The sequence below is a fragment of the Nonomuraea sp. B19D2 genome (assembly GCF_040137845.1).
Classification (GTDB): Bacteria; Actinomycetota; Actinomycetes; order Streptosporangiales; family Streptosporangiaceae; genus Nonomuraea.
In genome coordinates, this window is the sequence record NZ_JBEFAK010000044.1 from 1 (window position 1) to 57,671 (window position 57,671).

Annotated in this window: 46 protein-coding genes (1 of these 46 running past the window's edge); 28 read left to right on the forward strand and 18 right to left on the reverse strand. The window is 71.4% G+C overall.

Annotated features, from left to right (window positions below; translation table 11 throughout):
* The 9 genes from ABN273_RS46790 to ABN273_RS46830 form a co-directional block, all read left to right on the forward strand.
* A partial coding sequence (locus ABN273_RS46790) for an aldehyde dehydrogenase family protein (RefSeq protein WP_349456063.1) occupies positions 1-215 on the forward strand: 215 nt, incomplete at its 5' end.
* On the forward strand, positions 208-1,029 hold the full coding sequence (locus ABN273_RS46795) for an aldehyde dehydrogenase family protein (RefSeq protein WP_349456064.1): 822 nt from the start codon (positions 208-210) through the stop codon (positions 1,027-1,029). The genes ABN273_RS46790 and ABN273_RS46795, both read left to right, overlap by 8 nt.
* A 78-nt stretch (positions 1,030-1,107) precedes the next feature.
* Entirely contained in the window at positions 1,108-2,049 is a 942-nt protein-coding gene (locus ABN273_RS46800; protein ID WP_349456065.1) for a ribokinase, read from the forward strand.
* The gene (gene rbsD, locus ABN273_RS46805) at positions 2,046-2,450 is read left to right on the forward strand and encodes a D-ribose pyranase (protein ID WP_349456066.1); all 405 of its coding nucleotides are present in this window, start codon (positions 2,046-2,048) and stop codon (positions 2,448-2,450) included. Before ABN273_RS46800 ends, rbsD begins: the two co-directional genes overlap by 4 nt.
* 13 nt (positions 2,451-2,463) lie before the next feature.
* On the forward strand, positions 2,464-3,957 hold the full coding sequence (locus tag ABN273_RS46810; protein WP_349456067.1) for a sugar ABC transporter ATP-binding protein: 1,494 nt from the start codon (positions 2,464-2,466) through the stop codon (positions 3,955-3,957).
* Complete coding sequence (locus ABN273_RS46815; protein WP_349456068.1) at positions 3,954-4,949, forward strand: ABC transporter permease; 996 nt, start codon at positions 3,954-3,956, stop codon at positions 4,947-4,949. The genes ABN273_RS46810 and ABN273_RS46815 overlap by 4 nt, the downstream gene beginning before the upstream one ends.
* Positions 4,950-4,958: 9 nt before the next feature.
* Positions 4,959-5,960 (forward strand): substrate-binding domain-containing protein, encoded by a 1,002-nt coding sequence (locus ABN273_RS46820; protein ID WP_349456069.1) that lies wholly within the window; start codon positions 4,959-4,961, stop codon positions 5,958-5,960.
* Positions 5,961-6,087: 127 nt separating this feature from the next.
* Positions 6,088-7,674, forward strand: coding sequence for a flavin monoamine oxidase family protein (locus ABN273_RS46825; protein ID WP_349456070.1), 1,587 nt, complete (start codon positions 6,088-6,090; stop codon positions 7,672-7,674).
* Between the two features lie 14 nt (positions 7,675-7,688).
* Positions 7,689-8,318 (forward strand): Rid family hydrolase, encoded by a 630-nt coding sequence (locus tag ABN273_RS46830; RefSeq protein ID WP_349456071.1) that lies wholly within the window; start codon positions 7,689-7,691, stop codon positions 8,316-8,318.
* A 55-nt stretch (positions 8,319-8,373) separates the two neighbouring features.
* Here ABN273_RS46830 and ABN273_RS46835 read toward each other — a convergent pair whose 3' ends face one another.
* On the reverse strand, positions 8,374-9,918 hold the full coding sequence (locus ABN273_RS46835) for a glycoside hydrolase family 140 protein (protein WP_349456072.1): 1,545 nt from the start codon (positions 9,916-9,918) through the stop codon (positions 8,374-8,376).
* A complete protein-coding gene (locus tag ABN273_RS46840) occupies positions 9,918-10,862 on the reverse strand; it encodes a sugar phosphate isomerase/epimerase family protein (protein WP_349456073.1) in 945 nt (314 codons plus the stop codon). Before ABN273_RS46840 ends, ABN273_RS46835 begins: the two co-directional genes overlap by 1 nt.
* A 218-nt stretch (positions 10,863-11,080) precedes the next feature.
* Here ABN273_RS46840 and ABN273_RS46845 point away from each other — a divergent pair, with 218 nt between their 5' ends.
* The 4 genes from ABN273_RS46845 to ABN273_RS46860 all read left to right on the forward strand — a co-directional run bounded on the left by ABN273_RS46845 (position 11,081) and on the right by ABN273_RS46860 (position 15,445).
* Positions 11,081-11,968 carry a transketolase gene (locus ABN273_RS46845; protein ID WP_349456074.1) on the forward strand — a complete coding sequence of 296 codons (888 nt, stop codon included), beginning with the start codon at positions 11,081-11,083 and terminating at the stop codon, positions 11,966-11,968.
* Positions 11,965-12,918 (forward strand): transketolase family protein, encoded by a 954-nt coding sequence (locus tag ABN273_RS46850; protein ID WP_349456075.1) that lies wholly within the window; start codon positions 11,965-11,967, stop codon positions 12,916-12,918. The genes ABN273_RS46845 and ABN273_RS46850 overlap by 4 nt, the downstream gene beginning before the upstream one ends.
* Positions 12,911-14,383, forward strand: a complete 1,473-nt coding sequence (locus ABN273_RS46855; protein ID WP_349456076.1) for an FGGY family carbohydrate kinase — start codon at positions 12,911-12,913, stop codon at positions 14,381-14,383. The genes ABN273_RS46850 and ABN273_RS46855 overlap by 8 nt, the downstream gene beginning before the upstream one ends.
* Before the next feature lie 81 nt (positions 14,384-14,464).
* Positions 14,465-15,445 (forward strand): sugar-binding transcriptional regulator, encoded by a 981-nt coding sequence (locus ABN273_RS46860; protein ID WP_349456077.1) that lies wholly within the window; start codon positions 14,465-14,467, stop codon positions 15,443-15,445.
* A gap of 34 nt (positions 15,446-15,479) precedes the next feature.
* Here ABN273_RS46860 and ABN273_RS46865 read toward each other — a convergent pair whose 3' ends face one another.
* Positions 15,480-15,905: a nuclear transport factor 2 family protein gene (locus ABN273_RS46865; protein ID WP_349456078.1), complete on the reverse strand. Its 426-nt coding sequence runs from the start codon at positions 15,903-15,905 to the stop codon at positions 15,480-15,482.
* Between the two features lie 89 nt (positions 15,906-15,994).
* A complete protein-coding gene (locus ABN273_RS46870; RefSeq protein WP_349456079.1) occupies positions 15,995-16,867 on the reverse strand; it encodes a LysR family transcriptional regulator in 873 nt (290 codons plus the stop codon).
* Positions 16,868-16,963: 96 nt separating this feature from the next.
* On the opposite strand from ABN273_RS46870, the gene ABN273_RS46875 reads away from it, so the two are divergent.
* The gene (locus tag ABN273_RS46875) at positions 16,964-17,905 is read left to right on the forward strand and encodes a zinc-binding dehydrogenase (RefSeq protein ID WP_349456080.1); all 942 of its coding nucleotides are present in this window, start codon (positions 16,964-16,966) and stop codon (positions 17,903-17,905) included.
* A gap of 95 nt (positions 17,906-18,000) precedes the next feature.
* On the opposite strand, the gene ABN273_RS46880 is transcribed toward ABN273_RS46875, so the two are convergent.
* Complete coding sequence (locus tag ABN273_RS46880; RefSeq protein ID WP_349456081.1) at positions 18,001-18,756, reverse strand: ankyrin repeat domain-containing protein; 756 nt, start codon at positions 18,754-18,756, stop codon at positions 18,001-18,003.
* A 299-nt stretch (positions 18,757-19,055) separates the two neighbouring features.
* On the opposite strand from ABN273_RS46880, the gene dnaE reads away from it, so the two are divergent.
* Complete coding sequence (gene dnaE, locus ABN273_RS46885) at positions 19,056-22,598, forward strand: DNA polymerase III subunit alpha (RefSeq protein WP_349456082.1); 3,543 nt, start codon at positions 19,056-19,058, stop codon at positions 22,596-22,598.
* Positions 22,595-22,915, forward strand: coding sequence for a DUF6300 family protein (locus ABN273_RS46890; protein ID WP_349456083.1), 321 nt, complete (start codon positions 22,595-22,597; stop codon positions 22,913-22,915). Before dnaE ends, ABN273_RS46890 begins: the two co-directional genes overlap by 4 nt.
* A 45-nt stretch (positions 22,916-22,960) precedes the next feature.
* On the opposite strand, the gene ABN273_RS46895 is transcribed toward ABN273_RS46890, so the two are convergent.
* Genes ABN273_RS46895 through ABN273_RS46910 form a run of 4 tightly spaced genes read right to left on the reverse strand, consistent with a single transcriptional unit; the run spans position 22,961 to position 28,705 of the window.
* Positions 22,961-25,273, reverse strand: a complete 2,313-nt coding sequence (locus ABN273_RS46895; protein ID WP_349456084.1) for a penicillin acylase family protein — start codon at positions 25,271-25,273, stop codon at positions 22,961-22,963.
* Between the two features lie 8 nt (positions 25,274-25,281).
* Positions 25,282-27,495: an FtsX-like permease family protein gene (locus ABN273_RS46900; RefSeq protein WP_349456085.1), complete on the reverse strand. Its 2,214-nt coding sequence runs from the start codon at positions 27,493-27,495 to the stop codon at positions 25,282-25,284.
* On the reverse strand, positions 27,492-28,181 hold the full coding sequence (locus ABN273_RS46905; protein WP_349456086.1) for an ABC transporter ATP-binding protein: 690 nt from the start codon (positions 28,179-28,181) through the stop codon (positions 27,492-27,494). Before ABN273_RS46905 ends, ABN273_RS46900 begins: the two co-directional genes overlap by 4 nt.
* Positions 28,178-28,705 (reverse strand): PadR family transcriptional regulator, encoded by a 528-nt coding sequence (locus tag ABN273_RS46910; protein WP_349456087.1) that lies wholly within the window; start codon positions 28,703-28,705, stop codon positions 28,178-28,180. The genes ABN273_RS46905 and ABN273_RS46910 overlap by 4 nt, the downstream gene beginning before the upstream one ends.
* A gap of 74 nt (positions 28,706-28,779) precedes the next feature.
* Between ABN273_RS46910 and ABN273_RS46915 the strand changes: the two genes are divergently transcribed.
* Positions 28,780-29,499: an aminoglycoside phosphotransferase family protein gene (locus ABN273_RS46915; RefSeq protein ID WP_349456088.1), complete on the forward strand. Its 720-nt coding sequence runs from the start codon at positions 28,780-28,782 to the stop codon at positions 29,497-29,499.
* A 64-nt stretch (positions 29,500-29,563) separates the two neighbouring features.
* Here the strand turns inward: ABN273_RS46915 and ABN273_RS46920 are convergent, their stop codons facing one another.
* The 7 genes from ABN273_RS46920 to ABN273_RS46950 are packed head-to-tail and all read right to left on the reverse strand — an operon-like array spanning position 29,564 to position 41,858.
* Positions 29,564-32,233, reverse strand: coding sequence for an endo-beta-N-acetylglucosaminidase (locus tag ABN273_RS46920; protein WP_349456089.1), 2,670 nt, complete (start codon positions 32,231-32,233; stop codon positions 29,564-29,566).
* The gene (locus ABN273_RS46925; protein ID WP_349456090.1) at positions 32,233-34,473 is read right to left on the reverse strand and encodes a glycoside hydrolase family 3 N-terminal domain-containing protein; all 2,241 of its coding nucleotides are present in this window, start codon (positions 34,471-34,473) and stop codon (positions 32,233-32,235) included. The genes ABN273_RS46920 and ABN273_RS46925 overlap by 1 nt, the downstream gene beginning before the upstream one ends.
* Entirely contained in the window at positions 34,460-35,761 is a 1,302-nt protein-coding gene (locus ABN273_RS46930; protein ID WP_349456091.1) for a glycoside hydrolase 5 family protein, read from the reverse strand. Before ABN273_RS46930 ends, ABN273_RS46925 begins: the two co-directional genes overlap by 14 nt.
* Position 35,762: 1 nt before the next feature.
* A complete protein-coding gene (locus ABN273_RS46935; RefSeq protein WP_349456092.1) occupies positions 35,763-36,599 on the reverse strand; it encodes a carbohydrate ABC transporter permease in 837 nt (278 codons plus the stop codon).
* Positions 36,599-37,528 (reverse strand): carbohydrate ABC transporter permease, encoded by a 930-nt coding sequence (locus ABN273_RS46940; RefSeq protein WP_349456093.1) that lies wholly within the window; start codon positions 37,526-37,528, stop codon positions 36,599-36,601. The genes ABN273_RS46935 and ABN273_RS46940 overlap by 1 nt, the downstream gene beginning before the upstream one ends.
* Positions 37,525-38,802 (reverse strand): extracellular solute-binding protein, encoded by a 1,278-nt coding sequence (locus tag ABN273_RS46945; protein ID WP_349456094.1) that lies wholly within the window; start codon positions 38,800-38,802, stop codon positions 37,525-37,527. The genes ABN273_RS46940 and ABN273_RS46945 overlap by 4 nt, the downstream gene beginning before the upstream one ends.
* Complete coding sequence (locus ABN273_RS46950; RefSeq protein WP_349456095.1) at positions 38,799-41,858, reverse strand: alpha-mannosidase; 3,060 nt, start codon at positions 41,856-41,858, stop codon at positions 38,799-38,801. The genes ABN273_RS46945 and ABN273_RS46950 overlap by 4 nt, the downstream gene beginning before the upstream one ends.
* A 156-nt stretch (positions 41,859-42,014) precedes the next feature.
* Between ABN273_RS46950 and ABN273_RS46955 the strand changes: the two genes are divergently transcribed.
* Positions 42,015-43,109, forward strand: a complete 1,095-nt coding sequence (locus ABN273_RS46955) for a LacI family DNA-binding transcriptional regulator (RefSeq protein ID WP_349456096.1) — start codon at positions 42,015-42,017, stop codon at positions 43,107-43,109.
* A 25-nt stretch (positions 43,110-43,134) separates the two neighbouring features.
* Here ABN273_RS46955 and ABN273_RS46960 read toward each other — a convergent pair whose 3' ends face one another.
* A complete protein-coding gene (locus ABN273_RS46960; RefSeq protein ID WP_349456097.1) occupies positions 43,135-45,924 on the reverse strand; it encodes an FAD-binding and (Fe-S)-binding domain-containing protein in 2,790 nt (929 codons plus the stop codon).
* Positions 45,925-46,060: 136 nt separating this feature from the next.
* Here ABN273_RS46960 and ABN273_RS46965 point away from each other — a divergent pair, with 136 nt between their 5' ends.
* From ABN273_RS46965 to ABN273_RS46975, 3 genes are all read left to right on the forward strand, one after another.
* Positions 46,061-46,267: a hypothetical protein gene (locus tag ABN273_RS46965; protein WP_349456098.1), complete on the forward strand. Its 207-nt coding sequence runs from the start codon at positions 46,061-46,063 to the stop codon at positions 46,265-46,267.
* Between the two features lie 171 nt (positions 46,268-46,438).
* Entirely contained in the window at positions 46,439-47,536 is a 1,098-nt protein-coding gene (locus tag ABN273_RS46970; RefSeq protein ID WP_349456099.1) for a HesA/MoeB/ThiF family protein, read from the forward strand.
* A gap of 150 nt (positions 47,537-47,686) precedes the next feature.
* Positions 47,687-48,883, forward strand: a complete 1,197-nt coding sequence (locus ABN273_RS46975) for a hypothetical protein (RefSeq protein WP_349456100.1) — start codon at positions 47,687-47,689, stop codon at positions 48,881-48,883.
* Between the two features lie 70 nt (positions 48,884-48,953).
* Here ABN273_RS46975 and ABN273_RS46980 read toward each other — a convergent pair whose 3' ends face one another.
* Positions 48,954-49,832: a LysR family transcriptional regulator gene (locus ABN273_RS46980; RefSeq protein ID WP_349456101.1), complete on the reverse strand. Its 879-nt coding sequence runs from the start codon at positions 49,830-49,832 to the stop codon at positions 48,954-48,956.
* Positions 49,833-49,936: 104 nt separating this feature from the next.
* On the opposite strand from ABN273_RS46980, the gene ABN273_RS46985 reads away from it, so the two are divergent.
* From ABN273_RS46985 to ABN273_RS47015, 7 genes are all read left to right on the forward strand, one after another.
* On the forward strand, positions 49,937-50,680 hold the full coding sequence (locus ABN273_RS46985; RefSeq protein WP_349456102.1) for an arginase family protein: 744 nt from the start codon (positions 49,937-49,939) through the stop codon (positions 50,678-50,680).
* 192 nt (positions 50,681-50,872) lie between these two features.
* Positions 50,873-51,625 (forward strand): dienelactone hydrolase family protein, encoded by a 753-nt coding sequence (locus tag ABN273_RS46990; protein WP_349456103.1) that lies wholly within the window; start codon positions 50,873-50,875, stop codon positions 51,623-51,625.
* A gap of 197 nt (positions 51,626-51,822) precedes the next feature.
* Complete coding sequence (locus ABN273_RS46995) at positions 51,823-53,319, forward strand: serine/threonine-protein kinase (RefSeq protein WP_349456104.1); 1,497 nt, start codon at positions 51,823-51,825, stop codon at positions 53,317-53,319.
* On the forward strand, positions 53,319-54,809 hold the full coding sequence (locus tag ABN273_RS47000; RefSeq protein WP_349456105.1) for a serine/threonine-protein kinase: 1,491 nt from the start codon (positions 53,319-53,321) through the stop codon (positions 54,807-54,809). The genes ABN273_RS46995 and ABN273_RS47000 overlap by 1 nt, the downstream gene beginning before the upstream one ends.
* A gap of 50 nt (positions 54,810-54,859) precedes the next feature.
* Complete coding sequence (locus tag ABN273_RS47005; protein WP_349456106.1) at positions 54,860-55,486, forward strand: TetR/AcrR family transcriptional regulator; 627 nt, start codon at positions 54,860-54,862, stop codon at positions 55,484-55,486.
* A complete protein-coding gene (locus tag ABN273_RS47010) occupies positions 55,486-56,364 on the forward strand; it encodes an alpha/beta fold hydrolase (protein ID WP_349456107.1) in 879 nt (292 codons plus the stop codon). The genes ABN273_RS47005 and ABN273_RS47010 overlap by 1 nt, the downstream gene beginning before the upstream one ends.
* Before the next feature lie 175 nt (positions 56,365-56,539).
* A protein-coding gene (locus ABN273_RS47015; protein ID WP_349456108.1) for an alpha/beta hydrolase crosses the window boundary here: on the forward strand, positions 56,540-57,671 show its 5' portion. Its footprint extends 335 nt past the window's final position; 1,132 of the gene's 1,467 nt are visible here — the first part of the coding sequence; its start codon is at positions 56,540-56,542; the stop codon falls past the right edge of the window.

Here is a 57,671-nt window from a genome sequence, read left to right on the forward strand (position 1 = left end):
AGAAGGCCAACAACACCCCGTACGGGTTGTCGGCCGGGATCTGGACGGAGAAGGGTTCGCGCATCCTGTGGATGGCCGACAAGCTGCGCGCGGGGGTGGTGTGGGCCAACACGTTCAACAAGTTCGACCCGGCCTCGCCCTTCGGGGGTTACAAGGAATCCGGGTACGGCCGCGAAGGCGGGTTGCACGGGCTGGAGGCGTACCTCGATGTCTGATCGACGAGTGACCGTGCGCAAAACGTACAAGTTGTTCATCGGGGGAGCGTTCCCGCGCTCGGAGAGCGGGAGGTCCTACCCCGTGACGAGAACGGAGCACGCCGCCAGGGCCTCGCGCAAGGACGCCCGCGAGGCGGTGGTGGCCGCGCGCAAGGCGTTCCCCGGCTGGTCGGGCGCCACGCCGTACAACCGGGGGCAGATCCTCTACCGCGTCGCCGAGATGCTGGAGGGCCGTCGTGCCCAGTTCGCCGACGAGGTCGGCGGCCCGCGCAAGCAGGCGCTGGAGCAGGTGGAGGCCGCGGTGGACCGGCTCGTCTGGTACGCGGGCTGGGCCGACAAGATCGCCGCGGTGCGTGGCTCGGCCAACCCGGTGGCGGGGCCGTACTTCAACCTGTCCTCGCCGGAACCGGCCGGGGTGGTCGCGGTCGTCGCGCCCGCCGACCCCCTCCTCGGCCTCGTCTCCGCCGTCGCACCCGTGATCGTCACCGGCAACACCTGTGTCGTGGTCGCCTCGGAGCGGGCGCCGCTGCCCGCCATCACGTTCGCCGAAGTGCTGGCCACCTCCGACCTGCCGGGCGGAGTCGTGAACATCCTCACCGGGCACCAGGCCGAGCTGGCGCCCTGGCTGGCGGCGCACATGGACGTCAACGGGCTCGACCTCACCGGCGTGGGAGCCCCCGAGCTGGCGCTGGCCTGCGCGCAGGCGGCGGCCGAGAACTTCAAACGCGTGCTCACCGCGGAAAACGACCGAGGAACGGGACGCATGACCGCGTTCATGGAGACCAAGACGGTCTGGCACCCCGCCGGGATCTGATCGACCCCGCACCCCGCAAGGGCACGGCACACGGGCCGTGACCTCGGGTCACCCATCCCCGAATCTGGAGGAACCCCCATGGAACCCACCGGTGTTCTCGTCGTCGGGAGCATCACCGCGGACGTCACGGCGTTCAGCCAGCGGCTGCCGCGGCGCGGTGAGACCGTGCTCGGCGACGACTTCACCCTCGTGCTCGGCGGCAAGGGCGCGAACCAGGCCGTGTCCGCGGCCCACTCGGGCGCGCCGACCTGGATGGTCGCCTACGTGGGCCAGGACCCGTTCCGCGACATCGTGCTGTCCGGTCTGGAGGCGCACGGTGTCACCCTCACCGAGGTACGCACGGTCGAGGGCCGCACGGGCGTCGCCCACATCCGCGTGGACGCGTCAGGTGAGAACGACATCGTCATCACGCCGCTCGCCAACGCCTCCCTCGACGAGGCGATGGTCACGCAGAGCGTCGAGCGCGTCCGCGACCGGGTCGGCGTCCTCCTGCTCCAGCTCGAGATCCGGACGGAGGTCGCCTGCCACGCGGCGCGCGCGGGCGCGGCGGCCGGGCTGACCGTGGTCCTGGACCCCGCGCCCGCCCAGGAACTGCCGGACGACGTGTGGCCGTACCTCGACATCGTGACCCCGAACGAGAGTGAGGCCACCGTGCTGACCGGCGTGCAGGTCACGGACCTGGAGTCGGCGGAGCGGGCGGCGGCCTGGTTCCTGGAGCGCGGCGTGGGCCACGCGATCATCACGCTCGGCGCGGGCGGCGCCCTGTCGGTCACGAAGGAGCGCACCCGCCACTTCCCCGCGTACGCCGTGACGCCCGTGGACACCACGGCGGCCGGCGACGCGTTCACCGGCTTCTTCGGCGGCGCCCTCGCCGCCGGCCTCGACGTGGACACCGCCATCCAGTACGGCATGGCGGCCGGCGCCCTGGCCACCACCAAGGCGGGAGCCAGCCCCTCGCTCCCCGGCAGGGACGAGGTCGAGCCATTGGTCAACACCTCCATGGAAGGAGCCACCCGATGAGGCGCAACCAGGGAACGCTCAACGCCCAGCTCGCCCGCGTGATCTCCGAGCTCGGCCACACGGACACGATCATCGTCACCGACGCGGGACTGCCCATCCCGAGAGACGTGGAACGCGTGGATCTGGCTGTCAGGGAGAACCTGCCCCGTTTCCTCGACCTGCTGGACGCGGTGCTCGACGAGGTGGCCGTGGAGGGCGTGCTGCTGTCCGAGGAGATCAAGCAGCACAGCCCGGACATGCTGGCCGCGATCGAGGAGCGGTTCGACCGGCTGGGCCTGACTCTGGAGTTCCTGCCGCACGCCGAGTTCAAGCAGGCCACCGCCGGGGCCAGGGCGGCCGTGCGCTCCGGCGAGTTCACCCCGTACGCCAACGTCCTGCTCACCGCGGGCGTCGTGTACTGATCGGGAGCCTGGCATGCATCTCCAGCTTGCCGATGTGCGCAAGTCCTTCGGCGACAACAGCGTCCTGCGGGGCGTCAGCTTCGACGTCGGCCCCGGCGAGGTCGTGGCGCTCGTCGGCGAGAACGGGGCGGGCAAGTCCACGCTCACCCGGGTGATCTCCGGCGCGCACCAGCCCGACTCGGGGCGGCTGCTGATCGACGGGACCGCGACGGCCTTCAAGGACCCGCAGGCCGCGATGGCACAGGGCATCGAGGTCATCTACCAGGAGTTCCAGCAGAACCTGTTCCCGCACCTCAGCGTGGCCGAGAACATGTACGTGCTGGACCGCGAGCGCGTCTTCGGCCGCCTGTTCGTCTCCAAGCAGCGCATGGCCGCCGAGGCCAGGCAGGCGCTGCGCCGCCTCGGCATGGAGATCGACGTGCAGCGCCAGGTCAGCGAGCTGAGCGTGGCCGAGCGGCAGATGCTCGAGATCGCCAAGGCCATGACGCACGAGCTGCGGCTGATCATCCTCGACGAGCCGACCGCGGCCCTCGACGAGCAGGAGTCCGAGCAGCTCTTCGCCCAGGTGAACCGGCTGCGCGAGGCCGGCGTGTCGGTGATCTACATCAGCCACCGGCTGGACGAGGTCTTCGCCCTGTCGGACCGCATCGTCGTGCTGCGCGACGGCCGGGTCACGCTCGACGCCCCCACCGAGCGGCTCACCCCGGCCGAGGTCGTCACGGCGATGGTCGGCGACGCCGTGGACGACTTCTACCCCAAGGAGCGCAACGCCAGACCGGACGTCGTCCTGGAGGTGCGCGGCGGTCACGGCGCCCGGTTCCACGACATCGATCTCCAGGTCCGGGCCGGTGAGGTGGTCGGCATCGGCGGCGTGGTCGGCTGCGGGCGCAGCGACCTGCTGCGCGCGCTGTTCGGCCTGCAGCCGCTGACCGGCGGTTCCGTGCTCGTGGACGGCTCCGGCGTACGCGTCGCGAGCGTCCAGGACGCGATCGGCAGCCGGATCGCCTACCTGTCGCCCGACCGGCAGGCCGAGGGCCTGTGCATGGGCCAGTCGGTCGAGTCGAACGTGTCGCTGGCCTCGCTGCGCGAGTTCAGCCCCGGGAGCGGTGTCGTGCGGCGCGGCAAGGAGCGCGCGGCCACCGGCGCGGTCATCTCGGAACTGCGGGTACGCGCCGCCTCCCCGTCCATCCCGGTCAGCTCGCTGTCCGGCGGCAACCAGCAGAAGGCCCTGTTCGCCAAATGGGTGATGACCAGGCCGCGGGTGCTGCTCATGGACGAGCCGACCAGAGGCGTGGACGTCGGGGCCAAGACCGAGATCTACCGGATCATCAACCAGCTCACCGCGGACGGCGTCGCCGTCCTGCTCGTGAGCTCCGACCTGCCGGAACTCGTCGCCATGTCCGACCGCGTGGTCGTGATGCGCGAGGGACGGCTCGTCGCCGAGCTGACCGGCGACGACCTCGACGAGCAGTCCATCCTCAAGCACGCACTGGTAGGTGCCGCATGACCTCGAAGCTCAAGACCGTCGCGGGCCGGCTGCGCGCGGTGTGGATGCTCCTCCTGGTAGGGATCGTCCTCTCGGTGGCCTCGCCGGTCTTCCTCACCCCGACGAACCTGCTCAACGTCGCGCTCGCGACCTCCGTGGCCGCGCTGCTCGCGGCCGGGCAGACGTACGTGATCATCCTGGCCGAGATCGACCTGTCCGTGGGCTCGGCGCTCGGCTTCTCCGCCGTCGTCACCGCCCTGACGCTCGGCACGTACGGGCTGATCCCCGCGCTGGCCGCGGGACTGGCGACCGGCGCGGCCATCGGGCTGGTCAACGGCCTGCTCGTGACCAGGACCAGGATGCCGTCGTTCATCGCGACGCTGGCCACGATGTCGGTGTTCGCCGGGCTCACCCTGCACGTCACCTCGGGCAACCCCATCCCGGTGACGGACTACGACTTCCAGGGGATCGGTCAGGCGAGGTTCGCGGGCGTGCCGGTGCCGGTGTGGATCATGCTGGTGGCGTTCGGGATCTTCGGGTTCGTCCTGGCCCGCACCCGCTTCGGCCGGTACGTCTACGCCACCGGCGACAACGTCGAGGCCGCGCGGCTGTCCGGCATCAGGGTCCACCGCGTCAAGATCCTCGCCTTCGTCATCAGCGGCGTGCTGGCGTCCCTGGCCGGGTTCATCATCACCGCCCGGCTCTCCACGGCCCAGCCGACCGCCGGCGCCGGGCTGGAACTGGACGCGATCGCGGCCGTCATCATCGGCGGCACCAGCCTGGCCGGCGGCCGCGGCACCCTGCTCGGCACCCTCGTCGGAGCGCTCGTCCTCGGCGTCATCGACAACGGGATGAACCTGCTCGACGTCTCCCCGTTCCTCCAGGACGTGGTGAAGGGCCTGGTCATCCTCCTGGCCGTGTTCCTCGACCGCAACGTGGACATCCTCCGCAGGCTCGTGCCGCGCCGGGCCGAATCCCCCGTACCCGCACCAGAACTCGCACAGCACATCTAAGGAACAGCCATGCACACTCCCCGCAAAATCCTCGCCGTCGCGATCCTGGCCACCGTCTCCCTGACCGCCTGCAGCCGGGGCGGCGAGGAGACGACCACGGGTGCCGTCAAGGCGTCCGGCAAGAAGGACGCCACGATCATCATGAGCACGCTCGGCAACCCGTTCTTCATCAGCGTGAAGGACGGCGCCGAGGCTCAGGCCGCCAAGAGCGGCATCACCCTGAACGTGCAGAACGCCGACAACTCCGACGCCACCTTCCTCAACCAGGCGACGACCGCCATCTCCAAGCAGACCGGGATCCTCATCCTCGACCCGGTGGGCAGCCAGTCCGCCAGCAGCTCCGTCACACAGGCGAACTCGGCGAGCATCCCCGTGATGGCGTTCGACCGCAAGCCGTCCGGCGGCAAGCTGGCCACGTTCGTCGGCTACGACGCCGTCCAGGCCGGCAAGAACGCGGCCGACGCGCTGGCCGAGGCCGTCGGCGGCAAGGGCAAGGTCGTCGAGATCCAGGGCATCCTCGGCACCAACGTGGCCCAGGACCGCAGCAAGGGCTTCCAGCAGCAGATCGCGACGCACAAGGACATCAAGGTCGTTGCGACGCAGGCGGCCGACTTCGACCGGGCCAAGGCCCTGAACGTGATGACGAACGTGCTGCAGGCCAACCCCGACATCGACGGCGTGTACGCGGCCAACGACGAGATGGCCATGGGCGTGCTGTCCGCGCTCAAGGCCCGCAACCTGGTGGGCAAGGTCAAGGTCGTCGGCAACGACGGCATCGCCGACGCGCTGGCCGCCGTCGCGGCGGGCGAGATGTACGCCACCAACGCCGAGTCGCCCTTCGCGCTCGGGCAGAAGGTGATCTCTCTGGCCTCCGACGTCCTGGGCGGCAAGCAGGTACAGGCCGACGAGACGCTGCAGGGCAAGCTGGTCAAGAAGGACAACGTGAAGGAGTACGCGGACTACCTCGTCGGCCTCGGCGACAAGTCCGGCGTTCCGGACAGCCTCAAGTAGGAGCTTGAAGCTCACTTTTCGCCACAAACGCCGATGATCGGCTTGAAACTCACAAACAACACAAGGCCGGATGATCGGCAACAAAGCGTCCCAACACTTACCTCCAGCAAAACCTTGGAGGTAAGTGTTGGGGTACAGCAGACGCGATTTCCTGTCCGCCGTCGGTGTTTCCGGCGGGGCAGGCGCGCTCTTCGCGACCATGGGCGCGCTCGGGCTTGCGCCGTCCGCCGAGGCGGCCGCGAAGGGGACCTTCGGCCCGCCGCAGCCGTCCGACTTCTCGCTCACCGGGCGGTCCGCGAAGAAGGTAGTTATCCTCGGCGCGGGGATAGCCGGCCTCGCCACGGCGTACGAGCTGGGCAAGGCGGGCTACGACTGCACGATCCTGGAGGCGCTCGACCGGGTCGGCGGCCGGAACTGGACCATCCGTGGCGGCGACCGCGTGACCGAGCTCGACGGCTCCACGCAGGTCGCGCAGTTCAGTGACGGCCTCTACCTCAACGCGGGCCCGGCCCGGCTGGCGCAGTGGATGGTCACCATGGACTACTGTCGCGAGCTCGGCGTGGACCTGGAGGTCTTCACCAACTCCAACGCCCAGGCGTACATCTACCACCAGAACATGTCGGCCCCCGTCCGCTGGCGTACCGCCAAGGCCGACGTGTACGGGTACGTCTCCGAGCTGCTGTCGCGGGCGACCGACGCGGGGGCGCTGGACGCCGCGCTCACCGCGCAGGACAAAGAGCGGCTGATCGCCTTTCTGTCGAGCTTCGGGGCGGTGGGGGACAAGGCGAGCGGATTCAAGTACTCCGGAACCACCCGCCGCGGCCACAGCGTGAACCCGGGCGCGGGCGACCAGCCGGGCACGCTCCTCGGACCGGTGCCGTCGCTGTCGGAGGTGCTGGCGAGCGGAGTCGGGCAGCGGTTCGCGTTCGAGTTCGGCTACGACCAGGCGATGCTGATGTTCCAGCCGGTGGGCGGCATGGACGCGATCCCGCGGGCCTTCGCCGACAAGATCGGGCGGCAGCGGATCCGGCTGCGGGCCGAGGTCACCAAGATCACCGATCTGCAGGACGGCGTGGAGGTGGAGTATCAGGACCGCCACGGCCGTACCCAGAAGATCAAGGCGGACCTGTGCGTCGCGGCGATGCCCCCGCACATCCTCGCCAAGACCGCGCACAATCTCGGCGCGGAGGTCCAGGCCGCCCTCGCCACCCCGACCGTCACGAACGCCGGCAAGATCGGTCTGGCGTACCGCCGCCGCTGGTGGGAGACCGACGAGGACATCTACGGCGGCATCACCGCCACCGACCTCGATCTGGCCACGATCTGGTACCCCTCCTACGGGTACGGCACGTCGCGCGGCCTGGTCGTCGGCTACTACAACTTCGGCGCCCAGGCCGACGCGTACGCCGCGCTGAAGCCCGCCGAGCGCGAGCGCCGCGCGATTGAGCAGGGCATGAAGGTCCATGGCGCGAAATATCGCGACGAACTGGCGTCGTCGGTGTCCATCGCCTGGAAGCTCCAGCCGCACATCGAGGGCGCGTGGGTGGGCTGGCCGTCCCGGCAGGGCGCGTACCAGCTCCTCGGCAAACCCGCCGGGCACGTGTACTTCGCGGGGGACTGGCTGAGCTACATGATCGCCTGGCAGGCGGGAGCCCTCGAGTCCGCCCGCAAGGTCGTCACCGAGCTGCACCAGCGCGTCCTGACCACCTCCTGAGAGGACACCACCGCATGAAGCTCCGCACCGTCGCTCTCCCCGCGGCCGTCGTCCTCGTCCTCGGCACGAGCACCGCTGCCGCCACCCCCACCTGGTCGCCCCTGCCGCAGGAGGTCAAGCCGTTCCTCCCCGCGGGCACCACCAACCCCGCGATCGCCGACGGCGTGGCGCTCGGAAGGCAGGTGGCCACGTACACCGCCAGCGGCCTGGGGCCGGCGGCGGCCAACCCCGCGGCGCCCGCCGACTCTCCCGAACGCTACGTCGACTTCCCCGGCGGGACCCTGCCCCCGGGCGTCACCCTCACCGAGGCCCAGGCCCTCAGCGTGCTCAAACGCATCAAGGCCAACCTCGCCGCGGCCGGTCTGGGCCTCGCCGACGTCGTCTCCATGCGCGCCTACCTGGAGAAGCCTCCTGGAGCCGAGGCGGCCGACTTCACCGGCTGGAACCGCGCCTACCGTCAGTTCTTCGCCAACACGGACCTAGCCACCGGCCAGGCCGTACCCGTCCCGCTCGGCACAGCGCCGCCCGCCCCGCCCATGGAGGTCAACCCGGCCCGCCCGGCCCGCGTGACGATCGAGATCGCCAACCTCCCGGTCGCGGGCTGGCTCGTCGAGGTGGAGGTCGTCGCCGCGTACAAGCACTGACCGCCCCACCGGAGCGGGCCGCCGAGCCGGGGTTCGGCGGCCCGTCAACGTGTGTTCAGTCGTGGAAGACGACCACGCGGGGTTCCCGGTGTTCGTCGGCGATCGGCTGCCCGGGCTCGCGCAGCCCCTCCGCCAGGACGCGTCCGGTGCGCGGGTCGACGACGCGGTAACGCGCCGGCAACCCCTCCTCGCGCGTCGGACGGAGCGCGCCGCCGTTCTCCTGGTAGACCACGTGCAGCCGGCCGGGCACGTGCAGGGCGCGCGGGCTGACGAAGATCTCCCAGTCAGGCTCCATGTCGGTCGTGGGCAGCCCGTCCAGGATCTTGCCGAGGAGCCCGACGTAGGTGGACCCCTCGAAAGCCAGGGAGTCGCGCCAGCCGCCGGAGGGGGCCAGGAAGTACGGCTCGTGCCCGGGCTCGCGGTCGTGCAGCTTCCACTGCCAGATGTTGGCGGCCCCGTAGACCACGCCCATGGTGCCCCCGGCGCACAGGTTGCTCCACGCCTCATGCCCCTGCCACCAGCCGGCGGCGTTGGTGCTCGAGCGGGTCTGCTCGTAGGTCGGCTCGCCGTTGGCGACGGCCTTGACCGGGGTGTCGCGCCACATGCCGGCGACCCGTTCGGGGACGTGCTCGCCGCCGTGGCCGGTCTGGCACCACTGGAAGTCCAGCCAGCCGGCGTCCTGCCAGGCCCGGTTGTCGGCGTGCGGGCGGTAGTGGATGCCGGTGGGCTGGCCGTAGCAGTCCCAGGCGTGGACCTCGGCGCCGCCGGCCGGGATCTGCGGCTCGCGGCCGGAGCCGTCGGCGCCCACCAGGTAGATCGCCGGGCGGGCGCCGTAGCGGGCCACCAGGTAGCGGCAGTAGCGGGCGTACTCGGCGGGCGGTACGACGGTCCCGGCCACGTCGAGGCCCTTCCAGCCGAACCCCTGGAAGACCGGCTGCAGCACGGGCACGATCTCGTGCTCCGCCAGGATGTCCAGGAGTCGGTCCAGGTACTGGAAGTAGGCCGGGTTGAGGTCGTTGATGTGGCCGGTCGGCAGGTCCTCGAAGGCGACGTCGAAGCCCTCGTCGGCCTGCCGGTCGCGCGGTCCGGTCGCGCGCATGTCGGGCTGGACGGACATGAGCAGCACCGCGTTGAAGCCCTTGGCGTGCCGGTCGGCCGCGTAGCGGCGTACCTGCTCCTCGGTGGCCCGCCACGGCAGGGCCCAGGCGGTGTCGGCGACGAGGATCGCGGGGGCGCCGTCGGCGTGGACGAGGCTGCGCCCGCCCGGCGACATGGTCCAGAAGCCGTGGCGCCGGAACCGGTGTGCTCCCGGCTCGGCGGGCTCCACCTCGACGATTCCGCTCGCCCCGCGAAGGCCGGGGTCGTCGAGGGAGGCTTGGGCGCTCCAGTGCCAGCGGCCGTGCGGCAGGGGCGAGCTGAAGCGGACCCGCCAGGTGCGGCCGCCGTCGTAGAAGGCGGGCCGGCGCAGGGTGAGCCCGCTGTCGTGGGTGAAGTCGGCCCAGACGTCGACGGCGGTGTAGGCGTCGGGGATGCCGGTCGAGGCGGTGAGCGTGATCTCCGCCTCGCGCCAGGCTCCGGCGACGCGGGTGACGTCGCCCATCAGCCGTCCACCTGGGCGGTCAGCAGCGCCTTGCGGGCGATGCGCTGCGCGGCCAGGGCGTCCTGGCGCGCCTGCGCCTCGGCCAGGGCGTCCACGTCGAGGATCTGCAGGGCCCGCCAGATCGTCCGCATCACCTCGATCCCGGCCCTGGCGGCCTCCACCGCGTCCTCGCGGAAGGGGAATCGGCCTGGAAGGGGTTGGGAACTGTTCGGTGAGGAAGGGATTCCTGTGTGCATGAGCTCGCTTGAGTAAGCACCTGTGTTGACGTATTGGCACGGATCGCTTACGCTTCGTAGCGATCTGGATGGCTGATGCGGTGTCGGTTTCCGGGGCCCTCGTTTCACCGGAGTGATGGTCCGGGGCCTCCCTGGTTGCTTCTGACTGTGTCGGCACGGCCAGGTCGCGAAGGGAACCTGCCGCTCCGGATCGGACCGCACGCGGGACGTGCGTCGCTGCCCGGGGTTGTACGTGGGGGACCAGTGCGCCCAAGACCGTTCGGAGCGCGCCGCTGCGCGGGTTTCACTCCTGCTCAGTGTCGAGGAACGGTAGTCCCAGCCGTCCTGGCCGGGCCAGAGCTTGACGTAGTCGCAGCCGAGGCGGCGCGCCAGGTCGGCGGACTCGCTCACCAGCTCGATGGCCTCGCGCCGGATGCCGGGGTCGGGGTTGGTGAAGCCCCCGCGGGCGAACTTCCTGGTGTAGATCTCCGGTGTCAGCGCGATGGCCCGCAGCCCGTTGGCCTTCAGCCGCTCCTCCAGCAGCTCCACGTCGAGGTCGCCGGGGTTGAACGGGTAGTTGATGTCGACCACGGACAGGCTGCCGACCTGGCCGGCACGGTCGATCGCCTCCAGGGTGGAGACGGGCGGGCCGTACCCGTCGGTGGCGTAACGGTCGCGGAACTGCCCGAAGTGCCACAGACCTGCGCCGAAGAGAGGTTCTGCCGTCATGCGGGTCTTTCTCCTATCCCTTGATCGCGCAGGAGATATGAATGTTTATTCACTCTCGCCTGGCTATTCAGGCGGAATGTAACCTCGGTGTCCGGCGGCCGTCAAGAGCAGCGCATGAGCGGCTCTCGCACCTCATTGACATGGGTCCGACGCGAGCCTTAGCTTCAAAATATGCCTAATCATTATGGAATAAATATTCGGCATTCGGTGGAGAGGTGATGTCCGTGCTCCCCTCCGATCCCGTGCAGTCGGCCGCCTACCGGGAGGCGGCCGGGCGCATTCGCGCAGCCGACCGGCACGCCGCCGCGGCAGAGCTGGACCGCCTGGCCACCGAGGTACGCCGGAGCATCGTCCGGACGATCGACCGGGCACGCATGGGGCACATCGGTGGCGACCTGTCCGTGACCGACATCCTGGTCGCCTGTTTCTACGGCGTGCTGTCCGTCGATCCCGAGCGCCCGCGCTGGGCCGGGCGGGACCGGTTCGTGCTGAGCAAGGGGCATTGCGCGGCCGCCCTGTACGCCACCTTGGCCCACTGCGGATTCTTCCCGGCGGCGGAGCTGGACACGTTCATGGCGCCGCTGTCGGCGCTGAACGGTCACCCCAACCGCATCAAGGTTCCCGGTGTCGAGACCAACACGGGCGCTCTCGGGCACGGCCTGCCGGTGGCCACCGGATGCGCGCTGGCGGCGAAACTCGACGGCGCGAGCTGGCGCACGTTCGTGGTCCTGGGCGACGGGGAGCTGCAGGAGGGCAGCAACTGGGAGGCCGCCATGGCCGCCGCCCACCACGGCCTCTCGTCGCTGACCGCGATCGTCGACCGCAACCGGCTGCAGCAGGGCGCCAGAACGGAGGAGACCAACGCCTTGGGCGCCCTGGATGACAAGTGGCGCAGTTTCGGCTGGGAGGTCCGCGAGATCGACGGGCACGATCACCTCGCGCTGCTGCAGGCGATGAGCGGTTCGGCCACCGGCCGGCCGGTCGCCGTCATCGCCAACACGATCAAGGGGAAGGGCGTGTCGTTCATGGAGGACCGGGTGGAGTGGCACCACAAGGTGCCGAGCCCCGAGCAGGTCGAGGCGGCGCTCGCGGAGCTGGCGCGATGACCCTCACCGAGCAGCAGGCCGCGTTCGACTGCCGCCGGGACTTCGCCGAGGAGCTCCTGGCCCTGGCCGAGCGGGACGAGCGGATCGTGGCCGTGTGCAACGACTCCGTCGGCTCCAGCAACCTCACCGGCTTCCGCGAGCGGTACCCCGATCGGTTGATCAACGTCGGCATCGCCGAGCAGGACCTCGTCGGGGTGGCCGCGGGTCTGGCGAACGCGGGCAAGATCCCGTTCGTGTGCGCGGCGGCGCCGTTCCTGACCGGGCGCGCGCTGGAGCAGATCAAGGCCGACGTCGCCTACAGCGAGGCGCACGTCGTGCTCTGCGGGCACAGCCCCGGCATGGCCTACGGCGAGCTCGGGCCCACCCACCACTCGATCGAGGACCTGTCCTGGATGCGCGCGGTCGCGAACCTCGACGTGATCGTCCCGGCCGATCCCGTGCAGACCCGTGCCGCCGTGCGCTGGGCGGCGGCCTCCGGCAGGCCCTCCTACCTGCGGATCCCGCGCTTCAAGGTGCCCGTGGTCACGCCGGACGACGCGCCCTTCGAGCCGGGCCGGGCGGTGCTGCTCCAGGACGGCGGCGACGTCACGGTGATCGCGATCGGCTCCCTGACCTCCCGCGCCCTGCAGGCGGCGGCCCGCCTGCGCGAGGAGGGCGTCTCCGTACGTGTGCTGAACATGCCCTTCCTCGACCCGCTGGACGAGGACGCCGTCGTCGCGGCCGCGCGCGAGACCGGCGGGATCGTCACCGCCGAGGAGGCGACGACCAGCGGCGGGCTCGGCGCGGCGGTCGCCGCCGCCGTCGTGACCCGTCACCCCGTCCCGATGCGGATCCTCGGTGTGCCCCGCGTGTTCGCCCCCACCGGGGACACGGCCTTCCTGCTCGACCACTTCGGGCTGTCCGCCGACGGCATCGTCGCCGCCGTCAGAGACCTGACGCGCCATGGCTAGCCCGCTCATCCTGGCCGTCGACCAGGGCACCAGCTCAACCAAGGCGCTGCTCGTCGATGCCGGGGGGCGGGTCGTCTCGCGTGCCGTCGCCCCGGTCGCCGAGAGCCAGCCCCGCCCCGGCTGGGTGGAGCAGTCCGCCGAGGAGCTGTGGCAGAGCGTACGGCGCGCGGTCGCCGGCTGCGTGGACCCCGCGCAGGCCGGCCGGGTCGCCGGGGTGGGGTTCAGCACCCAGCGCGAGTCGCTGGTGTTGTGGGAGCGCCGCACCGGCGAGCCCGCCGGGCCGCTGATCAGCTGGCAGGACCGGCGCACCGCCGACCGGTGCCACGAGCTGGCCGCCACCGGGGCGGCCGAGCTGGTGCGGTCGGTGAGCGGGATGCCGCTGGACCCCATGTTCTCCGCGCTCAAGGCGCGCTGGCTGCTCGACACGTACGATCCGGACCGGCGCCGCAGCCGGGCGGGGGAGCTGTGCCTGGGCACCGTGGACTCCTGGCTGCTCAGCCGCTTCGGCGGCGAGCACGTCATCGAGGTCGGCAACGCCTCCCGCACCCAGCTGCTCGACGTCGGGACCGGCGACTGGGACCCGCGGCTGCTCGACCTCTTCGGCGTGCCACGCGAGGTCCTGCCGCGGGTGGTCGCCTCCTCCGGCGGCTTCCCCGCGGTCCGGGACCTGGCGCCGCTGCCCGACGGCGTGCCGGCGCTGGCCGTCATGGGCGACTCGCACGCCGCCATGTTCGCGCATGCGGGGTGGCGGCCAGGTGTCGTGAAGGCCACGTACGGCACCGGCTCGTCGGTGATGGCGATCGGCGACCGCGGCGAGGTACCCGGACTCTGCCGCAGCATCGCCTGGGACCTCGGCGCCGGGCCGGTACCGGCCGTCGAGGGCAACATCCGCGCGACCGGCCGCACCATCAGCTGGCTGGCCGAGCTGTTCGGCACCGGCGCCGACGTGCTGCTGGCCGAGGCGGAGGACACCGGCCCGGCAGGCGTGCACTTCGTCCCTGCCTTCGGCGGCCTGGGCGCCCCGTGGTGGGAGCCGGCCGCCACCCCCGTCGTCACCGGCCTGACCCTGGGCACGCGGCGCGGCCAGCTCGTCGCCGCCGCCCTGGAGGCCGTCGCCTTCCAGGTCGAGGACGTCGTGGCGGCGATCGACCAGGCCGTCGGCCACGTACGCGTCCTCATGGCCGACGGCGGGCTGACCCGCAGCGCCCGCCTGATGCGGCTGCAGGCCGACCTCAGCGGCCGCACCGTCGCCCGGTCCGGCGAACACGACCTGTCCTGCCTCGGCGCGGCCGACGCCGCCGGGCTCGCGGCCAAGCTGTGGACCCTCGAACAGCTGGAACAGCGGCCGCGGCCCGCGGACGCGTTCGAGCCCGCCCTCGACGAGGCGGAACGCGTGGCCAGGAAGGCCGCCTGGCACGAGGCCGTACGCAGATCCCGGCCCCCGGACCAAAGGAGCAGCACATGAGCACTGGGCGCAATAAGCTGAATTAATCGTCCAGGTATGAATAGACAATCGGCGTAGACGCCGAGAGGAAGGCGGTGCGCGGTGGCCCCTGACCCGGGAGGGAGGCGCGACACGACCAAGGATCACCTGCGGCTCCTGGCCAGGGTCGCTCGCATGTACCACGAGCAGGACATGCGCCAGCCTGAGATCGCCGCCGCGCTCAACATCTCCCAGCCTCGTGTGTCCCGCCTGCTCAAGGAGGCGGTCACGCGAGGCATGGTGCGCACGGTGGTCACGCTGCCGGAAGGCGTGCACACCGAGCTGGAGGAGGAGCTGCAGCGGCGCTACGGCCTGCGTGACGCCGTCGTCGTGGACATCGAGGACTTCCAGGGCGACGTCATTCCGCCGCTCGCCTCGGCCGCGGCCAGCTACCTCAGCGTCACCTTCACCGGTGGAGACGTGATCGGCATCTCCTCGTGGAGCGAAACGCTGCTCGCCACCGTCGAACGCATGCCGCAGAAGAACTCGCAGGTCGCCGACCGCGTCATCCAGCTCGTCGGTGGCGTCGGCAGCCCCGAGGCCCAGGTGCACGCCACCCGGCTGGTGGCCCGCCTGGCCAACCTCACCTACGCCCGGCCGGTCTTCGTGCCCCTTCCCGGCGTGGTCGCCACCGCGGCGATCCGCGACGCGCTGGTGCAGGACCCCACCGTGATCGACGTCCAGTCGCAGTGGAACGACCTGACCGTCGTGCTGGTCGGCATCGGCAGCCTGGAGCCCTCGCCGTTGCTGCTCAGCAGCGGCAACGCCGTCAGCCAGGCCGACCAGGAGGAGCTGCGGGCCCTCGGCGCCGTCGGGGACGTGTGCCTGCACTTCTTCGACGCCGCGGGCAAACCCGTCGACTCGGGCTTCGACCAGCGCGTCATCGGCATCGACGCACCCACCTTCCGCTCCGTCGGACGCCGGGTCGGGGTGGCGGGCGGCATACGCAAGTTGTCCGCCATCAAGGCCGCCATCGAAGGCGGCTGGATCAACGTCCTCATCACCGACCTGCGGGTGGCCCGCCTCCTCTGCCCCGAGGAGTGAGCCGCCGGTTCAGGCGACTCACTCGCCCTGTCCGTCAGCCGCGTTCCGCGGCCGGCCAGCCGTACCCCCAGCCGCCCTGGACCATGGTCTGGAAGGCCCAGCCGTCCTCGGTGCGAACCAGCAGGTCGGCGTAGTGCATGTGCTGCTGCTGGCCTTCGATCGTCATCGTGGCCTCGGTCTCCACGACCACGAGATTCCGGCTCAGGAAGTGCGGCGTCCGCTTCGACTCGAGGTCGAGTCCCGCGGTGCCACCGCCCATGGCTTCCTTCATCGCCTCGATGTACTCCGCCCGCGTCCACTGCCGTACGGCCGCGTAGCCGTCGGGCACGTCGGTGGCCAGGTTCATCGGGAAGACCGCCAGGTCGGCCAGCTGCTCGATCGCACCCTGCTCGGCGAGCGCGTCGTACTCGGCGAACCACTCTTCGACGCTCTTCAGCTCCTCGCTGCTCGGCTGATACATATGCGCCCCTCTCTCGAACCGTACGATGTACCGTACAGCATACGGGATCGATGGGCAAGCCTGTCCCGTCGGGCTGTTCGAGGGGTCCTTCAGTCGCTCGCCGGCGCCCGGAGGGTGCGCAGTTCGCCGAGCAGGTCGCGGATCAGCGCCGACCCGGTCAGCTCCCGGGTGGTCACGTAGCCGACGCGGCGCAGCGGTGCGCCGTCGCCGAGCTCGGTCGTGGCCACCTTGGGCGGCGCCCCCACGGTCGACAGCCGCGGCACGATCGCCGCGCCGAGCCCGTGGCCGACCATCGACATGACCACCCCGTCGTCCTCGACCGTGATGTCGCCCGGCGGGATCCACTCCTGCCTGGCGAGCCAGCGCCGGGTCTCGCCCGAGCAGTTCTCGTGCCAGTCGATCATGGGCAGCGAGCGGGGATCCGGGTGTCCCGCCGGATAGGCCAGCACGTACGGCTCGGCGTACAGCTCCTTGGCGACCAGCCCCTCCACGTACACCGGCAGCGAGACGACGCCCACGTCGGCCCGCCCGTCGGCCACCTCGCCGGCGATGCCCCTGCCCAGGTCGGGCACGATGCGCACGTCCACGGTGACCCGGGGATAGCGCTGACCGAACCGCACCAGCACCCTGGGCAGCAGGTGGAAGGCGGCGCTGCGGAAGGCGGCCAGCCGGATGGTCCCGGTGGCCTCGCCGCGGGCGGCGGTGCGCGTGTCGGTCTTCATGACCTCCATGAGCCGCAGGATGCGCCGCGCGTGGCCGACCGCCGCCGCCCCGGCCGCGGTGGCCTGGGCGCCGCCGCGCCCTCGGTGGAACAGCACGGTTCCCATCTTCCGCTCGGCGGCGCGCAGTGCGTGCGAGACCGCCGACTGGGTGAGGCCCAACCGCGCCCCTGCCGCCGACACGCTGCCCTCGCCGTCCACGGCGACGAGTACGCGTAGTTCGGCCGCGGTCAGATCGTTCACGGCGCAGACAACGTATGAAGGACCTTCATGCATTCCGCGCGATCCAGAAACACCACCCGCTGGCCGGCCTTACGCGTCCCTTCTAGGGTCGGGCGCATGAGAGTGATGCATGCAGAACAGCTTGGCGGCCCCGAGGTGCTGACCCTGGCCGAGGTGCCCGACCCGGTGCCGGGACCCGGTGAGACCCTGGTGGACGTCGAGGCCGCCGGGCTCAATTTCGCCGACATCAAGCAGATCGAGGGTTCCTACCTGCCGCCGGAGCTTCCGTTCGTGCCGGGCAGTGAGGTCGTGGGCCGTACCGTGGACGGCCGCAGGGTGCTGGCCTTCGCCAGCCGCGCTTTCGCGACGAAGGCGCTGGTGAAGGAGGCGGTGGAGATCCCCGAGGCACTGCCCGCGGGCGCCGCGCTGGCGCTGCTGGTGCAGGGCCTGACCGCGTGGCATCTCCTGCGTACGGCGGCGCGCATCGCGCCCGGCGAAAGCGTCGTGGTCAACGCCGCGGCCGGCGGTGTGGGCCATCTGGCGGTGCAACTGGCCAAGGAGTTCGGGGCCGGGCGGGTGATCGGCACGGCCTCCACCCCGGAGAAGCGCGAGCTGGTGCTGGGTCTCGGCGCGGACGCTGCGATCGACGGCGCCGCCGACGACTACGCCGAGCGGGTGATCGAGGCCAACGGCGGCTCCCCGGTGGACGTGGTGCTGGACGCCGTGGGCGGGGCGGTGTTCGACGCCGCGCCGCACGCGATCGCGCCGTTCGGCCGCCTGTTCACGTACGGGACCTCGGGCGGGACCGCCCCGAAGCCGGTCGATCCCGGCCTGCTCAGCGAGCGCAACATCGCGGTGGGCGGCTACTGGCTCGGCGCCCACCTGCGCCTGCCCGCAAGCACCGCCGCCGCGCCGCTGGCCGAGCTGATCGAGCTCACCGCCGCCGGCCGGCTGCGCCCGCTGACCGGCGGGGAGTACGAGCTGGCGCAGGCCGGCCGGGCACTGGCGGATCTGGCGGCCCGCCGCACCGTCGGAAAGGTCATCCTGCGGAACCCTTGAGCTTCGAGGCGCGCATGTTTCGGCGGCTGTCAGTGGGCACTGGACACGACAAGTCCCGCCGGCGCCGCCGCGTCGCAGGGGGACGGACAGGCCGGTCAGGACCGGGCTTCCAGGAGGCGGACGATCTCCGCGTGGCCGGTGCCGAGCCACCACTCCGAGCGGAGCTCGCCCGCCTCGTCGCGTACTTCGGCCACGACCCGCACGTCGCGTCCTTCGAACGTCTCCCTGCGCACCGTGACCAGCGCTCCCTGCGGCGCATGCTCGGTGGCGAGGGCGACCATTTCTTCCTTGATGTCGCGGCCGGCGTAATGCCTTGCGAGATCGACGGGACGCCGGCCCTGGCCGTCGGGCGATGACGGGTCCGCTCCGGAGTCGAGCAGTGTTCGTACAACGGCCGTCGCGCCGCGCTCGGCGGCATGGCTGAGGGCGGTGCGCCCGGCGGAGTCGCCGACGCCGGGATCGGCGCCCCTGTCCAGCAGTGCTCGCACAACGGCCAGGTGCTCGTTGGCGGCCGCCCAGTGCAGGGCCGTCATCGCGCTCCGCGTGACGTCCTCCTGCCGGTCGGGGTCGGCGCCGGCGTCGAGCAGCGCGATCACCGTCTCGGTGTGCCCCCAGCACGCGGCCGCGCAGAGGGGCAGGCCTTCGCTGTCGCCTGTGCTCTCCCTGTCGGGATCGGCGCCGGAGGCCAGCAACATCCGGACGATGCCGGCGTTCCCCTGCACGGCCGCTCGGTAGAGGGCCGTGCCGCCGTCCTCGTCGGGTCCGTCCGGCGCGGCGCCCCCGTCCAGCAGCCGCCTGACCTCCTCTGCCTCCCCGGCGGCCGCCGCCGACACCAGATCGAGTTCAGTCATGCGGACCAGTCTCCCTGGCAGGGGCCTCGTGATCCACCGGATTTCCTATCGAGGCCCGGGATCCACGGCGAGGGCGGCGCGGTCGGGCTCCGGCAGCCACTGGCTTCGCGGGTCGAACGGCCGGAAGACGAAGGCGCGGACCGCGCCGAGATCAAGGTCCGCCGCGGCCTCCTGCACAACCTCTGGTTGTGGCGAATCGGGGTGTCGATTGTTGGACAACCGGGCCTGCTCTCGGGTCGAATGCTCGGGTTCGCGAGTGAGCCTACAACCAGGGGGCGTGGTCTTCGGTGGGATCCTTCGTGCATCTCCACGTGCACACCGAGTACAGCATGCTCGACGGCGCCGCCAAGGTCGGCCGGCTGATGGAGGAGGTCTCCCGGCAGGGGATGCCGGCCGTGGCGATGAGCGACCACGGCAACGTGTACGGGGCGTACGAGTTCTACCAGACGGCACGCAAGGCGGGCGTCAAACCGATCATCGGCATCGAGAGCTACGTCGCTCCCGCCTCGCGCCGCCACCGGCAGCCGGTCTACTACAGCGACAACCTCGCGCTGCGCCGCTCCAACGACGACACGGGAGAGGGCGGTGACGTCTCCGGACGCGGCCTGTACACCCACATGACGATGTGGGCGGCCGACGCTCAGGGGCTGCGCAACCTGTTCCGCCTGCAGTCCCGGGCCTGGCTGGAAGGGCATGTCCAGAAATATCCGCGCATGGATGATGAGCTGCTCGCCGAGCACGGCCGAGGCATCATCGCCACGACCGGCTGCCCGTCCGGCCAGGTGCAGACCAGGCTCCGGCTCGGCCAGTACGACGAGGCCGTCCAGGCCGCGGCCCGATATCGCGACATCTTCGGCCCCGACAACTATTTCCTGGAATTGATGGATCACAGCCTCGCCATTGAGCGCCGGGTCCGCGACGACCTGCTCAGGCTCGGCAAGCAGCTCGGCCTGCCGCCCCTGGCCACCAACGACTCGCACTACGTCACCGAGGACCAGGCCCAGGCGCACGACGTGCTGCTGTGCGTCGGCACCGGCAAGCGGCTCGCCGACGCCGACCGCTTCCGGTTCAGCGGCAGCGGCTACTCCATCAAGTCCGCCGAGCAGATGCGCGCGTTGTGGGACGGCGAGGTGCCCAGCGCCTGCGACAACACGCTGCTGATCGCCGAGCGGGTCGGCGACTACGGTGAGGTGTTCGCCCATCGGGATCTGACGCCGCGCTTCCCGGTCCCCGAAGGCGAGAGCGAGTCCAGCTGGCTGCGCAAGGAGACCCTGCGGGGCGCGCGGCGCCGCTACGGCGGGCACCCCTCGCAGGAGGTGCTCGACCGCATCGACTACGAGTTGTCGGTCATCGACACCATGGGCTTCCCCGGCTACTTCCTGGTCGTGGCCGACATCTGCCGGTACGCGCGGGAGAACGGCATCGGCCTGGGCCCCGGCCGCGGCTCGGCCACCGGGTCGATCGTCGCCTACTGCACGGGGATCACCCAGCTCGACCCGATCGAGCACAAGCTGATCTTCGAGCGCTTCCTCAACCCCGAGCGCATCACCATGCCGGACGTCGATCTCGACTTCGACGACCGCCGGCGCGACGAGATGATCGACTACGTCAGCCGCAAGTACGGCGAGGACCGGGTCTGTCAGATCGTCACCTTCGGCACCATCAAGGCCAAGGCCGCCATCAAGGACTCCTGCCGCGTGCTGGGCCTGCCCTACGCCCTGGGCGATCGCATCACCAAGGCGTTCCCGGCGGCGGCCGGCGGCAAGGAGATCCCGCTGGCCGCCATCCACGACGAGCACCACCCCCGCCACGGCGAGGCAGCCGAGCTGCGCCAGATGTACGAGCAGGACCTCGACGTCAAAAGGGTGCTCGACACGGCGACCGGCATCGAGGGCCTCACCCGCGGCACCGGCATCCACGCGGCCGGCGTGATCCTCTCCTCCGAGCCCTTGGTCGACGTGATCCCGCTGGCCAAGCCGAAGGCCGACGGCCCGGTCATCACCGGCTTCCCCTTCACCCAGGCCGAGGACATGGGCCTGCTGAAGATGGACTTCCTCGGCCTGCGCAACCTCACCGTGATCGGCGACGCGATCGCGGGCGTCCGCGCCAACAAGGGCATCGACATCGACATCTTCGACGTCCCGACCGACGACGCCAGGACGTACGAACTGCTGGCGCGCGGTGACACGCTCGGGGTCTTCCAGCTGGACGGCGGCGGCATGCGGGTGCTGCTGAAACTGATGCAGCCCACCACGTTCACCGACATCGCCGCGGTGAACGCGCTGTACCGGCCCGGCCCGATGGAGATGAACGCCCACACCAACTACGCGCTGCGCAAGACCGGCAAGCAGCCGGTCGAGCCGATCCACCCCGAGCTCGAGGAGGTGCTCGAGCCCATCCTGGGCGACACCTACCACCTGGTCGTCTTCCAGGAGCAGGTCATGGCCATCGCCCAGCAACTCGCCGGGTACTCCCTCGGCGTCGCCGACATGCTGCGCCGCGCCATGGGCAAGAAGAAGAAGGAGGTCCTGGACGCCGAATGGGACCGCTTCTCCGCCGGCATGCGCGAGCGCGGCTTCGGCGAGGCGGCGATCAAGGCGATCTGGGACGTCCTGGTCCCCTTCAGCGGCTACGGCTTCAACAAGTCGCACACCGCCGGCTACGGCCTGGTCTCCTACTGGACCGCCTACCTCAAGGCCAACCACCCCTGCGAGTATCTGGCCGCGCTGCTCACCTCCGTCGGCGACGACAAGGACAAGATGGCCGTCTACCTGGCCGACTGCCGGCGCCTGGGCATCAAGGTGCTGCCGCCCGACGTCAACGCCAGCCAGCTGGACTTCGCCGCCGTCGGCTCCGACATCCGCTTCGGGCTGGGCGCCGTACGCAACGTCGGAGCCGGCGTCGTGGACGCCATCGTCACCACCCGGGAGGCCCAAGGCCGCTACACCGACTTCAACGACTTCCTCGCCAAGGTGCCGACCGTCGTCTGCAACAAGCGCGTCATCGAGTCGCTGGCCAAGGCCGGCGCCTTCGACAGCCTGGGGCATCGCCGCAAGGCCCTGGTCGCGGTCCACGAGCAGGCCGTCGACGCGGTCATCGACGTCAAGCGGAACGAGGCCCGCGGCCAGGACTCGCTGTTCGGGGAGCCCGGCCAGAGCGGCGCCTTCTCGGTCATGATTCCCGGCGCGATGCCCGGCGAGGAGTGGGACAAGGCCACGCTGCTGGCCTTCGAACGCGAGATGCTCGGCCTGTACGTCTCCAGCCACCCACTCGACGGCGCCGAACGCGTCCTGGACGCCAACCGGGACACCACCATCGCCGACCTGCTGGCCTCCGGGCGGCAGGACGGCGTGACCAGGGTCAGCGGCATCATCTCCGGCCTGCAACGCAAGGTCACCAAGCAGGGCAGCCCGTGGGCGATCGTCACCCTCGAAGACCACGACGCCGCCGTCGAATGCCTCATCTTCCCCAAGCCGTACACCCTGTACGGGGAAGCGCTGGCCCAGGACCGCGTGATCTCGGTGCGGGGACGGATCAACGTACGCGACGAGACGATGAGCGTCTACGGCGAGGAGATCGCCCTCCTCGACGTCTCCCAGGCCGACACCGAGCCGCCCGTGGTGATCTCGATCCAGGAGACCCAGCTGATCCCGCGACTCGTTCAGGAGTTCAAGCACATCCTGACCACCCATCCCGGCCGGGCGCCCGTCCACGTGCGCGTGCACCGCCACGGCGCCAAGAGCGTGCTGCTGAACCTCCAGCCCTTCCAGGTCACCGCGGAGCCGGCGTTCTACGGCGACGTCAAGGCGCTGTTCGGCGCGGGCGCGATCGGCGGATCATGATTCGCGACTGGACCTGCCCGCGCTGCCGCACCGGCGACGTCCTCGCCGCCCTCCGCCTCCCGCACACCTGGACGAACGCGTCGGGGAGCCAGGTCCGGGGCACCAGCGAAGTCCTCGTCTGTGCCCGCTGCGACGCGGGCGACCCCCTCACCGGCCCGATCGTCACGTACTTCACCGTCCACGGGTCCGCGCGACCGGAGGACGCCGCTCAGCTCGCGGCGTACCTGCTGCGCTGGGCCGAGCGGGCACGGCCGCCGAAGCCGGACGAGGACACCCTGAACGCCGAGGCCGAAGCCTGGCGCCGCGGCGAGCTGTGACCGTGGTCAACCGCTCACTGCCCGCGTGAGAGGGCCGCCACGCGCTCACCCGCGCACCGTGGCCGTCGTCAGACGCGGGTCGGCGGCGATCTCGGCTTCGGTGAAGCGCTCGGTGACCCACTGGCCGCGCGAGAACAGGACCGTCTGGTCGGTGTGGTGGGGCGAGCTGGGGTTGGCGGAGAGCGAATAGGTCAGGATGGTGCGCGTACGGGGACCGCCCGGGGTGAGCTCGACGGCCATCATGAAGCTGGAGCCGGTGTCCACCTCCGGGTAGCGTCCGTCGGCGCCGAGCCGGCCGCGCATGCGTACCCGGTCGAAGCAGCCCTCCCCTTCGGTGCAGCCGGGAATCGGGATCGAGGCGTAGCGTTGCGCCTGGCCCGGGGCGAGCGTCAGAGGGATGCCGTTGGTCTGGAAATAGAGCACGGCGTCAGCCAGGGCCTGCCGCACCACCGGGTCGTCGTTCTTGAGCCCGCGGGGCGTGGTCAGCGGACGCGCGGGATCGAACGGCACCCGCCACGGGCTGTAAACGGGGTCCCCTGGCCTGGTGGGACGGCCAAGGCGGGTGAAGAACTCGCGCCACAGGATGGCCCCCTGGCCGTCCAGCGTGGCGCGCCCGTCCCAATCCCTCAGCGTCCGGCAGGCCTCGCCCACGTTCACCTTCTTGCCGTCGGACGAGGTCAGCTCGGGGCTGGTACGGCACAGCTTCAGCAGGTCCGGGCGCATGAGCTCGAAGGTGTAGTTGCGCTTGCCCTGCGTGGTGGCCTGCAGCGTCTCCAAGGTGAAGCCGGGTTTGCCGAGCCCGTCGGCACCGGACAGCCGCTGGGCGATCATGTCCAGGCTGACGCGGGGGCGCGGCTCCAGGTCGGTACGCGCCTTGCCCCACACGCGCGGGTAGCCGGTCAGCGGCGCCGACGGGTTCGTCATCCAGAAGGTGTTGTTGGAGTTGGCCACGTAGTCGGCGCGGACCAGCTTCGGCTGGCTGCCGGGCCCGAAGATGCCGGGCACGACGGCGTCGCGGTCCTTGCCCCACAGGCACGCGGAGGTCGAGCCGTCCAGCACGTACTCCTCCAGGCCAGGAATGGGGGAGGGCTTGCCGCAGCGCTCCGCCTGGGCGTCGGTGACATGGGGGACCATCGAGGTGTCGGCGAAGTAGGCGGTCCCGCTGACGTCGGTGGCGAGCGTGTGGACGAACCCCATGCCCTGATGCGTGCTCTGGGCCGCACGCAGCTGGGTGAGGTTCCGCGCCCTGGCCATCGCCAGCCACTCGTCGGCCGAGCGCAGGTTGGCGGCGTTGGAGTCGGCCAGCGCGTAGGCGACCTTGTCGGTCTGCCCCGCCGCCAGCACCGGGCCGTAGCGCGAGGTGTGGAGCGTGTGGTCCACGACGGTGCCGTCCTGCAGGGTGACCTGCACCTCCTGGCGGCCCATCGGCTCGGTCCGGCCGTCCACCAGATAGCTGGTGGGGTCCACGAGATCGAGCTGGTAGAGGTTGAAGCGCTGGGCGTGGGAGACCGTGTGGGTCCAGGCCACGGTCGCGTTGTGACCGATCTGGACGACCGGCGTGCCGTACAGGCTGGCGCCGGAGACGTCGAGCACGCCGGGGATGGTCAGCTGCACCTGGTAGAAGCGGCGGATCCCGTTCCAGGGGAAGTGCGGGTCGGCCAGCACCATGCCGTGGCCGTCGCGGGTCGCCCGGCGGCCGAGCGCCCAGGCGTTGCTGCCCGGCGCCGGCCTGCGCTCCGGCCCCTCGGCCGCGGCTTCCCCGACGACGTACTCCTTCATCCCGGCGATGCCGGCCATCCGGTTGAGGTCGAGGATGTTGTTCCACATGTCGGTGGCGGTGATGGGGCCCACCCACGCCTTGCCCCGGCAGGTGGGATCCGGCAGGTTCGCCACCCCGGTCTCCTGCAGGTAGCGGTTGTACCCGGCGACGTAGCCGTCGACGAGCCGGCGCAGCTCGTCGCTCGGGCCCAGGGGCGTTCGCTGGGCCAGCAGCCGCGGCACGACGCCGGAGGCGGCGACGCTCTTGTAGTAGACGTCGCTGACCAGGTTGGTGACCGGGCGGACCGGGTCGTCGGACGTCGCCTGAGGCCCGAAGTGCCTGGACCGCTCGCCCCGCAGCGTCACCACCCAGGAGGCCAGCACGCAGAGGTTGTCCTGCGCGAAGGCGTAGCCGTACCCGAAGCCGAGGCCGCCGTAGTCCTTGGCGGACACGTGGGGGAGGCCGTACTCGGTGCGCCGGATCTCGGCGGAGTAGCGGCCGTCGTCGGCAAGGGCGGGCGCGTCGGTGCGCACCGCCACCGCGACGGCGGCGACCAGGGCCAGCGCGATCAGCACGGCCGTGCTCAGCTTGAGCTTCATCGCAACTCCTATTCGAAACGCGCGTTGTCGGGCGCGGTCATGCGCCTGAGCAGCGGGAGGGCGGTGAGGATCACCAGGAGGGAGGCGGCCAGGCCGCCGCCCAGGGACGCGAAGTAGACCGGCCCCGGCATCGCCAGGGAGGCGCCCTTCATCGCGAGCTGGCCGATGGCCGGCTCGGCCACGCCGAAGCCGGCGCCGGCGGCGAGCACGGCGGCCAGGACGAGCGGCAGCGCCGACTCCAGCAGCACCACCGTGGCCAGGGTCCGCGTGGGAGTGCCGGCCAGCCGCAGCAGCGTGAACGCCTGCCTGCGCTCCACCAGGCCGCCGCCGACCGCCACCACGAGGCTGCAGCCGCCCGCGACCAGGGTGAGCCCGACCATGGCCAGCGCGATGCTCTCCGCCCGGGTGTACAGGTCCGCCCTGATGTGGGCGACCTCGGCGAAGGTCTTCGGCGCCACGGCGGTGTAGCCGGCCAGCACGGTACGCAGCCGCTCCAGCGTCGCCGCGTCGCCCGTGCGGACCATGACGGCTCTGAGCTCGAGCCCGGTGGCGGAGGCGGACTGGCTGGCAGGTCCCGCCAGCGGGAGGAGCTTGTCGATGGTGAGGGGGTTGTCGGCGTCCACGACACGGTCGAAACGGCCCATCACGGCCTGCGCGCCCGCGGGGCACTGGCCGAGCACGGGGAAGCGGGCCAGGCTCGAGCACTCGACGACGGAGGTCGCGGGCGGCGGTCCGTCAGGCGCCGGGCGGAGGTGCTCCAGGTCCGCCCTGGCGTAGATCGCCAGCACGTCCACGCCGGAGTGGGCGCGCAGCCGGGCCAGCAGGTCCGCCCCCGCCCGCGGTGACAGGCCCTCGATGCCCGGCCGGTAGAGCGTGGCGCCCAGCACGCCGTTGAGCGTGCCGCCGGCCACGGCCCGCTGGCCCGTGACCACCGCCGGTACGACTGCCGCGATCGTCGTCCCGATGAACACCGCCAGCACCAGCCCGCTCACCGACCTGAACGCGGTCTTCGGGTCGGCGGCCAGGCGCTGCGCGGCCAGCAGCGTCGCCGCGCCGCGGGTCAGCCGGGCGGTCAGGCGCGCGGCGAGCATCGTCAGCCACGGCCCGGCCAGCACGAGCCCGACCATGATGAGCGCGATACCGGCATTGGCCAGCAGGGTGTCGGGTTTGCCGTGCTGGAACGCCGGGCCCGCGAACAGGCCCAGCCCGGCGAGGAGCGGGAGCACCCGCCATGCCCTCGGCGGCGGCGGGGCGGCCTTCCTGGCCACGCCGAGCGGTGAGATCCGCACCCGGCGCAGCGACCACAGGGCGGCGCCGGCCGCGACGAGCGGCACGCAGGCGAGCACGGCCGCGTACTGCCAGGGGCTCGGGACGGCCAGTTCGGGGAAGAAGCGCGAACCGGTGATCCTGATCCCGGCCACGGCGGGCCGTACCAGCTGGAAGAGCACGACGCCGGCCAGCGCGCCGAGCAGCGCGCCCAGCGCGGCGTCCACCGCGGCGAGGATGTTGATCTGCCGGGAGGTGGCGCCGACCAGCCTGATCGCCGCGAAGCGAGCCTCGCGGCGGGCGGCCGCCAGCCGGGTGGCGGTGCCCACCAGCACCAGCACCGGGACGATCAGCCCGATGGCGGCGATGCCGAACCCGAACCGGTAGACGTCCGCGCTGTCGTCGACCGCCGGCTCGGTGGCGACCGTGTCGACCTGCCGGGTGCCGATCATGGCGGCGACCTCCTGCGGCGTCCCGCCCACCACGATGACCAGCTCGTCGGGCCCGGACAGCGCGGCCTGGCCGATCAGGCCCGCGCGCGTGCCGGGGAAGCGGTCGGCCAGCTGCTCGCGCGGCGCCGAGTCCAGCAGCCTGACCAGCGCGGGCGAGGCGTAGTACTGGCCGGGGCCGGGCATGCGGGACAGGCCGGGGATGACCGGCGCCCGGACGCCGAGCGCGGCGGCGTCGAGCCTGGTGATCGCCCGGCCCGCGTAGTAGTCCTCGCGTAGGTTCCACAGCGCGCCGTCGGCGGTGACGTCCAGGGCCCAGCCGCTGGGCGCCGAGCCGCGCGTGCACTCCCAGCAGGGGCGGTCGCCGGTGGCCTGGAAGGCGTTGAACAGCGACAGCGTGGCCAGCAGCACCGCGACGCCGACCGCCACTCCGGCCACGATCAGCGCCAGCCGGGCCGCCGTCTCCCTGCCGCTGCGCAGCGATAACCGCAGCCCCAGCAGGATCATCGGACGACCCCGGCGTACGGGTCGGTCACCTTGCCGTCGCGCACGACGACCTCGCGGTCGGCGCAGGCGGCCACCCGGGCGTCGTGCGTCACCACGATCACGGTGGCGCCCTCTTCCCGGGCCAGGTGAACCAGCAGATCCATCACGTGCTCGCCGGTGAGCGAGTCGAGCGCGCCGGTCGGCTCGTCGGCGAAGACGACCCGCGGCTGCGTCACCAGCGCTCTGGCGATGGCCACCCGCTGCGCCTGCCCGCCGGACAGCTCCGCGGTACGCCGTCCGCCGAGGCCGGCCAGCTCCAGCCGCTCCAGCCAGGAGGCGGCCCGCGCGTAGGCGTGCTTGCGCCTGGCACGGCCGAGCAGCAGCGGCAGCGCCACGTTGTCGGCGACGGTCAGCTCGGGCACGAGCTGACCGAACTGGAAGACGAAGCCGAAGGCGGTGCGGCGCAGCTCGCTGCGGCGGCCGTCGTCCAGCGTGTCCAGCCGCCGCCCGTCGAACCACACCTCGCCGCTGTCCGGGGTGAAGATCCCGGCCAGGCAGTGCAGCAGCGTCGACTTGCCGGAACCGCTGGGCCCCATGACGGCCAGCACCTCGCCCGCGGTCACCGACAGGCTGGCCTCCCGCAGCGCCGGCGTGTTGCCGTAGGAGCGGCTGATCCCCTCGGCCCGCAGCAGAGCGTTGACGATCATCGGTCGCGCACCGTTTCCGCCAGCGCCCCCAGCCGGGCCTGGGTGACGTCGATCCACCGCAGGTCGGCCTCGAGGCGGAAGAGGGCATGATCGGCGAGGAGCGTGTCGACTAGCGTGCCTTCGCGCCTGATCTCGGTCAGCTCCCGCATGCGTCGCAGATGCGTCGCGCGCTGGGCGTCCAGGTAGCCCGCCGCGTCGCGGCCCAGCATCAGCGCCAGCACGACCTTGGTGAAGAACACCGTCTGCAGGTACGGCTCGGCCGCGACCGGCTCGGCCAGCCACGCCTCGACCTCGTCCTTGCCGACCGGGGTGATGGCATAGCGCTTGCGGTCCGGTCCGTCGCCGGGCTCGCTCTCCCCGGCGGTGACCTTGCCGTCCCTGGCCAGGCGGGCGAGCGTGGAGTACACCTGGCCGAACGGCAGCGGTTTGCCCCTGCCGAAGTAGGTGTCGTAGTCGCGTTTCAGGTCGTAGCCGTGGCTCGGCTGCCGTTCGAGGAGGCCGAGCAGCGCAAGGGGGACGCTCATGCCACCCGACTATACACCGAGAGTATATTCGTGGATCATAAGGCGCCGCGGCGGCATGACGCATCATGGTTGTTGTGATCGAGGAACCCCTCACCGGCGGAAACAACGCCCTGGAGGTCGTGCGGGTCGGCGACACGGTGCGCCGCGCCCGCGACGCCGGCGCCGCGTTCGCCGCCCGGGTGCTGACCCATCTGGAATCCGCCGGCTACCCTCACGCGCCGCGCTACCTCGGCATCGACGAGCAGGGCCGGGACGTCCTGAGCTTCATCCCCGGCAGCACCACCGACCACCCGTCGCAGCGGGCACCCGGCGCGTACGCCGCCGGCGGGCGGATGCTGCGCGCGTTGCATGAGGCGACCGCCGGTCACTCACTGGCCGCCGGCCGGGAATGCGTGGTGCACGGCGATCCCGGCCCCTTCAACACCATCTTCCAGCAGGGCCTGCCGGTGGCCTTCATCGACTGGTCGTCCTGCTGTCCCGGCAACCGGCTCGACGACCTGGGCTACATGGCGTGGACCTGGTGCATCCAGTCGCAGGGCCGGGTGCCGATCATCGAGCAGGCCCGGCATCTGCGCGAGCTGCGTGACGGCTACAGCACCGCCGAGCCGGAGCGCCTCCTGGACGCGATGGTGCGCAGGCAGTCCTGGACCGCCGACATGGAGTCGGCGAACATCGACGACCCCACGCTCCCGCCCGCCCGTCGCCGCCACGCCGAAGCAGCCGTCGCCTGGGCGACCGCCGATCGCGAACTCATCCACCGGCACCGCACGCTCCTGCTGTCCGCACTGAGATGAGCGCCGGCGTGCGTGAGGGGCGCCGGGACCGACATCGGTCCCGGCGCCCCTCACGGTTTCACGATCAGTTGCCGCGCAGCACCGTCGTGGCCTTGTTGCCGGCGTAGTCCTCCAGGACCGCGACCACCTTGCTGGTGGAGCCGGACATGGTCACCGTCTCGGCGGCCCGTGTGGTGCGGCCGCGGATGATGTACGGCTTGCCGCCCGAGCCGTAGGTCGTCGCGAACGACTTCGGCTGGCCGTCCTCAAGGACGGTCAAGGTGTGCCAGTCCGCAAGGGCCGGCCGGGAGAACGTGAAGGTGTTCCCGCTGATCGTCACCGCCGAGGCCGGGTAGGGGGTGATCTCGGTGTCGGCGAACCTCCCGCGCACCGCGGTGGTCGTGCCCGGTCCCGCCCGCAGGGTGAGCAGGTAGTCGTCGCCGTTGACGGGCACGCCGGTCACCGTCGTGCCCGTGCTCGTCCCGGGGAGTTCGATCTCCTTGCTGTACGGGCGGGACGTGTCGAGGCTCTGGACCTTCAGGGTGACGGGCCGGCCGTTCGACGGGGGAGTCCAGGCGGCAGTCAGCGTGCCGTCCGGTTTCGCGGACGCCGTCACCTTGCCCGGCGCCGTGGACAGGTCGAACGGGGCGGTCGCCGCCGGGCTCTGTGACCCGTCCGGGCCGACCGCCACCAGCCTGATCGTCCCGGACGTGGCCGTGAAGCGCTTGACGTAGTAGACGTCGTCGTAGATTCCGCCGAGATAGGTGTCGTCGAGGTAGACGTCGTAGCGGCGTACCTTGTCGTAGCCGGCGCGCTTCCAGGACAGGAACAGCTCGCCGGTGTCGGGGAGCAGCTGGTTGATGCGCAGGTCCTGCGGCGCGGCAGGGGTGCGATCCGTCCCGTCATGCAGGGCCAGGGCGCCGATGTTGACCTGGTATCCCGGGATGGGGCGGGCGCCGGCGGCGACGACCAGGCCGAGCGCGGCGACCCGCTGACCGGCGTACGCCGACAGGTCGGCCGACCGGGTGGTCCAGCCCGTGGTGCGCTCGCCCGTGCCGGTCAGCGGAACTTGGATCACCTTGTTGGGGTCGGAGGCCAGGACGAGGCCGAGCCGGAGCTCGGAGTCGTCGCTCGCCGACGGCTTGTTGTAGGTCAGGTCAAGGGTCGAGCCCTTGGCGATCTGCAGGTCCGTCTTGTAGAGCCGCGCGGTGTTGTCGCTGTCGAGGGTGCCGCTGAGCACGAGCGAGCTGCCGCCGTTGTAGGCGCCGATCTTCTGGTACGAGAACCGGCTCGCCGGCGTGTACGCGGGACCGTAGTCGAAGTCGGCGCTGAGGGGCGTTCCGGCCGCGTCGATCCACCACTGCCAGGTCACCGGGATGTCCTGGAGGTTGATGTTGCCCCACTCCGCCCGGTTGGACAGCCGGCCCTTGGTCCAGGTGGACAGGCCGTGGCCGGTGTTGAAGGAGGTGGCGAACGTGGTGCCGCTGATGACGGAGCGTTCTGCGACGTACTTGGAGATGCCCTTCCAGGTGCCCTCCGGCGTGGTGGCGCCCTGCGAGGAGCCGGTCCACCAGCGGCGTTCCCGGTCGAAGACGTCCCGCTGGGCGGCGTCGTCGGTCTTGTTGGCGTAGTCGGATGAGACGAAGTCGGCGCCGAGCGTGGCGATGGCGTTCATCGGCGCGCCACCGGCGTCGAGGTTGTCCTCGAGGTTGTACGGCTGGTTGAACTGGTACTGCCCGGCCTCGACCCCGGCGAAGACGCTCTTGCGGGAGTCCAGGCCGAGGCCGGCGGCGTAGCTCTTGGAGTTGGTGAGCTTGGTCCGGTTCCACCAGTAGTTGAGGAAGATGGAGTCGGACACGTCGCCGAGCTTCGTGTCTCGCACGAACGGGCCGTTGACCGAGTTGAACTCGTTCTGGTACGAGATGGCGCCGCTGGAGTTGTCGATGGAGTCGTACCACTGCACGTAGAGGCCGCCCTCGCGCAGCTGCTTCATGAACTGCTTGTACGCCGGGATGTCGGCCGGGGGGACCCGCGACTCCTGGTTGATGAAGTAGCCGTCGAAGCCGTAGAACTTCGCGACCTGGATGAGCTTGGCGGCGACGGGGAAGCCGCCGTTCGCGTCGCGGACCAGGAGCTCGGAGTAGATCTGGTCGCCGCGGTCGTTGTCGGAGAAGAAGATGCAGCCCAGCGAGCGCACCCCGTTCGCGTGGGCGGCGTTGGTGTATCCGGGGTTGGGCAGGTTGAGCATCCCGAACTCGAACCACTTCTCCCGCCAGTCGGCGGTCGGGTCGTAGTAGCTCACCGGGACGCCCTCGGTGGGCATGCCGTGCCAGGAGCCGTAGAAGTCGGCGTACTGCCAGTAGTTGAAGAGGTACTGGCTGAACTCGTTGGTGTAGGGATGGCTTTCGAAGAAGGCGTTGCCGTAGTCGCCGGCCAGGGTCAGCAGCTGGGTGCCGGCGGGGAGCGCCGGGTTGCGTTGCGTGGCCGCGTCGGCGGCGTTGCGCTTCTGCAGCGGCACCTTGGCTCGTAAGAGCTCGGCGTCGGTGTCGTCGGTGGGGTTCCAGCGCAGCAGGTCGGTGACGGAGTATCCGTGCTGGTAGGGCTGGTTGGCGCCGACCGCGCTGTCGCCCGTCCAGGGCAGCGTGTCGCTGGCCGCGGCGCCGGTGGCGGTCAGCGCGACGGCGAGCACCGCGGCCAGGGCGGCGGTGCCCGCGCGCGTCACCGCTCTTCTGCGTGTGCGATGTGGTCGTGCCATCAGGGCTCCTCACTGTCGGGAACGGGTACGGCCGGTCGGGGGCGGGCCTTCGGGTGTTCGGCCGGGCGGATGGTTTCGTGCAGGTCCGCGACGTACAGGTCGGTGCGGGCCCGGTCCCTGGCGCCCTCGGCGAAGCAGCGCGCGGCGGGCAGGTCCCAGACGACGGTGGTGCGCGCGCCCGCTGGGACGGTGACCCGGCGGAAGGCGAGCAGCTCGCGTACGCGCGGCAGCGTCGTGCCTCCGGTACGGTGCCCGAACAGCGGCACGATGACCTCGGCGGCGCTGCCGGCGGGGTTGGTGACCTCGACGCTCACCCGGATCGTGTCCGTGTGCGCCTCGGCGGTGAGGCGGTCGAAGAGCACGGGCCGGTAGCGCAGGCCGTGGCCGAAGGGGAAGAGCACCGGGTCCGGCGCGTCCTGGTACACGTGGCCGGCGGGGTGCCGGTCGTTGTGGCGGACCGGCACGGCACCGGGGTGGCTGGGCGCGGTGAACGGCAGGCGGCCGACCGGCTCGTAGCGGCCGAGCAGCGCGTCGGCGATCGCGTGGCCTCCGTGCGGGCCCGGGTAACCCGCCCACAGCAGCGCGTCGGTGTTCTCCAGAACTCCGGTGAGCACGTGTGGCCGACCGGCGACGACGACGGCGACCACCGGGCAGCCCGCCTGCGCGCGGACGGCGGCGACCAGGGCGTCCTGGCCGCCGGGCAGAGAGATGTCGGCCAGGTCGACGCCCTCTCCGCAGGTCGCCCCGGCCGCCTGGCCGGCGATCGCCCCGTTGGCGGCGAACTCCTCGGCGTACGTGCGGTGGCTCGTCCCGCCGAGCGCCAGGATCACGACGTCGGCGCCGTTCAGCTCGGCCGCCGTGGGCATGCCGGGCGGGCACACCACCTCGGCGTCCGGGAGGCTCTGCCGCAGGGCGAGGTCCAGGCCGGCGGCCGACTGCGCGGGCAGGGGCGGCACGTAGTCGCCCAGCAGGGCGGTGACGTCGCGGGCGTTCGGACCGGCGAGGACCACCTTGGTCAGTGCCTTCGGGTCGAGGGGCAGGCGGTCGCCGGCGTTGTGGAGCAGGACCAGCGACTGCCGGGCCAGGCGACGCGACAGGCCGCCGGCGGTGCCGCCGTGCGTGGTGGCACCGTGCGCGGTGACCGTGGGTGTGGTCTCCGTGAGCAGGCCGAAGCGGTGCTTGAGCGTGAGGACCCGGCGGCAGGCGGCGTCGACCAGCCCGGCCACCCGCGGGTCCGCCGCGGCGGCCCGCTCCAGCAGGGTGAAGGACTCGTCCCAGAGCGACAGATCCACGCCGGCCTCGAGCGCGGCCACGGCGGCGGCCGTCGCGTCACCCGTCATCGCGGTCAGCCGGTCCACCGCCAGGCCGTCGGCCATGACGATGCCGTCGAAGCCGCATTCGCCCCGCAGGAAGCCGGTGAGGAGGTCGGCATTGGCGCAGCACGGCACCCCGTCGATGTCGTTGTAGGCCGCCATGAACCCCAGGACCCCGGCCTCCACTCCGGCCCGGACCGCCGGCAGGTGCAGCTCGCGCAGGTCGCGAGGCCCGATGACGGCGGACTGGCCGTTGCGCCCGCCCACGGCCTCGCCCTGGCCGGCCAGATGCTTGAGCACGATCGCGACCCCGCCGTGGCCCACCGCGCCGCGATCGCCGCCCTGCATGCCGAGCACCAGCGCCCGGGTGAGCTCGGCGGCCAGCAGCGGATCCTCGCCGAAGCACTCCTCCGCCCGGCCCCAGCGCGGGTCTCTCAGCAGGTCGAGCGCGGACACCAGGGCCAGGTGCACGCCGCTCGCGGCGAGCTCGGCCGCGACGGCGGCCGCGGCCTCGGTCAGCAGTGCCGGATCCCAGCCCGCGGCCACCGCGAGGTTGGCAGGCAGCAGTGTCCCGCCGAGCGCCTGGTGCCCGTGCGGGGCCTCCTCCGACAGCAGCACTCCGATGCGGTGCCCGCCGGCCCGCGACACCTCGTCCTGGACGAGGGCGGCGACCTCGGCGCGTTCCTCCGGCCGGATCCCGTCGGCCCAGGAGCGGCCCGACCAGGCGTCGGCGCGGAAGAGTCCGTACAGAGCGCCGAGCCCGCCCCACCGGTCCAGCTCGGCGCGGGCGAGGCCGGTGAGCCGGAAACCGCCCCGAGGAGCCCGCTCGACGGCCTGCCAGCCGTAGAGGCGCTGGTTGAGCTGGCCGACCTTCTCACGCAGGGACAGTCGGGTGAGAACCCGCTCTACCTCCTCAGTGCTCGGCATGGGCGGCCATCCGGTCGAGTACCTCCTCGTCGCTGACCGAGCTGTAGAAGGTGCGGCCCGTCGGCTCGGCGTGGACGAGCCGTTCGACGCCACGCGCGCGCAGCGCGGCCGGGTCGTCCGCGGTCGTCGAGGTGACCAGGGCGGGGCGGGCGCCGGCGCGGGCGCGGCCCATCCAGGTCTCGAAGACGCCGCCGCCGGGGGAGAGCTCCGTCCGGGACACGGGGACGTCGTCGGCGCCGACGGGGACGACGACCGCTTCCCGCCGTGGGGAGGGGCGCGGCCGGTGCCGCAGCTCCGCGGCCAGTCCGGCGAAGCGCCGGCCGATCGGCTTGACCGTGCCGTCCGCGCCGATCAGGCCGAGGCTGTGTTCCAGGTCGGGGAAGTCGGCCAGCCGGCGTTCCACGTCGTGCGAGCACCACCACGTGATGCCCCACAGGGCGTCGCTGTCGGCCGCCGCCCGCACGGTCGCCTCGCAGAAGCCGGGCGCCTGGTCCTCGGTGAGGTGGTTGAGCGGCGCGCCGACCTCCTGCAGCCACACCTGGCGTGCCGGGTCGAGGGCGAAGGCGCGCGACAGCTCGATGAGGTACGCGGCGTGGGTGACGCTCTCGTACGACATCGCGCCGTACCCCTGGGCCGTGCCGTTGAAGATCCACGAGTGGATCACGCTCATCCGGCCGTGCCGGGCGGAGTGCGCGGGGGTGAAGGGATGATCGTCGGCGTACCAGACGGCGTCGTACTCGGCGTTGAGCCGGAAATGGCGCCGGTCGCGGGGGCCGTCGCCGTGCAGCGCCCGGAGCCAGGCCGTCACCTGCTCCGCGGTGGCCGGCATCGGGCTCGGGTGCAGGGCGGAGGTGAACTGGTTGACCTCGTTGCCCAGGGTCAGGCCGAGGAAGTTGGGCAGGTCGTGCAGGTGCTCGTCGAGCGCCTCCACCAGGGCGGCCTGGGCGGCGATCGCGTCGGGGTCGGTGAACATGCTGCGCCGGTGCCAGTCCGTCAGCCAGCTCGGCACGAAGTCGAAGCCCGACAGGTGTCCCTGCAGGACGTCCACGCTGGCGTCGAGGCCGGCCTCGCCGGCGAGCTCGACGACGTGACGCACGTCGTCCAGGGCGCGGCGGCGGATCAGGGTCCGGTTCGGCTGCAGAACGGGCCACAGCGGCAGGACCCGGACATGATCCAGGCCCAGCTCGGCCAGGGCCTTCATGTCGCGCCGGGTGGCCGCCCAGCCCGGATCCAGCCAGGAGTAGAACCAGTCCTGGGAAGGCGTGTAGTTGACCCCGAATCTCAGCATTTCAACCTTTCAAGCCTCCCGCTTCGAGCCCGCGGAAGAAGTAGCGCTGCAAGACGGCGAAGAACGTGACGATGGGAATCAGAGCGATGATCGTGCCGGCCGCGATGAGGCGCGGATCGTCGTAGAAGGTGCCGCGCAGGCGGTTCAGCCCGACGGTGAGGGTGTAGTTGTCCTCGTCGGACAGCACGATGAGGGGCCAGAGGAAGTCGTTCCATGAGCCGACGAAAGCGAAGATCGCCACGACGGTGATGACGCCCTTGACCTGGGGGACGGAGACGCGGATGAACCGCTGCCAGGCGTTGGCGCCGTCGACGATGGCCGCCTCCTCGAACTCGCCGGGCAGGCTGCGGAACGCGTTGCGCATCAGCAGGACGTTGAGCGCGGCCACGGTCGTCGGCAGGACCACCCCCAGCAGGGTGTTGGCCAGACCGGCCCCCCTGATCAGCAGGAACTGGGAGATCAGCACGGTCTCGGCCGGGACGAGCAGGGCCGCGACGCAGATGCCGGCCGCCACCGCGCGGCCGCGGAAGCGCAGCTTGCCCAGCGCGTAACCGGCGCAGGTGGCGCCCACCACGTTCCCGATGACGGCCATGGCGGCCACGATCAGGGAGTTGAGCAGGTAGTGCGGCACCGGGATGCGGTCGAGCACCGTCGAGAAGTTCCCCAGCGTGGGATGGCCGGGGATCAGCTCGGGCGGCCGCGTGTACAGCGCGTCGCCGGCGCCTTTGAGCGACAGCGAGACCTGCCACAGCAGGGGGCCCGCGAGCAGCACGGCCATCAGGACCAGGATCAGGTAGCGCACCACGAGGCCCGGCGAGGGACGGCGCCGCGCGGCCATCACGAGGTCCTCTGCCTGCGCTGCAGGACGAGCTGCGCGATCAGCAGCCCGCCGAGGATGACGAACATGACCAGGCTGATCGCGCCCGCGTATCCGGTACGCGCCTGCAGGCCGGTGCCCTCGCGCTGGATGAGCATGGTCATCGTGAGGTCGCCGCCGCCCACCCCGCCGGTGCCGTCGGTGAGCACGTAGATCTCGCCGAACACCCGGAAGGCCGCCACCGAGGACAGCACGCCGATGAGCCCCATCGTGGAGCGCACCCCTGGCACGGTGACGTTGAGGAAGGTCCGCACGGGGCCCGCGCCGTCCATCGCCGCCGCGTCGTAGAGGCTCGGATCGATGTTGGCCAGCGCGGCCAGGTAGATGACCATGTAGTAGCCCAGGCCCATCCACACGGTGACGAACATCGCGCTGAACAGCAGCAGCCAGCGGTCGGTGAGGAAGGGAACGGGCTCGGCGACCGCTTTGAGCGTGCCGAGCAGCTCGTTCACCAGGCCGCGCTTGTCGAGCATGTTCGTCCAGATCAGCCCGACGACGACCGGCGACATGATCACCGGCAGGTACATGGTGGTGCGGAAGAACCCCATCAGCCGCCCGGCGCCGCTCAGCAGCGAGGCGAGGACGAGCGGCAGCGCGACCATGAGCGGCACCACGCACACCGTGTAGAGAGTCGAGTTCAGCAGCGCGGTGCCGAACCGCTCATCGGCGAACATCCGCCGGAAGTTGTCCCACCCGGTGAACTCCCCGCTCCTCAGCAGGGTGGAGTCCGTGAACGCCAGCCGCAACGTGTTCAGGAACGGCACGAGGACCAGGAGCACGATGACGGCCAGCGCCGGCAGCAGGAACAGCCACGGGGTCACGCGCCACCGATGGGTGGCCGGGGCCGTGTCCTCCTGCCGGAGCCGGCGCTGATGGGCGGAGATCGTCATCCGTGCGAGGCCAGCCGCTCGTTGGAGTACTTGACGGACTCGTCCAGCGCCTGCTGCACCGTCTTCTTGCCGAGCAGGGCCTGGGCGATCTGCTCGCGGAGCGTGTCGGCGTCGGCCGAGCCGGAGAACGCCGGCGGCCACCACACGATCGCCTTCTTGACCTGGACGGCGCTCTCCAGGCGCACCTTCGTGGCGGGGGCGCCGTCGTCCTTGGTGAAGTACTCGTCGTCCATCGACCCGGCCGACGAGGGGAACACCGAGGCCTTCTTGGCGAAGGCGAGCTGGTTGGCGGCGTTGGTCACGTACTTGGCGAAGGCCGTGGCCAGGGGCTGGTTCTTGCCGGTGGCGTTCACGACGAGCGACTCGATGTACATGTTGGGCGCGGCGTTGCTGATGCGCGGCCCGATCCCGAGCGACTTGTAGATGTCGGGCGCGGTGTCCTTCAGGTCGTTGAGGGTGTACGAGCTGCCCGACAGGTACGCCAGCCGGCCGGCCTTGAACTCCTCCACCTCCTTGGTCTGGAGGTTGTTCAGCGACTCCTGGGTCAGGCCCTTGCTGGCGAACAGCTTCCTGAAGCGCTCGACGAACTCCACGCCCTTGGCGTCGTTGTAGGTGAACTTCTTGCCCGCGGCGTCCATGAGGGGCACCCCGTACTCGCCGAACATCTCGATGACGGGCATCCGGGCGAGCATCGACACGTCCGAGCAGTTCTTGGCCATGGTCTCGGCCTGGTTGAAGAGCTCGTCGTACGTGGCGGGCAGCTTGGCCGGGTCCAGGCCGCACTTCTTGAACAGCGCCGTGTTGAAGAACGACGGCCCGGTGTTCAGGTACCACGGGTAGCCGTAGGTCCCTCCGCCCAGACCGCTGAACGTCATCGCCTGCCACGCCTTGTCCAGGTACAGGCTCTTGGCCTGGGGGTCGGCCTTGGCCAGGTCGAGCAGGACACCCGCCTGGGCCAGGGTGTAGGCGGCCTCGGGCCCCATGTCCACGACGTCCGGGAGCGCCCCCGCCGCGGCGTCGGCCGACAGCTTGTCCTGGTAGCCCTCGGCGGGCTGGTCCACCCAGGTGATCTTCGTGCCCGGGTGCTCCTTCTCGAAGGCCGCGATCAGGTCGGTGAAGTAGGGCGTGAACTTCTCGTTCTTCAGGTTCCACGTCTGGAACTTGATCGTCCCCGACAGCGCCCCGCCCGAGGCCTGCGGCGTCGGATCACCGCCACACCCGGACAGCAGCAGCGATCCCAGGGCGAGGGCCGCGACGCAGGTCCATTTTCTCATTGGACGTCCTCCTTGAGTGATGCATGAGTGGCGATCCGCAGGGTCGCCACCTGGAAGGGGCCGAGATCCAGCCGGGCCTCGCTCGCCGGACGGCGCCCCCCGGCCAGGGCCACGGGCAGGTCCCCGTCGCCGCCGATCTCCCGTTCGAGCAGGTCGGTCTCCCACACGACGGCTCCCGTGCCGAGCTCCTCGCGGCAGTGCAGCCGTGCGCTCGCCCGTGCTCCCTGGGTCTCGTACACCCGTACGACGAGGTCCCCGGAGCCGTCGTCGGCCTGCTTCACCCAGTCGACGAGCGCATGCCCGGTGAGGAGCTCCAGCCGCACCAGCGGCGCAGAAAGCCCGGCGATGCCGGGCGCGTTGAACGCGTGGGCGGCCTCGACCGCGGCGGGCACGTCCGCGCCGGGCAGCACCGCCCAGCGGAAGGCATGCGTGCCCACGTCGGCCTGCGGATCGGGGAAGCGCGCACCCCGGAGCAGGGACAGCCGGACGACGGTGGAGTCGCCGTCGGCGCGGGCGTCGGCGCCGTACATCGAGTCGTTGACGATCGCGACGCCGAAATCCCCGTCGGCCACCTGCACGTAGCGGTGCATCGCGGCCTCGAACATCGCCTCCTCGTCCACGGTGTTCGTGAGCAGCGGCCGTTCCACGTACCCGTACTGCGTCTCGAACCGCGCGGTGCGCGCCATGACCCGCACCGGCACGGCGACCTTCAGCAGGCGCTCGCGTTCCTGCCAGTCGACGGCGCACTCGGTCTCGAACCGCCCGGTGCCGGCCCGCAACCACATGGTCAGCGTGATCGTCGACGTGCCCGCCCGCCGGACCACCTCCACGCCGGCGTCGGGCCCGCTGCGGATCACCCTGCGGCTCGTGACCTGGTCGAGGACCTGGGGGTGGCGCAGCACGTGCCGGTCCACGTCCCAGGCGTCCCAGCGCACCGGCTCGTCGCGGAAGAGCTGCAGCTCGTTGAGGCGCCGTCCGGGCGGGACGACCTCCCGGCCGTTGCGCACGTCGAACAGCGAGGTGACGTGGCCGTCGTCGCCGATCACGACGCGTAGCAGGCCGTCCTCCAGTACGGTGCCGCCGTCGCCGGCCTCGGCGACGGCCGCGCCCGGTTCCGCCGCGGGCTCGGCGGGTCCGGCCAGTTCGCCGCCCAGCGCCGCGCCGGCCTGCTTGATCAGGTCGTGCAGCCGTTCCTCGACCGCCCGGTAGGTGTCGCGGGCCTCGCGGTGCACCCAGCTGATCGAGGTGCCCGGGAGGATGTCGTGGAACTGGTGCAGCAGTACGGTGCGCCAGATCTCGTCGAGGTCCGCGCGCGGATAGGGCGCGCCGCGCAGCGCGCTCGCCGCCGCGCTGAGCTGTTCCGCCGCCCGCAGCAGCGACTCGCAGCGCCGGTTGTGCCGTTTCATGGCCGCCTGCGAGGTCAGGGTGCCCCGGTGCAGCTCCAGATAGAGCTCGCCACGGTAGACCGGCTGCAGCGGCCCGGCGTCCCGCAGCTCGGCCTCGGCCTCCTGGAAGAACTCCGCCGGAGCCCTGGAGAGCACGCGGGGCGCGCCCTCCAGATCGGCGAAGCGGCGCAGCCGCCCGGCCATCTCCCGGGTGGGGCCGCCGCCTCCGTCGCCGTACCCGTAGGGCAGCAGCGAGTGGGAGGCGATCGCCTTGTCCTTGAACGTGGCGACGGCGTGGTGGAGCTCGCGGGCGGTCACCTCGGCGGCGTACGTCTCCGCGGGCGGGAAGTGGGTGAAGATGCGCGTGCCGTCGATGCCCTCCCACCAGAAGGAGTGGTGCGGGAAGACCGTGCTGTCGTTCCAGGAGATCTTCTGGGTCAGGAACCAGCGGGACCCGGCCCTGCGGGCCAGCTGCGGCAGGGCGCCCGAGTAGCCGAAGGAGTCGGGCAACCACACCTCGCGCGGCTCCCGGCCGAACCGGCTGAGGAAGTACCTCTTGCCGTAGGTCAGCTGGCGCACCATCGACTCGCCGGTGGGGATGACGCCGTCCGCCTCGACCCACATGCCTCCGACGGGCACGAACCGGCCCTGCTCGACGTAGTGCCGCACGCGGGCGAACAGCTGCGGGTAGTGCTCTTCGAGCCAGCTGAAGTGCTGTGCCGCCGACATCGTGTACACCAGGTCGGGGTCGGCGTCGAGGAGGGCGAGCGCGTTGGAGACCGTTCGGGCGAGCTTGCGTACCGTCTCGCGCAGCGGCCACAGCCACGCCGTGTCCATGTGAGCGTGCCCGACGGCCGTGATCCGGTGGGCGCTGGCGTACGCGGGCGTGGCCAGGAGCGGCGCGAGGACGGCGCGCGCCCGCCGGGCGCTCGCCTCGGCGTCCGCCTCGTCGTAGACGTCCAGGGCCTCTTCGATCGCGCGCAGCAGCCGCCAGTGACGCGGCTCGTCCGCGCTCAGCTCGGCGGCCAGGCCGCCGAGCACGTCCAGGTCGCAGGCGAGCGCGTGGATCCCGGGCGAGAACGCGGCGATCTCCGCGCGGCGCAGCCGGAACTGCTCGAACGGCTCCTCCGCCCCCTTCTCGCCGTGCTCGGTGACGACGAAGGGAGGCAGCCCGAGCAGCAGGGGATTCGCCGCCGCCTCGACGTGGAGCAGGAACGCGCCGTCGGCGTCGAGCAGGCCCGGGACGGCTCCGTCGCCCCGTAACCGGATGTCGGACTGGCGGGGGTGCAGGCCCTTGACGATCGTGCCGTCCGGGGTGAAGACCAGGCCCTCGCAATGACCGCCCACGGAGTGGTCGAACCAGCCCAGGTCCAGCACGAGGTCGACCGGTCCTGCCCGCCCCGGGTCCACCGTGCCGCGGATCCGGAACCAGGTCGTGGCCCAGGCCTCACCCCAGGCGGCGCCCAAGGGGAAGGGGCGGTAGTCAGGGGTGGTGCGGCCGGTGTCGGCGCCGAGCCCGAGGGCATGGCGCGCACTCACCGGCTCCCCGTCATCCGGGACCGTCCATGCCTCGACCTCGACGCCGCCCAGACGGGTGTGCAGCCGGGGCATGATCCGTTCTCGCCGTACGCGGCTCAGCCTCTCGAGCGTGCGGCTGAGGTGGTTGTGCATGTCGTACCTCTCCGTAGCGGAGATAACACAATGGGCCTAATACGTTTTAGTACGTTAAGATCAGCAAACGACCGCAGACTAATACGTTTTAGGTCCTGTGGTCACCCGGGGAAATCATCAAGTTTGCATAACGACGGTTGTCCGCATGGAGGAGCGATGCCGCCGAACGACCAGGTTCCGCCTCAGGACCCGGCCGACTCGCCGGGACCTCCTGAGTCCTCGGCGGACACCGCGCCTGCCCGGCTGAGGAGCACCGACATCGCGCGGCTGGCGGGTGTCTCCGTGTCGGCGGTCTCGCTGGCGTTCAACGCGCGCCCCGGCATCAGCGACGCGACGCGCAAGCGCATCCTCGATGTCGCCGCGGAGCTCAACTGGCGCCCGCACCGGGCGGCGCGTGCCCTCAAGGGGGCCAACAGCGACGTGGTCGGCATCGTCATCGCGCGTCCGGCCCGCACGCTGGGCGTCGAGCCGTTCTTCGCCCATGTCCTGTCCGGCCTGCAGTCCCGCCTGTCCAACGCGGGAATCGCGACACAGCTCCTCATTGTCGAGGACACCCAGGCGGAGATGGAGGTCTACCGCCGCTGGGCCGCCGAGAACCGGGTCGACGGGCTCGTGCTGCTCGACCTCGCCGTCGACGACGTCCGGCCGCAGCTCGTCGCCGACCTGCGCGTCCCCGCCGTCATCCTGGGCGGCCACGGGGCCCCCTTGCCGCTGAGCAGCGTCTGGGTCGACGACCACGCGGCCATGACACGCATCCTGGAGTACCTCACCGGGCTCGGCCACCGCTTCATCGGCCATGTCAGCGGGATCCCCTCCTACCAGCACACGCGGCGCCGCATGCGGGCCATCGGCGACGCGCGGGAGACGCTCGGCATCGACATCGCCAGCGTGGCGACCGACTACTCCGACACCCAGGGCGCGTCGGCCACCCGCCGCCTGCTGGAGGCGAGCCCGCGGTGCACGGCGATCATCTACGACAGCGACGTCATGGCCGCGGCGGGCCTGGGCGTGGCCACCGAGATGGCCGTGTCGGTCCCCGGTGAGGTGTCCATCGTGTCCTTCGACGACTCCATCCTCACGCAGCTGCCGCATCCGCCGATCACCGCCCTGACGCGCGACACGTACGCGCTCGGCATGCTGACGGCGACCGAGCTGCTCCACGTGCTGGCCGAGCGTCCGGAGCCCCGGGCGGTGCAGGCTCCCACTCCCGAGCTCGTCGTCCGCGGCAGCACCGCCCCGCCGGGCGCCTGATCGCTGCCCGTACGCAGCTGCGTGGTCAGGCGGTGACCTGGTCGAGGAGCTCCAGCAGGTGGTGGTACGGCCGGCCGGTGGCGCGGGTCAGGCCGAGCTCGCAGGTGCGGTTGAGCGAGGCGTGCGCGGCGAAGTCCCCGGCTGCCACGGACGCGGCCTCGGCCCGGGTGGCCGAGGCGGTCAGCTCCGGATGCAGCAGGCCGCGGTCGCCGGCGAAGGCGCAGCACTGCCAGCCGTCGGGGACCACGACCTGCTCGGCGACGGCCTCGGCGATCCGCGTGACGGCGGCGTCCAGCCCGAGACGGGTGGCGGAGCAGGTGGGATGCAGGGCAAGGGAGGGCAGGCGGCGGGCGTCCGGCAGGCGGGGCAGGATGTGCTCCGCCGTGAAGGCGACCGCGTCGGCCACCTCGAGGTCGGGGACGAGGCGGTCGAAGCCCTCGGTGCAGGAGGCGGCGTCGCTGACGATCGGGAGGCGGCCGCCGTCGGTGGCCGCCAGCAGGCTCTCGCGGACGCGGTGGCCCATGGCCTCGTAGCCGTCGGTGTAGCCCTTCGACGACCAGGGCGTGCCGCAGCACAGGCTCCCGATCCCCTCCGGGACGTGCAGCCGCAGGCCGGCGCGCTCGGCCAGGCGGCGGAACGCGGTCATGACGCCTGGGCCGCCGTCGGCGGGGGCGAACAGCGTGTTCAGGCAGGACGGGACGTAGACGGCGTCGGCACCGGCGGCCGGGGCGGGGCGGCGGCGGGTGCCGCCGCGGGGCAGGTCGCGGGTCCACTGGGGGACCGTGTCGGGGCCGGCGACGGCGCGGGCGGCTCGGCCGGCGCCCTCGGCCAGCCGGGGCGGGGCCGCGGCCGCGGTGTCCAGGGCCAGGTTCATCGCCCGGGTGACCCCGTCCCAGTGGCGGGCGGCCGTCTTCCAGCCCTTCTGCGCCAGGCTCCCGTGCCGCTCGGCGCGCAGGCGTTTGGTCAGGTCGCCGGTGTTGATGAGGACGGGGCAGGCGGTGGCGCACATGCCGTCCACGGCGCAGGTGTCGACCGCGTCGTAGCCGTACTCCTCCGCCAGCCGCCGGGCGAGCGCGTGGTCGCCGGCCTCCTGGGCGGCGGCCAGCTCGCGGCGGAGCACGATGCGCTGGCGCGGGGTGGTGGTGAGGTCACGGCTGGGGCAGACGGGCTCGCAGTAGCCGCACTCGACGCACCGGTCGACCTCGGGCTCGACGGTGACGACCGCCTTGAGGTCGCGCAGGTGCGCGTTCGGGTCGTCGGTGAGGACGACGCCGGGGTTGAGCGTGCCCGCGGGGTCGCACAGGCGCTTGACCTCGCGCATCACCTCGTACAGCTCGTCGCCGTACTGGCGGCGGACGAAGGGGGCCATGACGCGGCCGGTGCCGTGCTCGGCCTTGAGCGTGCCGCCCCGGTCGAGGACGGCCTCGACCATGTCCTCGGTGAAGTCGGCGTAGCGCTGCAGGTCCGTGTCGAAGCGCTCGTTGAGCATGAAGTGCAGGTTGCCGTCCTTGGCGTGGCCGAAGATGACGCTGCGCTCGTACCGGTGCTTGGCGAACAGGCCGGTCAGCTCGTCGCAGAGGCCGGCCAGGGCGGGCACCGGCACGGCGACGTCCTCCAGGAGGGCGGTGGTGCCGCTGGGGCGGGCGCCGGCGACGGAGGCGTACAGGCCCTTGCGGATGTGCCACAGCGCGGCCCGGCCGCCGGCGTCCCTGCTGAGGCGGGCCGGGGCGGCCAGCGCCAGCCCGGGGAACAGCTGCTCGGCGGCGCGTTCGCGCTCAGCGAGCAGGTCTGCGCCGGATTCCTGCCACTCCACCAGGAGCGCGGCGTGCTCGGCCACGGTGAGCGTACGCAGGACGTCGTCGGCCTTCGGGTCGGTCTGGGCCACGCGCAGGGACTCGGCGTCCAGCAGCTCGACGGCGGCGGGCTCGGCGGCGACCAGCTCGGGCATCGCCGCCATCGCCTGGCGCAGGGTGGGGAAGACGAGCAGCCCGGTGGCGGCCAGGGGATGGGCGGGGACCGTGCGCAGCACCGCTTCGGCGACGAAGCCCAGCGTGCCCTCGCTGCCGATGATCAGGTGGGCGAGGATCTGCGCGGGGGAGTCGTGGTCGAGGAAGCTGTTGAGGCCGTAGCCCATGGTGTTCTTGAGCGAGAACTGGGCGGTGACGCGGCGCACCGAGTCGGGGTTGCCGCGCACGCGGTCGCGCAGCCGTTCCAGGCCCGCGGCGAGGTCGGGCTCCAGGGCGCGCAGCCGTTCCTCGGCGTCAGGGGCGCCGGTGTCGATCACGGTGCCGCTGGGCAGCACCAAGGTCATCGACTCCAGCGTCCGGTACGTGTTGGCGTGCGTGCCGCAGGTCATGCCGCTGGAGTTGTTCGCGACGACCCCGCCGATCGTGCACGCCGACTCGCTGGCCGGGTCCGGCCCCAGCTTGCGGCCGTACGCGGCGAGCCGGGCGTTGACCTGCCGCAGCACCGCGCCCGGTTGTACGCGCACCCGCGCGCCGTCGTCGAGCACCTCGATGCCGCGGAAGTGCCGGCGGGTGTCGACCAGCAGGTGCTCGCTCACGCCCTGCCCGCTCAGGCTGGTGCCGCCCGAGCGGAAGGTCAGCGGCAGGCCGGCGCGCAGCAACGCCGCCACCTGCTCGGCGCTCTCGGGCACCAGCACGGCCTGCGGGGTGAGCAGGTAGTGCGAGGCGTCGTGCGCCATGCCGAGCCGGTCGCTCGCCCGCGTGCGGGCGATGCCGGGCACGGCGGCCTCCACCGCCCTGAGGACGGCGGCGTCGGGCGTGCTCAGCCGCCGCGATTCAAGATCAGTCACGCTGGTGCTCCCGGGACATACCGGCCGAACCGCCCAGAATACCCAGGGCGGCGACGTCCTCACGCCAGACCGAGGCCGGCGAGCTGAGCCCGGCTGGTCACGTTGAGCTTGGGGAAGGCCCGAGGCACTGCTGATCGTGGCCGTGGGCGTGATCCTCGCCGCCGTCGCCACCGCGCTCGGACTGCTCGGACTGTACGCGGCGCTGCTGCAGCTGACCGGCCCGGTCGCGGTGGACGTGCCCTGGCAACCGGTCATCGGGGTGATCGCCCTCTGCTGCGTGCTCGCGGTGCTGGCGGCCGTACTGCCCGCCGGCCGGGTCAAGGCGGTGGCGATCCCCCGGTGACGAGGGGCGGTTGTCAATCGGTGGACGGCCCGGCCTCGACGATGATCTTTGATGCGCTAGTGTACCCCTCCAAGGAGATCATTTTCCTGCCGCGCAAGATCCATGCGGTATCCATGCGCGCGGCTGCCACTGTGTTGCCACATCCCACCTCAGAGATTGGCTGATGCACCGATGAGGCCACGACTCAAAGGCATCTCCTGGGAGCGGGTCGGGGACAAGCTGCGGCTGGTCTATGACCCACGCGACCAGCTGATCCTGACCGACCCCGACGGGACGGTGGAGAAGCTCGTGGGCCTGCTCAGCGAGGGCGGCAGGACCGTCGCCGAGATCGCGGACGAGCTGTCGCTGGACGTGGCCGACGTACGGGACGCCGTCGCGGCGTTCGACGCGGAGCGGCTGCTGGAGGACGGCGACCGCCTCGACCGGCTGGAGCCTGCCGCCGCCGAGCGGTACTTCAGCAACCTGGCCTTCTTCGAGTCGTTCAGCAGCCTCGACCGCAGCCGGGAGGACCTGCAGCGCCGCCTGCGCGAGTCACACGTCCTGGTGCTCGGCACCGGCGGCCTCAACTCCAACACCATCCCGCACCTCGCCGGGCTCGGCGTCGGCGCGATGACGCTGCTCGACCGGGACACCGTGGAACCGCGCAACTTCGCCCGGCAGTACCTCTACCGAGTGGACGACGTCGGCGCGCGCAAGGTCGAGCGCGCCGCGGCGTGGGTGCGGGCCTTCGACCCCGCCATCCAGGTCGAGTGGGTCGAGGCCGACGTCGCCGGACCGGAGCAGCTCGCCGAGCTCATCCGTCGGGTCCGGCCTGACGTGGTCGCCTCCGGCATCGACCGGCCGAACAAGATCGACCTCTGGGTCAACGAGGCATGCGTACGCAACGGCGTGCCGTTCGTCCGCGGCGGCATGTCGGTGACCACCGGGACGGTCTGGTCGGTGAACCCGGGCGTCAGCGCGTGCCGCGCCTGCGTACCCGCCGATCCCTCGAACCCGGACGACTTCGCCGACCCCGACGATCCGGCCATCGCCGACGCCATCGCCGCCACCCGCCTGTTCGTCAGCAGGCCGCAGCCCAACCGCGGGATCGGGCCGGTCGCCGGCCTGCTCGGGGCATTCGGCGCCTTCGAGGTGCTGCGCTACCTGACTGATTTCGAGCCACCGGCGTACGCCGGTCGGCCACTCGCCATCGACTTCGCGCACGGCTGTGCGACCAGTCAGACCGAGTGGCCGCGCGACCCCGGATGTTCGGTATGCGGAGGGAGGTGATCATCGTGAAGATCGAGATCGTGCGAGTCGAGAACGCCAGGCTCACGTCGCTCGTCTACCCCGATTCCTGAGAATCGGCCTCGGGGCCGCACTCCTGCCTGATCGGGGTGCGGCCCCTTCCCTGCTTTCCTGCCGACCACGGAGAGAAGAATGGCCACGTCCCTGGATGAGGAGCTGCGCGAGCGGGCCGCCCGGCTGACGGTCGCCTTCGACGGCGAGGCATGGATTCTCGGCCGCCCCGAGCTGGGCGTTTTCGTCGCGGTGCCGGAACCGGGCGCGGTCTTCGTCACCGCGCTCCAGGAGACCGGCTCGCTCGACGAGGCCACCGCGCGGGCCAGCGAGGTCGCGGGCGAGCAGGTGGACGGTACGGACTTCGTCGACGGGCTCACCGCCGCGGGGCTGCTCGACCCGCCGGCCGAGGCGGGTGGAGCGCGCGGGCAGATCAAATGGATCGAAGGGGTCAGTCCCCGATCGGCGGCCCGGCTGTTCGGGCCCGCCGCCTGGTCGTGTTACGGGGCCGCCGCCGTCTTCGCCGTCGCCCTCCTGCTGATCCGGCCCGATCTGCGTCCCTCCTGGGATGACGCCTGGTTCCTGCCAAGCCCCGGCCTGTCCGTGCTGGGCTGGCTGCTGTTCAGCATCGTGTTCGGCGCCCTGCACGAGGCGTGGCACTGGCTCGCGGGACGGGCGATCGGCGTGCCGGCGATCTTCCGGGTCAGCTATCGGGGCATATACGTCGTCTTCGAGACCGATCTCACCCAGATCGTCACGGTGCCGCGCAACCGCCGCCACGGGGTCTACCTGGCCGGTATGGCCATCGACACCGTGGTCCTGGCGGTCGCGCTGGGACTGCGGCTGCTCGACCCGCCCGGCCCCCTCGACGATCTCCTCGCCGGCGTGGTGCTCTCCCAGGTCATCGCCATCATCTGGCAGTGGGCCGCCCTGCCGCTGCGCAGCGACTCGTACGCGCTGCTCGCGAACGCGCTGCGCTGCCACAACCTCTACCGGACGACCTGGCTGACCGCCAAGGCCACGCTGTTCCGGCTCACCCAGGCCGAGCAGGCCGAGCTGGCCGAGATGAGCGCGCGCGATCGCCAGGTCGGCCGGTGGTTCATGGTGCCGTACGTCGCGGGGATCGCGGCCATGGTCTGGATGTTCGTCACGGGCGTGCTGCCGCTGGTCGTCTCGCTGGGGAGCTGGGGCCTGACGCAGCTCGGTGGCAGCGCGATCGGCTCGGCGGGGTTCTGGGAGGCGCTCGCCGTGGCCGCGTACATCGTCGTGCAGCTGGCTCTGCCGCCGCTGCTGGCCCTTCGCGAGCGCCGCCTGCGCCGGGCCGGCGAGCTCCTCTGAGGCGCCGCGCCGTCATGTCGGCTGCTCGTAGCCGTGTGCGTGCGGGGACCTCGGCCGCGGGCGGGCCGCATCAGTCGCCGAGCAGCCCGAGCACGGCGTTGACAGCCGGGGTCACGGTGCGGACCAGCGCATGGGTGTTGCGGGTGATCCCGATCGTGGAGATCGGGCGGAGCACGACGCCGTCGGGCACGCCGACCACCGTGGCGACCAGTTCGGGGACCAGGGCGGCGCCCAGACCTTCGCGGACCATGCGGAGGGCGAGCGCGTAGTCGTCGGCCGTGTGGATGACGTTCGGGCGGAAGCCCGCCAGCGCGCAGGCGCGGTTGAGCATCTCGTGGTCGGTGGTGCCCTGGGAGCCCGCTGTCCATGACTCCTCGCGCAGCAGGCGCAGATCCACCGCGCCGTTCGCGGCCGGGTGGCCCACGGGAAGGGCGATCATGATGGGCTCGACGCCCAGGGGCCGCCGGGAGACTCCGGGCGGAGGGTCCTCGGGGATCAGGCTGTAGGTGAAGGTGATCCCGAGGTCGCAGTCGCCGTCGCGGAGCGCCTCGACCGCCTCCCGGGGCTCGAGCTCGTACACGATCACGTGGAGGCCGGGATGGCGGGTTCTGGCGGCGGCTATCGCGGGCAGCAGGCGGTGGACCGCGGCCGTGGCGAAACAGGCCACCCGGACGGGCCCTCTGGGGGTCGCGGCCGAGCGGAGGTCTTCTTCCGCGGCGTCCAGCGCGTTCAGGACGATGTGCGCGTGCCGGACGAGGCGCTGCCCTTCGGCCGTGAGGCGGACGCGGCGCCCGGCACGCTCGAACAACGGCACCTTGGCCTCACGTTCCAGGGTGGCGAGCTGCTGCGAGACGGCGGACGAGGTCATGCCGCAGACCTCACCCACGGCGGTCATCGTGCCGTGCTCGGCGAACTCGCGCAGGAGACGGAGCCGGGTGGGATCCAGCATCAAGAAATCCTTATAGATCAGTGGAGAAATACTAAGTGGACGTTGCCGATTGGACCACGCGACACTGATGCCCGGCCACCAGAAATCGATGCGAGGAGGGCAAGATGCTGACTGTCGTTGAGGTCCCGCAGTGGCAGGGCTCGCTGTCACCCACGGCGCCCAAACTGGTCGAAGGCGCCGCCCGGCTGGCCGCGATGGTTCCTGACGCCGAGCACATACGGGTGGACACCGGCGCCACCCTGGCCGAGACCGCCGATCGGGTCCGGCGGGCGCTCCCGCACGACGGCTTCGTCGTCACGGTCGGCGGGGACTGCGGCGTCGAGCTCGAACCGGTCGCGGCCGCGCTGCGCCGCTACGGCGACCGCCTGAACCTCGTGTGGTTCGACGCCCACGGCGACATGAACAGCCCCGACACGTCCCCGTCGGGCGCCTTCCACGGCATGATCCTGCGCACTCTCCAGGGCGAGGGCCCGCCCGACCTGGTGCCGTCACCGGCGCTGCGCCCGGACCAGGTCGCCCTGGCCGGAACGCGTTGCCTGGATCCCGCCGAGGCCGACTACATCGAGCGGGCAGGCATCGGCGGCCTGTCCAGCATCGACGAGAACGCGGTCCTCTACATCCACGTAGACCTTGACGTCCTGGACGGCATCACATCGGTCGGCTACCCGGAACCCGACGGCCTGTCGGCGCAGGCGCTGACCGAGGCGGTCGCCGGCCTGGCCGCCCGGCACGAGATCGTCGGCCTGGGCATCACCGAATACGCGCCCTCGGACCCGCGGGACGAGGAGATGCTCAGGAAGCTGGTCCCCGAACTCGTCCGGTTGTGCGGCCCCGCTGCGTCGCCATGACGATGCGGCGCCGCAGTTCCTCCGGGGTTTTCGTCGTCGCGGGTGAGGCCGTCCTGTGATACCTTCGGCGTCGTCGTGCACCGCTGCTACTCGAGGAGGTGAGACCGATCAACGCTGTGACAGGTCGGGGCTCCCTCCCTTGCATGGCCTAGGGAGCGCCCGCAGAAGGCATCCCGAAAGGCCTGAAACGCTATGCGCTTCACGTCCCAGACGTCGTCGGACGGCGTCACCGAACAGCTCTTCACCCTCGGCGAGACCCCCGGTGTGCTGTGGACACCGGAAGGCGCCCTCGGCACTCGTCCCGTGATCCTGATGGGACACGGCGGCGGGCAACACAAGAAGGCCCCCGGCGTCCTGGCCCGCGCGCGCCGTTTCGCCGCCGAGGGCGGTTTCGCGGTCGTCGCGATCGACGTGCCCAACCACGGCGAGCGGCCGAAAGACGAGGCGTTCAACCAGCTCGTGACCGAGATGCGGGCCGGTGCGGCCGCAGGCGAGGATCCGGCTCCGCTGATCGACGCCATGCACGACCTCCTGGCCGGGCAGACCGTCGCGGAATGGCAGGCGGTCCTGACCGCGGTCCAGCGACTCGACCATGTCGGCGCCGGTCCGGTCGGCTACTGGGGTGTGTCGATGGGCTGCGGGCTCGGTGTCCCGTTCGTCGCCGCAGAACCCCGAGTCGGCGCCGCGGTGCTGGGCCTGCTCGGGTCGCCCGTGCTGGCCGGGACCGCCGCGCGGATCACCGTGCCGGTGCAGTTCCTGGTCCAGTGGGACGACGAGCGGGTGCCGCGGGCCGATAGCCTGGCGTTGTTCGACGCCCTGGCCTCACCAGGCAAGACGCTGCACGCCAACCCCGGCAAGCACGGGGAGATCCCCGCGTTTGAAACGGACAGCTCGCTGCGGTTCTTCACCAGGCATCTCGGCCAGGACGCGCCTGTGCCTGCGTGATTTGCGGCGGGAGCCCTGAACCTCGGGCTCACACCGCCGTTGCTTGACCGACGCGATCGCGCACGGCGTGCTCAATGGCATGGAGCACGCCGTGAAGCGCCGTCGCGCAAAGGGTCTCTTTTATGCGACTGGCCCACCGGGTCGGGACATTTCCCGCTATGGTGCCGAAGATCCCATACGGCTGTCACAGGAGTCCCATGCCGCGCGTCGAACCCCTACGGGAAGGCGACCCCACTGCCGTGGGGCCCTACCGCCTGTTCGGGCGTCTGGGCGCGGGCGGCCAGGGAGTGGTCTACCTGAGCCAGGGGCCCGACGGCCGGCCGGTCGCGGTCAAGGTGCTGCGCGAGGCACTCGCCGACGAGCGCTTCGCCAAGGAGGTCGAGGCGGCGCGCCGGGTGGAGCCGTTCTGCATCGCCCAGGTGCTCGATGCCTCGCTGGGCGGCCGGCCGTACATCGTGACCGAGTACGTCGAGGGGCCTTCGCTTCAGCAGGCCGGCCGCCATGTCGGGGCTGACCTGCAGCGGCTCGCGGTGGCCACCGCGACCGCGCTGGCGGCCATCCATCAGGCGGGCATCGTCCATCGCGACTTCAAACCCGCCAACGTGCTGCTCGGACCGGGCGGGCCCCGGGTCATCGACTTCGGGATCTCCCGGTCTGTCGAAGCGGGGCCGACGGCTGCCAGCAGCATCGTGGGGACGCCCGCGTACATGGCGCCGGAGCAGCTCGCCGGCGAGCGGATCGGGCCGGCCGTCGACGTGTTCGCGTGGGCGTCGGTGATGGTGTTCGCGGCCACCGGGGCGCCCCCGTTCGGCGACGACTCGCTGCCCGCGGTGATCAATCGGATCCTGCACAACGAGCCGCAGGTCGGCGACCTGCCGCAGCCGTTGCGCGCGATCGTCCTGGGGTGCCTGGCCAAGGATCCGGCGCGCCGGCCGGCCATGCGGGACGTGTTGCTGCAGCTGCTGGGCGGACAGGCTCCGGGACATCCGGACGGCGCCGGGTCCACTGTTCCGGGGCGGCGACCGCGGGGGAGCAGGACGGCGCTCGTCGCGTGCGTCTCGGGCCTGGGGGCGCTGGCGGTCGCGGGCGCCGTCGTCTGGGGGGCCACGAGTGTCTGGGGCCTCCCGCTGGCGCGACCGAGTACGCAGCCACTGTCGCTCACCTCCGCCGGGACGCCGACCTCGGCGAAGGCGCCGACCCCGACGAGCTCGACGAGAACGAGCCGGCCCCCGAAAAAGACCAAGAGCCCGTCCCCGGCGAAACCGGTGACCACGCCGACCACGAAACCGACCACGAGGCCGACCACGAGGCCCACCGTCAAGCCGACGCAGTCCACTCCCAAACCGGCGACCTCGTCGGTGAAGCCCTCATCCGGCGGCGGTTCTCTGCGGATCGTGCGGGTATGGGTCATCGGTCCCAGACACGCCGACTCCCCGGACTGCCTGTTCGGCCAGAGCAACACCTTCGGCATGGTCGAGGGGACCAAACTGGGCACCACGTTCCGATACGAGTGGCTCCTGAACGGGCGGGTGGTGCAGCGCTCTGAGGGCGTCATCGCCGACTCCCACACCCGGCAGGTCATCGGCCCGCTCGTGAAGCCTGACGGCTCCCACAAGGTCACCCTCCGCCTCACCTCGCCCGCGACCGTGTCGAAGACGCTCTCCTTCACCATCTGCCCGGACGGGAGCGAGTGATGAACCCGCTCCTGCCAGAAGACCCCCAGGCCGTGGGCCCCTACCGGCTGCTCGGGCGTCTGGGCGTGGGCGGCCAGGGGGTGGTCTACCTGGGCCAGCGTCCCGACGGGCGGCGGGTCGCGGTGAAGGTGCTGGAGGACGGCCTGGCCGGCGATCACCGCTTCGCCAAGGAGATCGACGCGGCGCGCCGGGTGGAGCCGTTCTGCATCGCCCAGGTGCTCGATGCCTCGCTGAGCGGCCGGCCGTACATCGTGACCGAGTACGTCGAGGGGCCTTCGCTCCAGGAGGCCGGCCGCCACGTCGGGGCTGACCTGCAGCGGCTCGCGGTGGCGACCGCGACCGCGCTGGCGGCCATCCACCGGGCCGGGGTGGTGCATCGCGACTTCAAACCCGCCAATGTGCTGCTCGGGAGGGACGGGCCGCGGGTCATCGACTTCGGCATCGCCCGCGCGGCCGGCCAGTCGCTGACCGTGACGAGCAGCATCGTCGGCACGCCCGCCTACATGGCGCCCGAGCAGCTGGCAGGCGCGCCGCTCGGTCCCGCGGTGGACGTCTTCGCCTGGGCGTCGGTGATGGTGTTCGCCGCGACGGGAAGTCCGCCGTTCGGCAACGACTCGCTGCCCGCGGTGATCCGCCGCATCCTGCACGACGAGCCGTACCTGGGCGACCTTCCGGCTCCACTGCGCCCGATCGTGCTGGCCTGCCTGGCCAAGGACCCCGCCGCCCGGCCCGCCATGCAGGACGTCCTGCTCCGGCTCATCGGCGCCCCGCCCGTCGGCACGGCAGGCGACGTGGCGGGTCACCGAGGCGGTGCGGCAGGCGGCATGACGGGCCGTCAAGATGGAACGGCGGGTCATGCCGCGCGTCGCCCCCGCTGGAAGGCGTTGCTGGTGGGCACCGGGGCACTGGCGGTGTCCGCCGCCCTGGTGGTCGGGGCGATCATGTGGATGCCCGGCACGGCGACGACGGCCGCACCCGCCAGCTCGGCCATGACGCAGAGCGCCGGCACGGCACCCAGTACGCCGGCCAACAAACAGGGCACCGACAAGCCACCCAGCACGCCGGCCAAGAAGACGCGCCCCACCAGGACCGGCAGCCCGAGGCCCACCGTCTCCCGCACCCGGCCGACACCCGAACCCACGACCTCCCCGCGGAGGACCACCACGACGAAGGCGGCTACGGCGACCGTACGCCTGGCGTCGTTGACGCTGGAGGGTCAGCAGACCGGGAACAACTGCTGGTCGCCCAGCCTCTTCCCCGTCGCCCTGCTCAAGGGCCCGTCGGGCAGGCAGGTCGAGTACGGCTACCGCTGGGTCGTGGACGGCCAGGACGAGGGATGGAAGACCGACTGGGTGACCGGTACGACCAAGAACCGGCGCAACCCCTTCGGCGCCTTCGAGCCGGGCCGGCACACGATCATCTTCCGCCTGCTGACCCCGTCGAAGGCCACCAGGAGCGTGTCGTTCACGGTGTGCGAGCGGTACTCCTGAGAAGAAGGCCATAGGTGTTAGAGGCTAACATCATGTTAGTCTCTAACATCATGGGCAAGGAAGTGACGAGCCTGCGTGAGCGTCAGCGCCTGATGACGCGGCGGACGATTCAGCAGCACGCGATGCGCCTGTTCCTTGAGCGGGGCTACGACGAGACGACGGTGAACGATGTCGCACGGGCGGCAGGTGTGTCGTCGATGACCGTTTACCGCCACTTTCCAACCAAGGAAGATCTCGTGCTCAGCGATGAGTACGACCCGCTGATCGTGCAGCGGATCGCGGCACGGCCGGCTGACGAACCGCTGATGCGACGCATCGGCGCAACCTTGGTGGAGGAAGTCGGCAAGGTGGTGAGCGATGACGAGAGTTTCGAACACGGTGTCGTCGCCCCTGCGGGGAAGGAACTGCTCTTGGCCCGCCTGCGACTCGTGCTGGCCACGCCGGCCCTACGAGCGCGACGCTGGGACAGCCAGTACGCCACCCAGAAAGCCATCGTCGAAGCCCTGCGCGGCGATCCACCGGATCCCGAGCTGGAGTTCCGGTTGTGGGTGGCCGCTGGAGCGTGCTTGGCGGCGGTGAGCGCCGCGCTGCTTCGGTGGGCCGAAGAGAACGGCCGTCCCGATCTGCCCCAGCTGATGACCCAGGCTTTGACCATCGTGTCGGAACGGCAGCGCTGATGGACAGCCAGAATCAGGGGCGCTCAATCTACCGCGGCGCCGAACGACAGCAGCAGGTCCGCGACTGGTGTACCCGCCGGCTGGAGCAGTGGTCTGTGCCTCATCGGCGAGACGATGTGCCGAGCTGCGTCGGCTCCACCCATGTGGTGTCCCTGGGCTCGGGTTCGCCGACCGTTGTGGTGGTGCCCGGCACCAACGTCAGCGCTGCGCTGTTGGAGTCGCTCGCCTCAGTGCTCGCACCGACCTTTTCGGTCTTGTTGCTGGACCTTCCCGGTCAGCCGGGGCTGAGCGCCGGTCATCGCCCCCGCCGGGATCGGCTGGCCTGGTACGGGCGATGGCTGGCCGACGTCCTCGCCCAGACGATCCCGGACACGGCGATCGTGGTGGGTCATTCCCTGGGCGGCGCCATCACGCTGGCCTGTGACTCGCCCCGCATCGCAGGACGAGTGCTGGTGTCCACCGCAGGACTGACGCGCCTGATACCCGGCATCGGCGTCATGCGCGCGACCATACCCTGGATGCTCGGCCCGACCCCGGCCCGCAGCACGGCGCTGCTCAGGCACTTCTTCGCTCCCGGTCACACACCGCCGCCCCATCTGGTCGAGTGGTACACCCTCATAGCACGGGCATGCCGGACCAGCCTGGCACCGCCGGTGCTGCCCAGCGAGCTCCTCGCACAACGCACGAACGTGCCACGCCTCGTGGTGACCGGCCGGCACGACGTGTTCCTGCCGCCGAGGCGGCTCCGCGGTCCGGCCGGCCGGCGACTCGGCGCCGACCTGACCGTGATACCCGGCGCCGGGCACATGGTGACCGATGAACAACCGCAGTCCCTCGCGTCACTGATCAGCGCGATGAGCGCCCCGGCACCGGGATGACCGGTCCTGGGGGACTGTTCCGGCGGTGCTGCTCCGGTCCCTCCAGGAGGCGCAGGAGATGCTCGACGTCTGCGCCGGCTCGGCCGTTCGGCCGACCCGGCTCGGCCGTTCGGCCGACCCGGATCGCCCTTTCGGACGATGATCGAACTCGGCGCGGTCAGGAACGATGCTCCCTGTGAAGCGATACGTGACGATCGGCATCGTGGCGTCGGCCGCGCTCCCGGTCCTGGCCGGCGGGGCGTCCGCCTCTGCCCAGGTCTTTCCGAGAACCCATTCCGTCGGATCCGGCGTGTCATGGCACGCCTGTGCGGACCGGCCGGGAGCCGAGTGCGGCGTGATCGAGGTGCCGCTCGACTGGAACGCCCCGTCGGGCACCAAGATCAAGCTGTCTGTCGTGCGCCGGAAGGCCACCGATCCCGCCGCACGGGTGGGAGCTCTCTTCTACAACCCGGGCGGTCCCGGCGTACCCGCTGGCCTGCTGGTGCGCGACTACGCCGCCGACACCTTCTCCGAGGAGCTGCGCCGCCGCTTCGACATCGTGGGCATCGACCCGCGTGGAGTGGGGGAGAGCACGCCCGCGCTGCGGTGCGGGCAGCCCGTCCACAACCCCGAGATCAGCCAGTTCCCGCAGAGCAGGGCCGGATACGACCGGCTCGTCGACTCGAACGCGGCCGTCGGCCGCAGCTGCCTCAAAGCCACCGGTCCGCTGCTGGGGCAGCTCGACACGGCGAACGTGGCACGCGACTTCGACCAGGTGCGGGCCGCCCTCGGCGAGGCGAAGATCAGTTTCTTCGGCAAGTCGTACGGCAGCATGCTCGGGACGCAGTACGCCCGGCTGTTCCCGGGCAGGGTGCGCACGATGGCCCTGGACGGCGCCGTCGATCCGGCCGTACCCGCATCGCGGCTGGTCACCGACGCCGCCAAGGCGGTGGAGGACTCCTTCGAGCGGTTCACCGACTGGTGTGACCGCACCCCGGGGTGCGCCCTGCACGGTCGTGACGTCGGCCAGGTGTGGGACCGCCTGGTCGCCGAGGCCGAGCGCGCGCCGATCGGCGTGTCAGGCGGCCGGCCGCTGACCGCCGAGGAGCTGCGCTACTCCGCGTACGCGCTCCTCACCATGACCCCGGAATTCGCCGGCAACCTCGCCACCGCCATCAAGCAGGCCGAACGAGGCGACGCCCAGCTCTTCGCGAGCATACGGGCCCAGGCCCTGGACGATCCGGTGAGCACGGCCGCCTACCGGTCGATCCTCTGCCAGGACATCGATCCCCGGATCCGCGGCTACGCCGACGTGCGTAACCGGATGC

Excerpts from the sequence above, each read along its gene's own strand:
- ABN273_RS46795 (WP_349456064.1), top strand. The coding sequence starts at position 208 with ATGTCTGATCGACGAGTGACCGTGCGCAAAACGTACAAGTTGTTCATC.
- ABN273_RS46800 (WP_349456065.1), top strand. The coding sequence starts at position 1,108 with ATGGAACCCACCGGTGTTCTCGTCGTCGGGAGCATCACCGCGGACGTC.
- rbsD (WP_349456066.1), top strand. The coding sequence starts at position 2,046 with ATGAGGCGCAACCAGGGAACGCTCAACGCCCAGCTCGCCCGCGTGATC.
- ABN273_RS46810 (WP_349456067.1), top strand. The coding sequence starts at position 2,464 with ATGCATCTCCAGCTTGCCGATGTGCGCAAGTCCTTCGGCGACAACAGC.
- ABN273_RS46815 (WP_349456068.1), top strand. The coding sequence starts at position 3,954 with ATGACCTCGAAGCTCAAGACCGTCGCGGGCCGGCTGCGCGCGGTGTGG.
- ABN273_RS46820 (WP_349456069.1), top strand. The coding sequence starts at position 4,959 with ATGCACACTCCCCGCAAAATCCTCGCCGTCGCGATCCTGGCCACCGTC.
- ABN273_RS46830 (WP_349456071.1), top strand. The coding sequence starts at position 7,689 with ATGAAGCTCCGCACCGTCGCTCTCCCCGCGGCCGTCGTCCTCGTCCTC.
- ABN273_RS46835 (WP_349456072.1), bottom strand. The coding sequence starts at position 9,918 with ATGGGCGACGTCACCCGCGTCGCCGGAGCCTGGCGCGAGGCGGAGATC.
- ABN273_RS46840 (WP_349456073.1), bottom strand. The coding sequence starts at position 10,862 with ATGACGGCAGAACCTCTCTTCGGCGCAGGTCTGTGGCACTTCGGGCAG.
- ABN273_RS46845 (WP_349456074.1), top strand. The coding sequence starts at position 11,081 with ATGTCCGTGCTCCCCTCCGATCCCGTGCAGTCGGCCGCCTACCGGGAG.
- ABN273_RS46850 (WP_349456075.1), top strand. The coding sequence starts at position 11,965 with ATGACCCTCACCGAGCAGCAGGCCGCGTTCGACTGCCGCCGGGACTTC.
- ABN273_RS46855 (WP_349456076.1), top strand. The coding sequence starts at position 12,911 with ATGGCTAGCCCGCTCATCCTGGCCGTCGACCAGGGCACCAGCTCAACC.
- ABN273_RS46865 (WP_349456078.1), bottom strand. The coding sequence starts at position 15,905 with ATGTATCAGCCGAGCAGCGAGGAGCTGAAGAGCGTCGAAGAGTGGTTC.
- ABN273_RS46875 (WP_349456080.1), top strand. The coding sequence starts at position 16,964 with ATGAGAGTGATGCATGCAGAACAGCTTGGCGGCCCCGAGGTGCTGACC.
- ABN273_RS46880 (WP_349456081.1), bottom strand. The coding sequence starts at position 18,756 with ATGACTGAACTCGATCTGGTGTCGGCGGCGGCCGCCGGGGAGGCAGAG.
- ABN273_RS46890 (WP_349456083.1), top strand. The coding sequence starts at position 22,595 with ATGATTCGCGACTGGACCTGCCCGCGCTGCCGCACCGGCGACGTCCTC.
- ABN273_RS46895 (WP_349456084.1), bottom strand. The coding sequence starts at position 25,273 with ATGAAGCTCAAGCTGAGCACGGCCGTGCTGATCGCGCTGGCCCTGGTC.
- ABN273_RS46900 (WP_349456085.1), bottom strand. The coding sequence starts at position 27,495 with ATGATCCTGCTGGGGCTGCGGTTATCGCTGCGCAGCGGCAGGGAGACG.
- ABN273_RS46905 (WP_349456086.1), bottom strand. The coding sequence starts at position 28,181 with ATGATCGTCAACGCTCTGCTGCGGGCCGAGGGGATCAGCCGCTCCTAC.
- ABN273_RS46910 (WP_349456087.1), bottom strand. The coding sequence starts at position 28,705 with ATGAGCGTCCCCCTTGCGCTGCTCGGCCTCCTCGAACGGCAGCCGAGC.
- ABN273_RS46920 (WP_349456089.1), bottom strand. The coding sequence starts at position 32,233 with ATGGCACGACCACATCGCACACGCAGAAGAGCGGTGACGCGCGCGGGC.
- ABN273_RS46925 (WP_349456090.1), bottom strand. The coding sequence starts at position 34,473 with ATGCCGAGCACTGAGGAGGTAGAGCGGGTTCTCACCCGACTGTCCCTG.
- ABN273_RS46930 (WP_349456091.1), bottom strand. The coding sequence starts at position 35,761 with ATGCTGAGATTCGGGGTCAACTACACGCCTTCCCAGGACTGGTTCTAC.
- ABN273_RS46935 (WP_349456092.1), bottom strand. The coding sequence starts at position 36,599 with ATGGCCGCGCGGCGCCGTCCCTCGCCGGGCCTCGTGGTGCGCTACCTG.
- ABN273_RS46940 (WP_349456093.1), bottom strand. The coding sequence starts at position 37,528 with ATGACGATCTCCGCCCATCAGCGCCGGCTCCGGCAGGAGGACACGGCC.
- ABN273_RS46945 (WP_349456094.1), bottom strand. The coding sequence starts at position 38,802 with ATGAGAAAATGGACCTGCGTCGCGGCCCTCGCCCTGGGATCGCTGCTG.
- ABN273_RS46950 (WP_349456095.1), bottom strand. The coding sequence starts at position 41,858 with ATGCACAACCACCTCAGCCGCACGCTCGAGAGGCTGAGCCGCGTACGG.
- ABN273_RS46955 (WP_349456096.1), top strand. The coding sequence starts at position 42,015 with ATGCCGCCGAACGACCAGGTTCCGCCTCAGGACCCGGCCGACTCGCCG.
- ABN273_RS46970 (WP_349456099.1), top strand. The coding sequence starts at position 46,439 with ATGAGGCCACGACTCAAAGGCATCTCCTGGGAGCGGGTCGGGGACAAG.
- ABN273_RS46975 (WP_349456100.1), top strand. The coding sequence starts at position 47,687 with ATGGCCACGTCCCTGGATGAGGAGCTGCGCGAGCGGGCCGCCCGGCTG.
- ABN273_RS46980 (WP_349456101.1), bottom strand. The coding sequence starts at position 49,832 with ATGCTGGATCCCACCCGGCTCCGTCTCCTGCGCGAGTTCGCCGAGCAC.
- ABN273_RS46985 (WP_349456102.1), top strand. The coding sequence starts at position 49,937 with ATGCTGACTGTCGTTGAGGTCCCGCAGTGGCAGGGCTCGCTGTCACCC.
- ABN273_RS46990 (WP_349456103.1), top strand. The coding sequence starts at position 50,873 with ATGCGCTTCACGTCCCAGACGTCGTCGGACGGCGTCACCGAACAGCTC.
- ABN273_RS46995 (WP_349456104.1), top strand. The coding sequence starts at position 51,823 with ATGCCGCGCGTCGAACCCCTACGGGAAGGCGACCCCACTGCCGTGGGG.
- ABN273_RS47000 (WP_349456105.1), top strand. The coding sequence starts at position 53,319 with ATGAACCCGCTCCTGCCAGAAGACCCCCAGGCCGTGGGCCCCTACCGG.
- ABN273_RS47005 (WP_349456106.1), top strand. The coding sequence starts at position 54,860 with ATGGGCAAGGAAGTGACGAGCCTGCGTGAGCGTCAGCGCCTGATGACG.
- ABN273_RS47010 (WP_349456107.1), top strand. The coding sequence starts at position 55,486 with ATGGACAGCCAGAATCAGGGGCGCTCAATCTACCGCGGCGCCGAACGA.